Origin of the sequence: Aquitalea sp. ASV11, assembly GCF_016429185.1 — a bacterium.
Classification (GTDB): Bacteria; Pseudomonadota; Gammaproteobacteria; order Burkholderiales; family Chromobacteriaceae; genus Aquitalea; species Aquitalea pelogenes.
The window spans coordinates 1-57671 of the sequence record NZ_JAELUD010000019.1 but is presented as its reverse complement, the minus strand read 5'-3'; the positions used below and the strand labels follow the sequence as shown (position 1 = coordinate 57671).

Annotated in this window: 52 protein-coding genes and 3 tRNA genes (1 of these 55 running past the window's edge); 22 read left to right on the top strand and 33 right to left on the bottom strand. The window is 59.8% G+C overall.

The genetic code is table 11. The features are described from left to right. The 4 genes from JHD62_RS08705 to JHD62_RS08690 all read left to right on the top strand — a co-directional run. Positions 1–1209 carry the 3' portion of an aspartate kinase gene (locus JHD62_RS08705; RefSeq protein WP_045845515.1) on the top strand. The gene continues 18 nt to the left of window position 1, outside the view, so 1209 of the gene's 1227 nt are visible here — the last part of the coding sequence; its start codon lies beyond the left edge, outside the window; its stop codon occupies positions 1207–1209. A 59-nt stretch (positions 1210–1268) separates the two neighbouring features. Then, positions 1269–1362 (top strand) — tRNA-Ser (locus JHD62_RS08700). Between the two features lie 6 nt (positions 1363–1368). Further along, positions 1369–1445 (top strand) — tRNA-Arg (locus JHD62_RS08695). Between the two features lie 2 nt (positions 1446–1447). Next, positions 1448–1522 (top strand) — tRNA-Glu (locus tag JHD62_RS08690). Positions 1523–1667: 145 nt separating this feature from the next. Here JHD62_RS08690 and JHD62_RS08685 read toward each other — a convergent pair. After that, the gene (locus JHD62_RS08685; RefSeq protein ID WP_199102556.1) at positions 1668–2876 is read right to left on the bottom strand and encodes a DUF1615 domain-containing protein; all 1209 of its coding nucleotides are present in this window, start codon (positions 2874–2876) and stop codon (positions 1668–1670) included. A 154-nt stretch (positions 2877–3030) separates the two neighbouring features. On the opposite strand from JHD62_RS08685, the gene JHD62_RS08680 reads away from it, so the two are divergent. Then, on the top strand, positions 3031–3954 hold the full coding sequence (locus JHD62_RS08680; protein WP_199102555.1) for a glyoxylate/hydroxypyruvate reductase A: 924 nt from the start codon (positions 3031–3033) through the stop codon (positions 3952–3954). On the opposite strand, the gene JHD62_RS08675 is transcribed toward JHD62_RS08680, so the two are convergent. Further along, positions 3948–4616, bottom strand: a complete 669-nt coding sequence (locus JHD62_RS08675; RefSeq protein ID WP_199102554.1) for a peptidoglycan DD-metalloendopeptidase family protein — start codon at positions 4614–4616, stop codon at positions 3948–3950. The genes JHD62_RS08680 and JHD62_RS08675 overlap by 7 nt on opposite strands. Positions 4617–4723: 107 nt before the next feature. Between JHD62_RS08675 and JHD62_RS08670 the strand changes: the two genes are divergently transcribed. Then, a complete protein-coding gene (locus JHD62_RS08670; RefSeq protein ID WP_045845519.1) occupies positions 4724–4969 on the top strand; it encodes a CDGSH iron-sulfur domain-containing protein in 246 nt (81 codons plus the stop codon). A 58-nt stretch (positions 4970–5027) separates the two neighbouring features. Here the strand turns inward: JHD62_RS08670 and ettA are convergent, their stop codons facing one another. From ettA to gpmI, 8 genes are all read right to left on the bottom strand, one after another. Then, positions 5028–6695, bottom strand: a complete 1668-nt coding sequence (gene ettA, locus JHD62_RS08665) for an energy-dependent translational throttle protein EttA (RefSeq protein ID WP_199102553.1) — start codon at positions 6693–6695, stop codon at positions 5028–5030. Positions 6696–6777: 82 nt separating this feature from the next. Next, complete coding sequence (locus tag JHD62_RS08660; protein WP_370541045.1) at positions 6778–7257, bottom strand: DUF456 domain-containing protein; 480 nt, start codon at positions 7255–7257, stop codon at positions 6778–6780. 93 nt (positions 7258–7350) lie between these two features. Beyond that, positions 7351–9408, bottom strand: a complete 2058-nt coding sequence (gene ppk1 / locus JHD62_RS08655; RefSeq protein WP_131355606.1) for a polyphosphate kinase 1 — start codon at positions 9406–9408, stop codon at positions 7351–7353. Positions 9409–9476: 68 nt separating this feature from the next. Beyond that, complete coding sequence (locus JHD62_RS08650) at positions 9477–9749, bottom strand: oxidative damage protection protein (RefSeq protein WP_045845523.1); 273 nt, start codon at positions 9747–9749, stop codon at positions 9477–9479. A gap of 96 nt (positions 9750–9845) precedes the next feature. After that, positions 9846–11153: an amino-acid N-acetyltransferase gene (gene argA / locus JHD62_RS08645; RefSeq protein ID WP_199102551.1), complete on the bottom strand. Its 1308-nt coding sequence runs from the start codon at positions 11151–11153 to the stop codon at positions 9846–9848. 154 nt (positions 11154–11307) lie between these two features. Next, positions 11308–12720, bottom strand: coding sequence for a S41 family peptidase (locus JHD62_RS08640; protein ID WP_131355603.1), 1413 nt, complete (start codon positions 12718–12720; stop codon positions 11308–11310). Between the two features lie 45 nt (positions 12721–12765). Beyond that, positions 12766–14094 carry a murein hydrolase activator EnvC gene (locus JHD62_RS08635; protein WP_199102550.1) on the bottom strand — a complete coding sequence of 443 codons (1329 nt, stop codon included), beginning with the start codon at positions 14092–14094 and terminating at the stop codon, positions 12766–12768. Positions 14095–14195: 101 nt separating this feature from the next. After that, positions 14196–15716 (bottom strand): 2,3-bisphosphoglycerate-independent phosphoglycerate mutase, encoded by a 1521-nt coding sequence (gene gpmI, locus JHD62_RS08630; protein WP_199102549.1) that lies wholly within the window; start codon positions 15714–15716, stop codon positions 14196–14198. Positions 15717–15829: 113 nt separating this feature from the next. On the opposite strand from gpmI, the gene JHD62_RS08625 reads away from it, so the two are divergent. Continuing rightward, on the top strand, positions 15830–16126 hold the full coding sequence (locus JHD62_RS08625) for a helix-turn-helix transcriptional regulator (RefSeq protein WP_045845528.1): 297 nt from the start codon (positions 15830–15832) through the stop codon (positions 16124–16126). Positions 16127–16162: 36 nt separating this feature from the next. Here the strand turns inward: JHD62_RS08625 and JHD62_RS08620 are convergent, their stop codons facing one another. Continuing rightward, entirely contained in the window at positions 16163–16618 is a 456-nt protein-coding gene (locus JHD62_RS08620) for a DUF4442 domain-containing protein (protein WP_045845529.1), read from the bottom strand. Between the two features lie 72 nt (positions 16619–16690). Next, positions 16691–18046: an exodeoxyribonuclease VII large subunit gene (gene xseA / locus JHD62_RS08615; protein ID WP_199102548.1), complete on the bottom strand. Its 1356-nt coding sequence runs from the start codon at positions 18044–18046 to the stop codon at positions 16691–16693. A gap of 381 nt (positions 18047–18427) precedes the next feature. Here xseA and JHD62_RS08610 point away from each other — a divergent pair, with 381 nt between their 5' ends. From JHD62_RS08610 to JHD62_RS08580, 7 genes are all read left to right on the top strand, one after another. Continuing rightward, positions 18428–19051, top strand: coding sequence for a MotA/TolQ/ExbB proton channel family protein (locus JHD62_RS08610; RefSeq protein WP_199102547.1), 624 nt, complete (start codon positions 18428–18430; stop codon positions 19049–19051). Further along, the gene (locus JHD62_RS08605) at positions 19048–19467 is read left to right on the top strand and encodes a biopolymer transporter ExbD (protein WP_199102546.1); all 420 of its coding nucleotides are present in this window, start codon (positions 19048–19050) and stop codon (positions 19465–19467) included. The genes JHD62_RS08610 and JHD62_RS08605 overlap by 4 nt, the downstream gene beginning before the upstream one ends. Beyond that, positions 19464–20495, top strand: coding sequence for a tetraacyldisaccharide 4'-kinase (gene lpxK / locus JHD62_RS08600; RefSeq protein ID WP_199102545.1), 1032 nt, complete (start codon positions 19464–19466; stop codon positions 20493–20495). Before JHD62_RS08605 ends, lpxK begins: the two co-directional genes overlap by 4 nt. After that, positions 20485–20667 (top strand): Trm112 family protein, encoded by a 183-nt coding sequence (locus tag JHD62_RS08595; RefSeq protein ID WP_045845534.1) that lies wholly within the window; start codon positions 20485–20487, stop codon positions 20665–20667. The genes lpxK and JHD62_RS08595 overlap by 11 nt, the downstream gene beginning before the upstream one ends. Continuing rightward, positions 20664–21425 (top strand): 3-deoxy-manno-octulosonate cytidylyltransferase, encoded by a 762-nt coding sequence (kdsB, locus tag JHD62_RS08590; RefSeq protein WP_199102544.1) that lies wholly within the window; start codon positions 20664–20666, stop codon positions 21423–21425. The genes JHD62_RS08595 and kdsB overlap by 4 nt, the downstream gene beginning before the upstream one ends. 79 nt (positions 21426–21504) lie before the next feature. Continuing rightward, a complete protein-coding gene (gene adk / locus JHD62_RS08585; RefSeq protein WP_199102543.1) occupies positions 21505–22161 on the top strand; it encodes an adenylate kinase in 657 nt (218 codons plus the stop codon). Between the two features lie 230 nt (positions 22162–22391). Further along, the gene (locus JHD62_RS08580) at positions 22392–23009 is read left to right on the top strand and encodes a hemolysin III family protein (protein ID WP_199102542.1); all 618 of its coding nucleotides are present in this window, start codon (positions 22392–22394) and stop codon (positions 23007–23009) included. Positions 23010–23075: 66 nt separating this feature from the next. On the opposite strand, the gene JHD62_RS08575 is transcribed toward JHD62_RS08580, so the two are convergent. From JHD62_RS08575 to JHD62_RS08505, 15 genes are all read right to left on the bottom strand, one after another. Continuing rightward, entirely contained in the window at positions 23076–24659 is a 1584-nt protein-coding gene (locus tag JHD62_RS08575) for a DUF3369 domain-containing protein (protein WP_199102541.1), read from the bottom strand. Next, positions 24656–26203 (bottom strand): HAMP domain-containing sensor histidine kinase, encoded by a 1548-nt coding sequence (locus JHD62_RS08570; protein WP_199102540.1) that lies wholly within the window; start codon positions 26201–26203, stop codon positions 24656–24658. Before JHD62_RS08570 ends, JHD62_RS08575 begins: the two co-directional genes overlap by 4 nt. Positions 26204–26428: 225 nt before the next feature. Continuing rightward, on the bottom strand, positions 26429–27334 hold the full coding sequence (locus JHD62_RS08565; protein WP_199102539.1) for a DMT family transporter: 906 nt from the start codon (positions 27332–27334) through the stop codon (positions 26429–26431). A 169-nt stretch (positions 27335–27503) separates the two neighbouring features. After that, positions 27504–28964 carry an NAD(P)H-hydrate dehydratase gene (locus JHD62_RS08560; protein ID WP_199102538.1) on the bottom strand — a complete coding sequence of 487 codons (1461 nt, stop codon included), beginning with the start codon at positions 28962–28964 and terminating at the stop codon, positions 27504–27506. A 2-nt stretch (positions 28965–28966) separates the two neighbouring features. Then, entirely contained in the window at positions 28967–29587 is a 621-nt protein-coding gene (locus JHD62_RS08555; protein WP_199102537.1) for a flavin prenyltransferase UbiX, read from the bottom strand. Positions 29588–29652: 65 nt separating this feature from the next. Next, on the bottom strand, positions 29653–30495 hold the full coding sequence (gene rapZ, locus JHD62_RS08550) for an RNase adapter RapZ (protein ID WP_199102536.1): 843 nt from the start codon (positions 30493–30495) through the stop codon (positions 29653–29655). Next, on the bottom strand, positions 30476–31432 hold the full coding sequence (gene hprK, locus JHD62_RS08545) for an HPr(Ser) kinase/phosphatase (RefSeq protein ID WP_045845544.1): 957 nt from the start codon (positions 31430–31432) through the stop codon (positions 30476–30478). The genes rapZ and hprK overlap by 20 nt, the downstream gene beginning before the upstream one ends. Further along, positions 31425–31889 (bottom strand): PTS IIA-like nitrogen regulatory protein PtsN, encoded by a 465-nt coding sequence (gene ptsN, locus JHD62_RS08540; RefSeq protein WP_045845545.1) that lies wholly within the window; start codon positions 31887–31889, stop codon positions 31425–31427. The genes hprK and ptsN overlap by 8 nt, the downstream gene beginning before the upstream one ends. Before the next feature lie 121 nt (positions 31890–32010). Then, a complete protein-coding gene (gene hpf, locus JHD62_RS08535; protein ID WP_199102535.1) occupies positions 32011–32337 on the bottom strand; it encodes a ribosome hibernation-promoting factor, HPF/YfiA family in 327 nt (108 codons plus the stop codon). 71 nt (positions 32338–32408) lie between these two features. Beyond that, entirely contained in the window at positions 32409–33833 is a 1425-nt protein-coding gene (locus tag JHD62_RS08530; protein WP_199102534.1) for an RNA polymerase factor sigma-54, read from the bottom strand. A 3-nt stretch (positions 33834–33836) separates the two neighbouring features. Next, a complete protein-coding gene (lptB, locus tag JHD62_RS08525; RefSeq protein ID WP_045845548.1) occupies positions 33837–34568 on the bottom strand; it encodes an LPS export ABC transporter ATP-binding protein in 732 nt (243 codons plus the stop codon). Further along, positions 34565–35119, bottom strand: coding sequence for a lipopolysaccharide transport periplasmic protein LptA (gene lptA / locus JHD62_RS08520; RefSeq protein WP_199102533.1), 555 nt, complete (start codon positions 35117–35119; stop codon positions 34565–34567). Before lptA ends, lptB begins: the two co-directional genes overlap by 4 nt. Continuing rightward, positions 35109–35669 (bottom strand): LPS export ABC transporter periplasmic protein LptC, encoded by a 561-nt coding sequence (gene lptC, locus JHD62_RS08515; RefSeq protein ID WP_199102532.1) that lies wholly within the window; start codon positions 35667–35669, stop codon positions 35109–35111. The genes lptA and lptC overlap by 11 nt, the downstream gene beginning before the upstream one ends. Then, a complete protein-coding gene (locus JHD62_RS08510; RefSeq protein ID WP_045845551.1) occupies positions 35666–36190 on the bottom strand; it encodes an HAD family hydrolase in 525 nt (174 codons plus the stop codon). The genes lptC and JHD62_RS08510 overlap by 4 nt, the downstream gene beginning before the upstream one ends. 18 nt (positions 36191–36208) lie before the next feature. Then, the gene (locus JHD62_RS08505) at positions 36209–37189 is read right to left on the bottom strand and encodes a KpsF/GutQ family sugar-phosphate isomerase (protein ID WP_199102531.1); all 981 of its coding nucleotides are present in this window, start codon (positions 37187–37189) and stop codon (positions 36209–36211) included. 216 nt (positions 37190–37405) lie between these two features. Between JHD62_RS08505 and JHD62_RS08500 the strand changes: the two genes are divergently transcribed. Next, positions 37406–39373, top strand: coding sequence for a cation:proton antiporter (locus JHD62_RS08500; RefSeq protein WP_370541044.1), 1968 nt, complete (start codon positions 37406–37408; stop codon positions 39371–39373). Between the two features lie 88 nt (positions 39374–39461). Here JHD62_RS08500 and JHD62_RS08495 read toward each other — a convergent pair whose 3' ends face one another. The 3 genes from JHD62_RS08495 to aguA all read right to left on the bottom strand — a co-directional run bounded on the left by JHD62_RS08495 (position 39462) and on the right by aguA (position 44997). Next, positions 39462–41612: an AsmA family protein gene (locus tag JHD62_RS08495; RefSeq protein ID WP_199102529.1), complete on the bottom strand. Its 2151-nt coding sequence runs from the start codon at positions 41610–41612 to the stop codon at positions 39462–39464. Between the two features lie 318 nt (positions 41613–41930). Continuing rightward, positions 41931–43598, bottom strand: coding sequence for a SulP family inorganic anion transporter (locus tag JHD62_RS08490; RefSeq protein WP_199102528.1), 1668 nt, complete (start codon positions 43596–43598; stop codon positions 41931–41933). Between the two features lie 292 nt (positions 43599–43890). Then, positions 43891–44997, bottom strand: coding sequence for an agmatine deiminase (aguA, locus tag JHD62_RS08485; protein WP_199102527.1), 1107 nt, complete (start codon positions 44995–44997; stop codon positions 43891–43893). Positions 44998–45193: 196 nt separating this feature from the next. Here aguA and JHD62_RS08480 point away from each other — a divergent pair, with 196 nt between their 5' ends. From JHD62_RS08480 to JHD62_RS08455, 6 genes are all read left to right on the top strand, one after another. After that, positions 45194–46108: a LysR family transcriptional regulator gene (locus JHD62_RS08480; protein WP_199102526.1), complete on the top strand. Its 915-nt coding sequence runs from the start codon at positions 45194–45196 to the stop codon at positions 46106–46108. Between the two features lie 184 nt (positions 46109–46292). Then, positions 46293–47999 (top strand): amidase, encoded by a 1707-nt coding sequence (locus JHD62_RS08475; protein WP_199102525.1) that lies wholly within the window; start codon positions 46293–46295, stop codon positions 47997–47999. Positions 48000–48197: 198 nt separating this feature from the next. Further along, positions 48198–49019, top strand: coding sequence for a LuxR C-terminal-related transcriptional regulator (locus tag JHD62_RS08470; RefSeq protein ID WP_199102524.1), 822 nt, complete (start codon positions 48198–48200; stop codon positions 49017–49019). 126 nt (positions 49020–49145) lie between these two features. Next, positions 49146–50765 (top strand): amidohydrolase, encoded by a 1620-nt coding sequence (locus JHD62_RS08465; RefSeq protein WP_199102523.1) that lies wholly within the window; start codon positions 49146–49148, stop codon positions 50763–50765. 76 nt (positions 50766–50841) lie between these two features. Continuing rightward, the gene (locus tag JHD62_RS08460; protein WP_199102522.1) at positions 50842–51936 is read left to right on the top strand and encodes a polyamine ABC transporter substrate-binding protein; all 1095 of its coding nucleotides are present in this window, start codon (positions 50842–50844) and stop codon (positions 51934–51936) included. A 32-nt stretch (positions 51937–51968) separates the two neighbouring features. Continuing rightward, positions 51969–53498, top strand: a complete 1530-nt coding sequence (locus tag JHD62_RS08455; RefSeq protein ID WP_199102521.1) for a DUF3138 family protein — start codon at positions 51969–51971, stop codon at positions 53496–53498. A gap of 43 nt (positions 53499–53541) precedes the next feature. Here the strand turns inward: JHD62_RS08455 and JHD62_RS08450 are convergent, their stop codons facing one another. Further along, entirely contained in the window at positions 53542–54021 is a 480-nt protein-coding gene (locus JHD62_RS08450) for a DUF3237 domain-containing protein (RefSeq protein WP_199102520.1), read from the bottom strand. 103 nt (positions 54022–54124) lie between these two features. Then, entirely contained in the window at positions 54125–55345 is a 1221-nt protein-coding gene (locus JHD62_RS08445) for an MFS transporter (RefSeq protein ID WP_199102519.1), read from the bottom strand. 169 nt (positions 55346–55514) lie between these two features. On the opposite strand from JHD62_RS08445, the gene JHD62_RS08440 reads away from it, so the two are divergent. Continuing rightward, positions 55515–56438: a LysR family transcriptional regulator gene (locus tag JHD62_RS08440; protein ID WP_199102518.1), complete on the top strand. Its 924-nt coding sequence runs from the start codon at positions 55515–55517 to the stop codon at positions 56436–56438. Positions 56439–56467: 29 nt separating this feature from the next. On the opposite strand, the gene JHD62_RS08435 is transcribed toward JHD62_RS08440, so the two are convergent. Beyond that, positions 56468–57671 (bottom strand): twin-arginine translocation pathway signal (locus JHD62_RS08435; protein ID WP_199102517.1); only part of this gene is annotated, 1204 nt, incomplete at its 5' end.

Sequence of the window (57671 nt, the reverse complement as noted above, 5' to 3'; positions counted from 1 at the left end):
AAGTACGGCGGTACCTCGATGGGCTCTCCGGAGCGCATCAAGAACGTGGCCCGCCGTGTCGCCAAATGGAAAGCGCAGGGACATGATGTCGTGGTGGTGGTATCTGCCATGAGTGGCGAAACCAACCGACTGATTGCCCTTGCCAAAGAGATCCAGGCTTATCCGGACCCGCGCGAGCTGGACGTGATCATTTCCACCGGCGAGCAAGTCACCATCGGCCTGTTGGCCATGGCGCTGAAGGAAATCGGCGTCGACGCCAAGAGCTACTGTGGCTGGCAGGTTCGTGTCACCACGGACGACTCCCACACCAAAGCCCGTATTCAATCCATCGACGAAGCCGCCATGCGGACAGACCTCTCTGCCGGTTCGGTAGTGGTGGTGGCCGGCTTCCAGGGTGTGGATGAAAACGGCAACATCACCACGCTGGGCCGTGGTGGTTCCGATACTTCCGCTGTGGCACTGGCTGCCGCACTCAATGCGGATGAATGTCAGATCTACACCGACGTGGATGGTGTCTACACCACCGATCCGCGCGTGGTGCCGGAAGCCCGCCGTCTGAAGACCATTACCTTCGAGGAAATGCTGGAAATGGCTTCCTTGGGTTCCAAGGTATTGCAGATCCGTTCGGTAGAGTTCGCAGGGAAATACAAGGTACGTCTGCGCGTCCTGTCCAGCTTCGAGGATGAAGGGGAAGGCACGCTGATTACGTTCGAGGAAGATGAAAACATGGAAAAGGCCGTCGTTGCAGGCATCGCATTTGACCGTAATGAAGCACGCATCAATGTAAAAGGCGTGCCGGACAAGCCGGGTATCGCTTACCAGATTCTCGGCCCCATCGCCGATGCCAACATCGAAGTCGACATGATCATCCAGAACGTGGGCGAGAACGGTACCACCGACTTCTCCTTCACCGTACCGCGTGGCGAGTTCCACCGCGCCATGGATATCCTGCGCGAAGTGCAAACCCACATTGGCGCTGCCAAGATTGATGCGGACGAGAAGGTTGCCAAGATCTCCATCGTCGGCGTGGGCATGCGTTCGCACTGTGGTGTGGCTTCCACCATGTTCCGCACCCTGGCAGAAGAGGGCATCAACATCCAGATGATCTCCACTTCCGAAATCAAGGTGTCTGTACTGGTGGATGAGAAATACCTGGAGCTGGGCGTGCGCGTGTTGCACAAGGTATTCGGGCTGGATCAGCCGGCGTAATTTTTTACGCAAATGCTTGACAGGGGGCGCCACCTTGCTTAATATGGCGCTCTCTGAACGGAGAAATGGCCGAGTGGTCGAAGGCACTTCCCTGCTAAGGAAGCATACGGGCTTAAACCTGTATCGAGGGTTCGAATCCCTCTTTCTCCGCCAGAATCTGCACCCGTAGCTCAGTTGGATAGAGTATTTGGCTACGAACCAAAGGGTCGGGCGTTCGAATCGCTCCGGGTGCACCAAAGTCCCTATAGTTTAGCGGTTAGAACACCGCCCTTTCACGGCGGTAGCCGGGGTTCGATTCCCCGTGGGGACGCCAGGATTCAAGATAAAGCCCAGTCGCAAGACTGGGCTTTTTCGTTTTTATCCGGTTTCCTCTTGCAATGCACATCATCCATGATGAGCCCGGCATCGCCACAAGCAGGCCGTCCCCAGCCTGCTTGCCCTATCGTTTTACGGTCTGTCTATTGCCTTGCCATGCAGGCCTGATAGCGCCCATTCACCTTGTCGGCAAACCATTGTGTGGTCAGCTTGCGGCTGATCTTCGGGCTGTGCAGGTCGATCTGCGGCATGCGTTCGCGTGCCAGCGGCTTTCCCGCTTTGCTGTCTGCCAGCGCAAAAACCTTGCGATACAGCTCGGTTTGCGCCAGGGCGCTGTTTTTCTCCTGCTGCAAATCCCTTTCAATGGCGCTCTGGCTCATGTCCAGGCGGCTGCGCAGGCTGAGCAAGGCCTGGTATGTGCTGCCAGTGGCCTGCTTGCCGGTATAACTGAGCAAATCACCATCCAGCGCCAGCTTGCGTCCGGTCAATTGGCTGACCGCTGCCTGCAGCGCCGCATTGCGGCTGCTGTAGCGCCCGGCATTGAAGTCGGCAAAACGGTAGATCATGTCCTGATAAGGTGCCGGGTATTGCAGCAGGATGGCGCTGCCGAAATAAATACCGCCACGGCGGGTGAACACATCATTGCGGATGCTGTTGCCGCTTTGGTAAGGGTAGGGCCAGATTTTGACGTGCGCCTCGGCAAACTCCACGCTCACCTGCATTGGCCCACCGGTGCGAATGGGGTTTTTCATATTCATTGGCAAGCCCAGCTTGCTGGCTTCGGCGGACATGTCCTCGAACAGCAGGTTCATTTCCCGTTCGGTACGCAAATTGTCGATGCGTGCCTTGTAGCTTTTGCCATTGGGCGATGTCTTGAGCAGCGCTGCCTTTACCACCGGCAATGGCACCAGGTATTTGTTGGCGCGTTCGCCAATCTTTTCCCAGACAATGGCTGGCAGATTGGGGACTGTCGGGTCCGCCTGCCAGCTGGATTCTTGCTCGATAACGGCGGCCACCGCACAGAAGTTATCGGCACGATACGGTATTTTCAACGCAGTAAAGGCAGTAACGATATCGTTGTTCCAGCCTTGGCGATCGCTGATGCGTGGTGGCAGCAGGCGGTCCAGCAAGGCCCGGCCTTGCGCTTCATTCAGCACCGGTTGTTTGCTGGTGCTGACCGGTGGCTGAGGAACCGGTACGACCGGAGGCGGTGCAATTGGCGTAGCAGTAGTGGAGTTGCTGGCTGCCGGGGTGTTTGCCGGGGCTGGTGTGGTGCTGATCTGTGGCGGTGCGACGGTAGTACATGCACTCAGGCTGCCCAGCAACAGGTAGAGGGGAAGATGACGGCTCATGCGCTTTGTTGTTCCAGAATCCCAAGCCGTGATCTTGGCGCATTGTGCGGTTTGGGGCAATCCGGGATAAAACGCGCTGGGGCTGCCCATGTGCAGCAGCATTATCTACAATGCATGACTCACGCCAGCGAGCTGGTCAAATCCGGAGATGCCAATGTTATACCTCTATACCCCGCAGGACATGGCGCGTTATCAGCATGCCTTGCAACAGGCCCTGCCACAGCAGGAGGTGAGGTGTTGGCCGGAAGAGGTGGCTGCCGGGCTGGTGAAATATGCGGTGGTGTGGAACCCGCCAGCCGGTTTTTTCAAGGACATGGTAAATCTGCAGGCCGTGTTTGTGCTGGGAGCAGGGGTAGACCGCATCCTGAAGCGTGATGATCTGGACCGGACAGTGCCGATTGTGCGGCTGACCGATGCCGGTATGGCGCAGCAAATGCTGGAGTACGTGTTGTACGGTGTGCTGCATGTACAGCGGCAGATGGGGCAATACCGCCGCCAGCAGGCGCTGCGACAGTGGCAAGCGCTTACTGCGCCATCGGCGGGGCAAACCCGCATCGGTGTGCTTGGCCTGGGCGAGATTGGTGGCTGGGTGGCACAGTCGCTGGCCGCCATGGGCTATGCGGTGGCTGGCTGGAGCCGTGCTGGCCGGCAATTGCCAGGCGTGCAGGACTACATCGGCCAAGCTGCACTACCGGATTTGCTGGCGCGCAGCGATATCCTGGTGAATCTGCTGCCTGCCACACCACAGACTCGTGGCCTGCTCAATGGACGCTTGTTGTCGCACTTGCCGTCCGGTGCGGCAATCATCAATGCCGGTCGGGGCGAGCAGGTGGATGAAGCGGCCTTGCTGGGCCTGCTCGATAGCGGGCATCTGCGCTTTGCCATGCTGGATGTGTTCGAGGTGGAGCCACTGGAAAGCGTGCATCCCTTGTGGAGTCACCCCTCGGTGCTGTTGACCCCGCACATTGCTGCCATGACCCTGGTGGAGCCTGCGGTGGAGCAGATTGCCGCCAATGTGCAGGCCATCAGTCAGGGGCTGTTGCCGCAAGGCCTGGTGGAGCGCGAGCGGGGCTATTGAGCGGGGAGCGCGCTCAGCGGGTCGATGGCCTGCCCCTGACGGCGCAACTCGAAATGCAGCATGTCGCGATTGCTGCCGGTATGGCCCACGGTGGCAATCTGCTGGCCAGCCTGTACGGTTTGGCCTTCCTTCACCAGCAAGGTCTGGTTGTGGGCATAGGCGGTCAGGTAGTCATTGCCGTGCTTGATGATGAGCAGATTACCGTAAGCACGGATGCCCTTGCCGGCATAGGCCACCGTACCGCTGGCTGCCGCCCGTACCGGGTCGCCCGCCTTGCCGGCAATATCGATACCCTTGTTGCTGTTGCCGTTGAACTTGCCAAGCAAGGCACCACGAATGGGCCATTGCAGGCTGATGCCAGGTGCAGCCGGGCGAGTGGCAGGGGGTGGTGTGGTTTTGACCGTGGCAGCAGGAGTAGTCGTCTTGGCCGGAGCGGTGCTTGCCGGGCTGACGCGCAACAACTGTCCGGCCGTGATGCTGGACGGGTCTGCCAGTTTGTTCCACGCCACCAGTGCGTTCACGCTTTGATGATGATTGAGCGCAATGCGGTACAAGGTATCCCCGGGGCGTACCCGGTAATACCCTGCCGGGGCGGGCGAGGTGTCGGGCAGGGTGCTGCAGGCTGCCAGCAGCAGGAAGGACAGGCAAACGAGGTAGCGCATGCCTGGCATTTTAACATTTCCCTGACTGCCTGCATGAGGCAGGCTGGCGCAGCGGGCAGTGGTCTTCTAAGCTGAAAGCCCGGGTGTGGTTCTGCAAGGAGTGTCGCATGGCTGATCAACCGTTTTCACCGCAGAGTTTTCCCTATGCAGTTGAAGTGGAGGCCGGCAAGCATTATTGGTGGTGCGCTTGCGGGCAGAGTGAAAAGCAGCCGTTTTGTGATGGCAGTCATGCCGGCTCCTGTTTCAGTCCGGTCGAGTATGTGGCGGACAAGAGCGGCCTGGTGTACTTCTGTGGCTGCAAGCTGAGCGAAGGTCAGCCCTTGTGCGATGGTTCGCACAGCCAGTTGTCCTGAAGCGTTGATGCCGTAAAGAAAAACCCCGCCAAGGCGGGGTTTTTTTGTGACGGACCGATCAGCGGGTGATCGGCTTGTAGCGGATACGCTTGGGCTTGGCACCTTCTTCGCCCAGACGTTTTTTCTTGTCGGCTTCGTATTCCTGATAGTTGCCGTCGAAGAAGGTCCACTGCGATTCGCCTTCCGCCGCCAGGATGTGGGTGGCGATACGGTCGAGGAACCAGCGGTCGTGGGAGATCACGAACACGGTGCCGGCGAATTCCAGCAGTGCATCTTCCAGCGCACGCAGGGTTTCCACGTCAAGGTCGTTGGACGGTTCGTCCAGCAGCAATACGTTGCCGCCCTTGAGCAGGGTCTTGGCAAGATGCAGACGGCCACGCTCACCACCGGACAGCATGCCTACCTTCTTCTGCTGGTCGGCACCCTTGAAGTTGAAGCGACCCAGATAGGCGCGGCTGGACATTTCAAAGCGGCCCACGGTCAGCAGATCGGCACCGCCGGATACGTCGTCAAATACGGTCTTGTCGTCTTCCAGGCCTTCGCGGCTCTGTTCGACAAAGGCCATTTGCACGGTCTGGCCGATTTTCACCGTACCGCTGTCCGGCTGTTCCTTGCCGGCAATCATCTTGAACAGGGTGGATTTACCGGCACCGTTGGGGCCGATGATGCCGACGATGGCACCAGCCGGTGCCTTGAACGACAGGTTGTCGATCAGCAGGCGGTCGCCAAAGCCTTTGGACACCCCGTCGAATTCGATGACTTCATTCCCCAGACGCTCGGCCACCGGGATGAAGATTTCCTGGGTTTCGTTACGCTTCTGGGTTTCGTAGCTGGACAGTTCTTCAAAGCGGGCGATACGCGCCTTGGACTTGGCCTGACGACCCTTGGGGTTCTGGCGTACCCATTCCAGTTCCTGCTTCATCGCCTTCATGCGGGCGCCTTCGCTCTTGGCTTCTTTCTCCAGGCGTTCTTCCTTCTGCTCCAGCCAGCTGGAATAGTTGCCTTTCCACGGAATGCCTTCGCCACGGTCCAGTTCCAGAATCCATTCGGCGGCGTTGTCGAGGAAGTAGCGGTCGTGGGTAACGGCCACCACGGTGCCGGGGAAGCGCACCAGGAATTGTTCCAGCCACTCTACCGATTCGGCGTCCAGGTGGTTGGTGGGTTCGTCCAGCAACAGCATGTCCGGCTTGGACAGCAGCAGCTTGCACAAGGCGACGCGGCGTTTTTCACCACCGGACAGCGGGCCGATCTTGGCGTCCCACGGCGGCAGGCGCAGCGCGTCGGCAGCCAGTTCCAGTTGCAGTTGTACATTGTCGCCGGCACCGGCAGAGATGATGGCTTCCAGCTTGGCCTGTTCTTCGGCCAGGGCGTCGAAGTCGGCATCCGGGTCGGCATAGGCGGCATACACTTCTTCCAGTCGCTTTTGCGCACCCATCACGTCGCCCATGCCGCTTTCCACTTCTTCGCGCACGGTCTTCTCCGGGTCCAGCTGCGGCTCCTGCGGCAGATAGCCGATTTTCACGCCAGGCAGATGCTGTACTTCGCCGTCGTATTCCTTGTCCACATTGGCCATGACGCGCAGCACGGTGGATTTGCCGGAACCGTTCAGGCCCAGCAGGCCGATCTTGGCACCGGGGAAGAAGGACAGGGAGATGTCCTTGATGATCTGGCGCTTGGGCGGCACCACTTTGCTCACGCGGAGCATGGACATTACGTATTGAGCCATGAGGGACCCTGCTGAAGATAATCGTTAAGCGGTAGATTCTACCAAAAGCGGGCCGGCTGCGCTGTGCTGCCAGTGACTGCCCTTACCAGAACCAGGCGAACAGGGCAGTGGCCAGCATGGCAAAGGCGCAGCCAATCTTGGCTACCGTGCCGATCAGGAAACCGGCCAGTGTGCCCAGGCCCACACGCCCGGCCTGCCAGGCATCACGCCGGGCCACTAACTCGCCAATGGCGGCGCCCAGCAGTGGCCCCAGAATGACACCGAGCAGTCCCAGCGGCAGGCCGACAATGCTGCCGATAAAAGCTCCCCACAATGCCTGCTTGCTGGCACCAGTCAGTTTGGCCCCGAGCAAGCCGGCGACAAAGTCGATCAGCAAGCCCAATACAGTCAGCAGTGCCATGATGAGCAGGGCGCTGCTGCCCAGATGGGCGAAATGATCGGCCCAGGCCAGCAGCAGAAAGCCACCCAGCATCAGCGGCAGGCCGGGCAGGGCGGGAAACAGGGTGCCGGCCATGCCCAGTACGATTAGCAGGACAGCAAGCAGGGTAAACAGGATTTCCACAGACATTCCTTGATAAGGTGGCTGCCATAAGAAAACGGCCAGTGGGTGGAAGTTCCACCGACCGGCCGCGGGCATGCAGACAAGAAACACCTGTCAGCGCGCGTATTCTTCCAGCAGCAGGTTCTGGGCGCAGCGTTCCTTGCCGCGGCTTGGGCGACGTTTGTAGCTGCCGTCTGCCTGCATGTCCCAGGCGTTGACGTTGTCTTCCAGATACAGGCGCAGTGCTTCCTTGATCACCCGGCGTTTGACCTTGGGGTCCAGAATCGGCACGCAGGTTTCTATGCGGCGGAACAGGTTGCGACCCATCCAGTCGGCACTGGCGATGTACAGGTTTTCCTGCTTGTCGTTGTAGAAGTAGTAGACACGCGGATGTTCCAGGAAGCGGCCTACCACCGAACGCACGGTGATGTTGTCCGACAGCCCCGGTACACCGGGGCGCAGCGCGCAGACGCCACGCACGATCAGCTGGATCTTCACCCCGGCCTGGCTGGCGCGGTACAGGGCATGAATCACCTGTGGTTCCAGCAGCGCGTTCATCTTGGCGATGATCTGTGCCGGACGGCCTTGCTGCGCGTGCTCGATTTCACGTTCGATCGAGTCGATCAGCAGGCTGTGCAGGGTGAACGGACTCTGGTGCAGCTGCTTGAGCTGGCTGGCGCGGCCCAGACCGGTGAGCTGCACGAAGATGTCATTCACATCGCTGGCGATTTCTTCGTTGCAGGTGAGCAGGCCAAGGTCGGTATAGAAACGGGCGGTGCGCGGGTGATAGTTGCCGGTGCCCAGATGCACGTAGCGGCGCAGGCGCTTGTCCTCGCGACGGATCACCATCAGCATCTTGGCGTGCACCTTGTAGCCGAACACGCCATACACCACGTGCGCACCAGCATCTTCCAGATGGCTGGCCCAGCTGATGTTGGCTTCTTCGTCAAAGCGCGCCATCAGTTCCAGCACCACTGTCACCTGCTTGCCGGCGCGGGCGGCAGCAATCAGCGATTCCATCAGCACCGAGTCGGTACCGGTGCGGTATACCGTCATCTTGATGGCGACCACCTGCGGGTCGGTCGCGGCCAGGTTCAGCATGTCAATCACAGGCTGGAAGCTCTGGAAGGGGTGGTGCAGCAGGATGTCACCCTTGCGGATGGCGTCGAACAGCGGCACTTTCTTGCTCAGCTGGTCTGGCAGCGAGGGCACGAAGGGCGGGAATTTCAGGTCCGGCCGGTCAACCAGGTCCGGCACCTGCATCAGGCGTACCAGGTTCACCGGGCCGTTGACGCGGTATACGTCCGGCTTCTTCAGATTGAACTGGGTCAGCAGGAATTCTTCCATGTGCGGTGGGCAGGTGTCGGCAATTTCCAGCCGCACCGCATCACCAAACTGGCGCTGACTCAATTCACCCTGCAAGGCCGTACGCAGGTTTTTCAGGTCTTCGTCTTCCACCGTCAGTTCGCTGTCGCGGGTGACGCGGAACTGGTAACAGCCCTTGACCGTCATGCCCAGGAACAGCTCGTGCACATGCGAGTGCAGGATGGAGGACAGGAAAACAAAGGTATGCGGGTGGCCGCTGCACACTTCCGGCGGCACCTTGATCACGCGTGGCAGAATGCGTGGGGCCTGCACGATGGCGATGTCCGACTGACGGCCAAAGGCATCGCGACCTTCCAGTTCCACGGCAAAGTTGAGCGACTTGTTCAGCACCTTGGGGAAGGGGTGGGACGGGTCCAGCCCGATCGGGGTGAGGATGGGCATCAGCTCGTTGCTGAAGAAGTCGTGCACCCATTCTTGTTGCTGTTCGGTCCATTCGTTACGGCGCAGGAAGATGATGTCTTCTTCACGCAGCGCCGGGAACAGTACATCACTCATCACCGCATATTGCTGGCGTACCAGTTCGTGTGAGGCGGACGAAATCCGCGCCATGATCTGCGCCGGTGTCGACCCATCTGCCAGAATACGCCCCGGGGTGAGCTGGGCGGTATCTTTCAGCCAGGCCATGCGCACTTCGAAGAATTCGTCCAGATTGGAGGAGACGATGCACAGGTATTTCAGGCGTTCGAGCAGCGGCAGGCTTGGGTCTTCTGCTTGGGCCAGTACCCTGCGGTTGAATTCGATCAGGCCCAGTTCACGGTTAAGCAGCAACTCGTGGCTTTGTGACATACGGTTTCGCGCCAATGGTGATGAGGTGTGGAGACAAAAAAGCCCTCGCGCAGGAGGGCTTGAAACAATTACTGCTGCGGTGGCGTGTAGCCAGCCGGTGCATCGGCACCCTGACCGAAGAAGTAGGCATCCAGCTGTGCAGCCAGATACTGGCGCGCACGGGCATCCGCCAGGCTCAGACGGTTTTCGTTGATCAGCATGGTCTGATAACGCAGCCAGCCTTGCCAGGCTTCCTTGGAGACATTTTCATACACACGCTTGCCAAGCTCGCCCGGCAGGGGCGGAAAGTCCAGACCTTCAGCCTCGCGGCCCAGCTTGATGCAATTGACGTTTCTGGCCATTGCTAATCCTTGCAAAATTGAACTGAATATACTGCATTATTGTGTCACAACCATGACACCCTTCCAACCATGCCGCCGCCGGGGTGGTATGCCGGCTTACAATTCCTTGACGAAGATCTTGGAACGGCGCTGGTTGTTGTAAAAGGCCTGACGCGCCAGTGGCAGCTGGCCACGGCCTGCTTCGGCAAAACCGCGTTCAACAAACCAGTGGGCTGTCTGGGTGGTCAGTACGAACAGGGCTTTCAGGCCGCGGGTACGTGCCTGGTATTCCACGTGTTTGAGCAGGGTTTCGCCAAAGCGGCCTTCCCTGCGTTCTGGTGCCACAGCCAGGCAGGCCAGTTCGGCCATGCCGGCTTCGGGAAACACATGCATGGCCACGCAGCCGTAGATTTTGCCGTCATGTTCCAGCACCGAGTATTGGGAAATTTCCATTTCCAGATGCTCGCGGCTGCGCTTGACCAGGATGCCCTGCTCTTCCAGCGGGCGGATCAGGTTCAGGATGGGGCCGATGTCGTCCACACTGGCATTGCGCACCTTCACCAGACTGTCGCGGGCAATCATGGTGCCGGTGCCACCATTGGTGAACAGTTCGGCCAGTAGCGAACCATCTTCGTGATGGCTGACCAGATGGGCACGCGGGATGCCATCGCGGGTGGCCTTGATGGCATAGGGCAGGTAGGCGGTGACGTCGCGTTGCAGATGGCCTGCCTGCAACAGGTCTTCCGCCTGCTGCGCGGTGAGCGAGCTGACATGCTGGCCCAGCTCATTGGTGACACCACGTCCTTCAATCACGAAGATCAGCTTTTCGGCTTTGAGGGCCGATGCCAGCTGGGCGGCCATTTCTTCCATGGTGAGGTTGAAGGCTTCGCCGGTCACCGAGTAGCCTACCGGCGAGAGTAACACCAATTCACCAGCAGCCAGCCGGGTATTGATGGCTTCCACGTCGATGCGTCTTACCTGGCCTGTGTATTGCATGTCCACGCCGTCCAGCACGCCTAGCGGCTGGGCAGTGATGAAATTGCCGCCGGCCACGCGCAGGTGGGCACCGAACATGGGCGAATTGGGCATGCCCATCGACAGCTGAGCCTCAATGCCGTAGCGGGTTGCCCCGCTGGCTTGCTTGACGATTTCCATGGTGCTGGCATCGGTCACTCGTCGGTCGCGGTGAAACAGCCGGTTCAGGCCGAAGCGCTTGAGCAAGGCTTCGATCTGGGGTCGGATGCCATGTACCAGCACCACGCGCACGCCCAGGCTCACCAACAGGTTGATATCCTGCGACAGATTGTGAAAACCGCCTTCCATCACGGCTTCGCCACTGACTGCCAGCACGAAGGTTTTCCCGCGGAAGGTGTTGATGTAGGGGGCGGCTTCACGGAAGGAGAGGACAAATTCCCGGTTCAGCATTGTTGGATTGGCTCCCGCCAGATAAATTACGTCAGAAACGACAAGCCTAGCAGGAATAGAAAGGGATGGGCAGCGCTTTCGCCGCTTGTTGCGGGGTGGCCGGAAATGAAAACAGCCACCCCATCAACTGACAGGGTGGCTGCAAGAACAAGGATCAATTACCTTGTTTGATCAGGATTTGCTGTACTTTCAGGATGTTCAGGCCCTGGGACAGCTGGTAGTCCTTTTGTGGGTTTGGCTCACGCGGATTATCCGGGCTGGCGTTTTTGTCATCCTGCGGCTTGGGCGCTTCCTGTTTGATCACAGGAGGCGTCGCCGGCTTGGCTGGCTTGGCCGATTTGGACGGGGTTTCTTCGCCATTCGGATTGGCCAGATGGTTTTCCAGATCGGCCTCGCGTACGCGTAGCGCCTGGTCTGCCGCGGTGACGGTAGCGTCTTCCACCACCACATCCGGCACGATGCCCTTGGCCTGGATGGAGCGGCCGCTAGGGGTGAAGTAGCGGGCGGTGGTCAGCTTGATGCCACCGGCGCTGCCCAGCGGCAGGATGGATTGCACCGAGCCCTTGCCAAAGGTCTGGGTACCCACCAGTACCGCACGCTTGTGGTCTTGCAGGGCACCGGCAACAATCTCGGATGCCGAGGCCGAGCCACCATTCACCAATACCACCAGTGGCACCTTGTGGGTTTCCTGCGGCAGTACCGACAGCGGGTCCGGCATGCCGGGGCGGCCATAGTTCTGTGCGGAAGCCGTCAGTTTCATCTTGGCGTCAGCAGTACGGCCTTCGGTATACACCACCAGCGCATCCTTGGGCAGGAAGGCGGCGGATACGCCGACGGCGCTGGTCAGCAAGCCACCCGGGTCGTCACGCAGGTCCAGCACCAGGCCCTTGAGCGGCTGCTTGTTCTGCTTGGTCATGCTGGCAATGGCTTCGGCCAGGTTTTCCGTGGTGTGCTCCTGGAACTGGGTGATGCGCACATAGCCATAACCCGGTTCCAGCAATTTGGATTTCACGCTCTTGGTCTTGATGATGGCGCGGGTGATGGCAAATACCAGCGGTTTGGTTTCGTTCTTGCGGGCAATGGTGAGCGTGACCTTGCTGCCCGGCTTGCCGCGCATGCGCTTGACCGCGTCATTCAACGACAGGCCACGTACCGGCGTGTCGTCAATCTTGATGATGAGGTCACCGCTCTTGATGCCGGCCTTCTGTGCCGGGGTATCTTCAATTGGCGACACCACCTTCACCAGGCCGTCTTCGGCGCCGATCTCGATGCCCAGGCCGCCAAATTCACCCTGGGTACCTTCGCGCAGTTCCTTGAAGGCTTCCGCATCCATGTAGTCGGAGTGGGGGTCCAGTCCGCTGAGCATGCCCTTGATGGCTTCGGTAATCAGCTTCTTGTCATCGACCGGGTCGACATAATCCTGCTTGATACGGCCAAACACTTCGGCAAAGGTACGCAATTCATTCAGTGGGAGCGTGGTGGGCTCCTTGCCGGCAAAAGCCTGCACGCTGAGGGTGAGGGCGCCGCCTGCCAGTGCGCCGGCAGCAAGCCAGGCAATTTTTTTCATGCGATGACTAGTCATATTGTGTGTTGGTCTCCGATACCGCGGGGCTTAACGTACCCAGGTTTGCGGGTTGAGAGGTTGTCCCATATGCCGGATTTCAAAGTACAGGCCGGATTCGCCGCTGTCCAGTGCGCCAGTGTTGCCGAGTGTTTCGCCGGCCTTGACCGTGCTGCCCACACTCTTGCCGATGGCAGAGAGGCCGGTGTACACCGTCAGGTAATTGCCACCGTGATCCACAATCACGGCGTTACCGAATCCGCGTAGCGCATCAGCATACACTACGTTGCCATCGGCGACTGCATGAACCGGCTGGCCCGGTGCCGTCTTGATGAATACACCTTTCCACGATGTACCTTCACTGCGCGCGCTGCCAAAGCGGCCTGCAAGCTGGCCGGACACCGGCATCTTCATGCGGCCTTGCAGGCTGGCAAAGGCTTTGCCGGATGCACTGCCGTCGGCCACTTCCGCCACCGGTTTTTCAACCGGCACCGGCACCGATTTTTTGGCCACTTCCGGTACCGGCTTGCCTTGTTTGCGGGCGTTTTCGGCCAGTTTGCGGCGACGCTCGTTTTCCTTTTTCGCTGCCAGCGCAGCAGCCTGACGGGCCTTGCGTTCTTCTGCCGCCTTGCGAATGGCTTCCTGGCGGCGGCGTTCGATTTCCTGATTGATCTGGGCAATCAGGTTGGTCAGCCGTTTTTCGTCTTCCTGCAGCTTGCCCAGTCGGCTTTGTCCGGCCTGGATTTCGCCGGATATCTTGTTCAATTGGGCAAGCTTGTTGGTCTTGCTGTTGAGCAGGGCGTTCTTTTCCCGGCTTTTGTGGTTGGACAGCGCATCCAGCCGCGCCAATTCCTGTTCCAGCTGATAGGTCAGCGCTTCCAGCTCATGCTGATGGCTGATCAGCTGCGTCACCATTTGCTGCTGCGCCTTGGCGATGTGCTGGTAATACACCATGTCGCGCGAGGTCTGATTCGGGTCGTCGGCATTGAGCATCAGTTTCATCGCGTCGTGATCGCCGCTCTTGTACTGTCTTGCCAGCATTTGCGCCACGCGCTGGCGTGTTTCTGCCAGTTTGTGGGCGGTGGTTTGGACTTGCTGACGCAAGTCGGCCAGTTGCTGTGCCGAGTTGTTCTGCTTGTTTTCCAGCTTGGCAATCACCTGGTTGGTTTGGGCGATGGCCTGTTCCGACTCCTGAATGGCGGACTTGGCTTCCTGCTGCACAGCCTGCTTCTGCGCCAGGTCTTTTTTCAGGTTATCGATTTCCTTGCGGACCGATTGCAGGTTCTGTTGTTGTGGCGCAGTGGATAGGGGGAGAGAGGCAGAGGAGGGGGCGGCCTGGGCCGCGCCAGCCAGCAGGGCTAGCAGCAATATCGGTTTCATTCCATTTTCGCTTCGGATTACACCTGTTGCCAGCATGATAACAGGGCGGCGCAGACAAGGCAGCCGCATTGCCGGCCTGCATGGCAGGCCGGCCTGTGGTCTTACTCGAAGTCGATCAGCGAGCGGCCAGTCATTTCTGCAGGCTGCGGCAAGCCCATCATGGCCAGCAGCGACGGTGCGATGTCGCGCAGCGCGCCGCCTTCCTTGATGTGTGCCTTGCGACCGACATACAGGAAGGGCACCTTGTCGAGTGTGTGCTGGGTATGCGGCTGATGGTGTGCGGCATCGTACATCTGCTCGCAATTACCGTGATCCGCCGTGATCAATACTTCGCCACCAGCGGCCTGCATGGCTTCCACGCAACGCTTGACGCAAGCGTCCAGCGTTTCCACTGCCTTGACCGCAGCATCAAACTTGCCGGTATGGCCCACCATGTCGCCATTTGCATAGTTGCAAATGATGGCCTGGTACTTGCCGGAGGCAATGGCTTCGACGATATGGTCGGTAACTTGCGGGGCATTCATTTCCGGCTGCAAGTCGTAGGTGGCCACCTTGGGGGAGGGCACCAGGATGCGGTCTTCGCCGGGGTAAACCTGCTCTTCGCCGCCATTGAAGAAGTAGGTGACGTGCGGATACTTTTCGGTTTCTGCAATGCGCAGCTGCTTCAGGCCCAGGCTGGCGAGGTATTCGCCAAAACCATTGCTGATTTTCTGCGGGGCATAGGCCACCGGGTTGCTGTAGGCCTCGCCATACGACGTGAGCGTGACGAACTGCCCCAGTTTAGGCTGACGCGCACTGAAGCCACTGAAGGCAGGGTCGGTGAGGGCTGTGGTGAGCTGGCGCGCACGGTCGGCGCGGAAGTTCATGAAGATGGCAACATCACCATCCTGCATCTTGACCGGGGCGCCAATACTGGTTGCCGCAACGAATTCGTCGTTTTCATCACGGGTATAGGCCGCAGCCAGCGCTTGCAGGCCGCTGTCCGCATGGTGGAGGCCTTCGCCTTCCACCAGCAGGCGGTAAGCCGGCTCCACGCGTTCCCAGCGCTTGTCGCGGTCCATGGCCCAGTAGCGGCCGGTGACGGAAACCAGACGGGCTGCAGGGCAGCCGGCCAGCACTTCATCCAGACGCTTGAGATAGGTTTCGGCACTGCGCGGTGGGGTGTCACGGCCATCCAGGAAAGCATGCACGTAAATATGCGGCACGCCGGCAGCCTGGGCGGCACGGATCAGCGCGAAAATGTGATTTTCATGGCTATGGACGCCGCCATCGGACAACAGCCCCATGACATGCAGTGCCGAGTCTTTGGCTTGCTGGATGGCCTGCTGCAATACCGGGTTCTGGTCGAAGCGGTTTTCTTCGATATCGCAGTCGATGCGGCTGATGTCCTGTTGGACAATCCGACCTGCGCCGATATTCAGGTGCCCCACTTCAGAGTTGCCGAACTGCCCATTGGGCAGGCCGACGAAGCCTTCGGAGGCATCAATCACGCCGTAGGGATACTGCTGTTTCAGGGCGTCCCAGGTGGGGGTGTTTGCATGCAGGATGGCATTGTCGTCACCTTCCAGCCGGTGTCCGAAGCCGTCGAGAATAAGGAGTAAAACGGGTGTGATAGCTGTCATGATGTCCACAATCAGAATATTAGAAATTCTTGATGGTATTGATTTTTTTAGTTAGTATTGTACCGTAGTCAAACCAATATAAATACGCATTGCAAACTACTTAGGAGCAGAGCTTGCTGTTCAACGATGACCAGATCGAACAGTCCTCGCGGGCGATGAAGGCAATGTCTCATCCCTTGCGGTTGAAGATCATTTCGGTACTGGGCGACCAGGAAGTCAGCGTGCAGGATATTGTGGAGCAGGTGGGAACCTCGCAGAGCAACATTTCCCAGCATCTGGCCATCATGCGCGACAAGGGGGTTCTCCGGACACGAAAAGATGCCAATCGGGTTTATTACCGGGTTGGAGATATCCGGACGCTGGAAGTACTGAAAATGATGCGAGAAGTATTTTGTGGCTTTGTCGACTGATCTTTCAGCCTGGCATCGTCAATGCAAAAAGGCCGCTCAGCGGCCTTTTTTGCGTCTGACGTACAGGGTTTTGTGCACCGTCGCCACCACGTCGCCAGCACTGTCCCGGATATCGACTTTCAGTTGCGGCAGGTGTTTTTCCCCAGTCGCTGTATGGCGTCGGATATCTGCGATCTGCTGATGGTCCAGATTGAAACGGGCGTGCACCACCCCTTTGCCCGGTTTGTGATATTCGATGCTGCCCGCCTTGTCCCACACCACGTAGTCCGGCCCCAGCGACTGCATCAGCATCAGCATGAAAAACGGGTCGGTCATGGCATACAGGCTGCCACCGAAATGAACGCCAACGTAATTGCGGTTGGTCAGTCCGAGTCGCAGGCGTACATCCACCTGCTGCCAGTCTGGCGCAATATGCCCCACCTTGATGCCGGCACCCAGAAAAGGTGGCCACAGGTTGATCAGTGTCTTGAGCAGGCGTGGTGAAAGTTTCATGACTTAAATTCAAACGGTTGTTTGATATTCATCCTCAATACATTTCACCCCGCTGTCAAGCGCCCTTGCTTTTCAGAAGGGCAACTCCGGTTGCGCGCCAGTGGGGTGATCGACCAGCGCTTCGGTGACGCCATCGGCCAGGCGCAACAACACGCGCTCGCGGTTCAGCAATTCTTGTGGTGACTTCACGGCATGACCATCCTGCTTTTGCACGATGGCATAACCACGGTTGAGTACTGCCTGCGGATTCATGGCTTCCAGCGTGGCTGCCTGCTGTTGCAGCATCTGTTTGCGGCGGCTGATGAGCAGTTGCATGCCGCGTTGCAAGCTTCCCTGCAACTGGTTCAGCTGATGTTGCTGGCGTAGTAGTTGGGGCTGATGCCGCTGCAGGCGGCTGTTTGCCAGTTGCAAGCCAAAGCGTCGACGGTCAAATACGCCATCCAGGCTACGACGTAAACGCGCGGATGCCTGCTGCAGGCTTTGCACTTGCCGTCGCAGTATTTCTCCTGGGTGACTCAGCCGGCGGGACAGGTAATCCAGTTGCTGTGATTTATCCACCAGCAGCCTTCCCAGAGCCCGCTCCAGCCCGCGTTTGGCTTGCTCCAGTTGCAGGCGCAGTTGCTCCTGGCTGGGGGAAACCAGTTCTGCTGCCGCAGTCGGCGTAGGGGCGCGGCGGTCAGCAACAAAATCGCAGATGGTGAAGTCGGTTTCGTGGCCGACACCGCTGACCACCGGAATCCGGCAGGCGGCGATGGCGCGCGCAACAATCTCTTCGTTGAACGACCACAAGTCTTCAATGCTGCCGCCGCCGCGACAGACAATCAGCACTTCAACTTCCTGCCGGGCAGAGGCTTGCTCGATAGCGGCTGCTATCTGGCGTGCAGCGCTTTCCCCTTGCACCTGAGCGGGGTAAAGAATGACCGGGATGTCTGGCATGCGCCGGGCCAGGGTGGTGACCACGTCGCGCAGGGCTGCTGCTGCGGGTGAGGTGACAATGCCGATGGCGGCCGGGTGTGCTGGCAGCGGACGTTTGCGTGCAGCATCAAACAAACCTTCAGCACTCAAGCGGCTTTTCAGTTTTTCGAAAGCCTCGTACAGGCGGCCAAGACCCGCAGAGCGCATGGTGTCGACATTGATCTGGTAGTCACCGCGGGCCTCGTACAGGGTGACCAGCCCCTTGAGCTCTACTTGCATGCCTTCTGCCAGACGAAACGGCAGCAAGGACAGTTTGTGGCGGAACATCACGCAGCGTATTTGTGCGCCGCCATCCTTGAGGGAGAAATAGGCATGACCAGACGCAGCCAGGGTCAGGTTGGAAATTTCTCCGCCAATCCACAACGGTGGCAGGCCGGATTCCAGCAAGTCACGCACCATGCGATTAAGGGAAGAGACGCTGATGACGTCATTGGCCGTGCTATTGAAATTCATGGTTGTCAAGTCATCCACAACAAAAATACCGGTTTTTGTCGTCTGTAAATTGTCGGACAAAGAAGGATGTGGTGTTAAGTGATTGAAAATAAATCACTGCAAAATCAATATGTTATATTGTTTGTGCAAATTGCGGTCAGTTGCCGGAAATGGGCCTGCCGTGCGGTTTTGCCCTATCTGTTCACATGCTTATCAACAAAGTTATCCACAGGATCTGTGGATGCAGGCAAATTTCCCTTACAAAATCAAAGCTTAGGGAATTTTCTTGTATTTGTTTCGTAATTTCCTGTTTTTCTGCGCTGCATGACAGCCGCCATGGTTGCCGAGAACTGGCGCAACCGCTAAAGTTTAGCGTTTAGCTAAAGCTTTGGAGAGTGTTTCGTGTGGTCAATTGTTGAAGCGGCCGGCTGGCCGATCTGGACCATCATTCTGGCCTCGGTCATTTCGCTGGCCATCATCTTCGAGCGTCTGTTCAGTTTGCGTGCCTCGTTGATCGTTCCTGATGGTCTGTTGGCACAAACCGTGGCCGAATACCGCCGCGCCGGGGCCTCTGCCGAATTGTTGCAGTTGCTCCAGACCCATTCCCCGCTGGGCAAGCTGTTTGCCGCGGGCCTGCGCAATGTCGGTGTCAGTCGTGAAGTGATGAAAGATGCCATCGAAGACGAAGGCCGTGTGGTAGCGCACCAACTGGAACGTTTTCTCAATACCCTGGGTACCATTGCCGCCATGGCACCGCTGCTGGGCTTGCTGGGTACGGTAATCGGGATGATTGAAATCTTTGGTTCCCAGGCGCCGGGTGGTTCCAGCAATCCGCAACAGCTGGCCCATGGTATTTCCATTGCCCTGTACAACACCGCTTTCGGCCTGATCGTGGCCATTCCCAGCATGATGTTCTACCGCCATTTCCGTGCCCGTGTGGATGGCTTGCTGGTGGAAATGGAAGCGCAGGCGGTGAAGCTGGTTGAAGTGGTGCATGGCGAGCGTCAGAACGGTAATCAGTCATGAATTTCCGTCGCGGACGGCACCGTGAGGAGCCGGAAATCAACTTCATCCCGATGATTGACCTGTTGCTGGTGATCCTGATTTTCCTGATGGTCACCACGACCTATTCCAAATTTGCCGAGATGAAGATCAACCTGCCCACAGCGCAGGCGGATACCAGCCAGCAGCAAGCTACGCCCATCACCGTGGCGGTGGCTGCATCCGGTGAAATGGATGTGGCGGGCCATAAACTGTTGCCGGGCGACAAGGCAGGCTTGCAAGCCCAGCTGCGCGATGCTGCTGCCGGCAAGAAAGACCCGGTGGTGGTGGTGAATGCCGATGCCAAGGCGACGCATCAATCGGTGATCAGCGTAATGGAGGCTGCCAGGGCAGCCGGTTTGTTGCAGCTGACATTTGCGACGCAGAACACCACGCCGTGAGTCGCCTCAGTCAATTGATCGAACGCCACTGGTATCAACCGATAGGGTGGCTGACAGCCCTTCTGGCTCCGCTGGAAGGGCTGTTTGCTCTGTTGGCCGGCTTGCGCAGGGCAGGATACCGGCTTGGTGTGTTGCGCAGTCAGCGCCTGCGCGTGCCGGTGGTGGTGATTGGCAACATAAATGTCGGTGGCGTGGGCAAGACGCCGCTCACTCTGGGTTTGCTGGCGAGCTTGCGACAGCAAGGCGTCCGGGTGGGGGTGATCAGCCGTGGTTACGGCGGTTCGCATGCTGAGCCAACCCTGGTCTTGCCGGAGAGTACGCCTGACAAAGTAGGGGATGAGCCGCTGCTGCTGGCGGCCAGTGGCGCGCCGGTGGTGGTAGGGCGGGACCGGGTGGCCGCGGGTGAGCACCTGTTACGCCTGTACCCCGAAACACAGCTGATCCTGACCGATGACGGCCTGCAGCATTATCGTTTGGCTCGCACGCTGGAAGTGGTGGTGCTGGACGGAGCCCGCGGGCTGGGTAACGGACATTTGTTGCCCGGTGGCCCCTTGCGCGAGCCTGCCAGCCGGCTGGCCAGTGTTGATGCCGTGGTGGTGAATGGTCACGGTGCGAACCTGGCCTTGCCCGCCGACCTGCCGCGGTTTGACATGCAATTGCAGTGCGGGATGCTGCAATCACTGGCCCAGCCGGACCGTTATCGCCCGGCAGGAGATTTTGCCGGACAGCCGGTGATTGCGCTGGCTGGCATCGGCCACCCGGAGCGTTTTTTCCAAACCTTGCAACAGCAAGGCTTTACTTTGCAGCTGTGCCTGCATTTTCCCGATCATCATGTTTTCAGTGCTGCCGATTTGCCTGGCGGCGACAGTCCGGTCATCGTCACCAGCAAAGATGCGGTGAAATTGCGGGGAGTGATTCATGATGCGGCGCAGCGTGCTAGACTATGGATCTTGCCGGTGACGGCCCAGCTGACGCCGGATCTTGCCGGCTGGCTACTTTCCCGATTGAAGATAAGACATGGACGCTAAATTTCTGGACATCCTGGTGTGCCCGCTGTGCAAAGGCCCGCTGGTACTCGACAAGACCCGGCAGGAGCTGATCTGCAAGGGCGACCGTCTGGCATTCCCGATCAAGGACGGCATCCCGATGATGCTGGAAACCGAGGCGCGCGAACTGGCGCCGGAAGAAGAAGTAAAATGAGCGGTTTTGCCATCGTCATTCCGGCGCGCATGGCGTCCAGCCGTCTGCCAGGCAAGCCGCTTGCCGACCTGGGTGGCAAACCCATGGTGGTGCGCGTGGCCGAGCAGGCAGCAAAAAGCCGCGCCAGCCAGGTGGTGGTGGCAACCGATCATCCCGACATTCTCGCAGCCTGTGCCGCACATGGCATCGCAGCGGTGATGACGCGCGAAGATCACGCCAGCGGTACTGATCGTCTGGCTGAAGTCGCGCAGCGCATGCAATGGCCTGCCGAGCAGGTGGTGGTGAACGTACAGGGCGACGAGCCCTTGATCGACCCGGCCCTGATCGACAAGCTGGCAGCACTGATGGCAGAAACCGGAGTGCCGATGGCAACGGTGGCGCACCCGTTTCATGCCGCGCAGGACATGTTCAATCCCAATGTGGTCAAGGTGGTACTGGATCACGCTGGGCGGGCCCTGTATTTCAGCCGGGCGCCCATCCCCTATGCCCGTGACGCGTTTGCACACGATACAAGCGTGTTGCCTGCCGACCTACCGGTCCTGCGGCACATTGGCATGTATGCCTACCAGGCAGGTTTTTTGCAAACCTACAGCTCATTGAGCCCGGCACCGCTGGAACAGTTTGAAGCACTGGAACAACTGCGCGTGTTGTGGCATGGCTACCCCATCATGGTGGCCACGGTGAGCGAGGCACCCGCAGCCGGCGTGGATACGCCGGAGGATCTGAAACGGGTGCGTGCCGTACTGGCCGGGCGCTGAGCGCCAGGCAAGGCCGCAATAGAAGACGGCCGAAGAACACCAATCACAATAAACGACATACAAACTGACGGGAGTAATTATGCGATTGATTCTGTTGGGCGCTCCGGGCGCTGGCAAGGGTACCCAGGCAAACTATATCCGCGAGCAATTCGGCATTCCGCAGATTTCCACCGGCGACATGCTGCGTGCTGCCGTGAAGGCCGGAACGCCGCTGGGTCTGGAAGCCAAGGCCATCATGGATGCCGGTGGCCTGGTGCGCGACGACATCATCATTGGTCTGGTCAAGGAGCGTATTGCACAGGACGACTGTGCCAAGGGCTTCCTGTTCGATGGTTTCCCGCGCACCATTCCGCAGGCTGAAGCCATGATTGCGGCCGGTGTGGATATCGATTACGTGGTGGAAATTGACGTACCGGATGCCGCCATTGTGGAACGCATGGCTGGTCGTCGTGTACACGTGGCTTCCGGTCGCACTTACCACGTTACCTTCAACCCGCCGAAAGTGGCAGGCAAGGATGACGAAACCGGTGAAGACCTGATCCAGCGTGATGACGACCACGAAGAAACCGTGAAAAAGCGTCTGGCGGTGTATCACGAGCAAACCGAGGTCCTGGTCGGTTTCTACGGCCAGCGTGCTGCCAGCGGCGATGCCAAGGCTCCGAAGTATGTGAAGATTGATGGCACACAACCGGTTGAAGTGGTTCGTGGCAACGTGCTGAAGGCATTGGGCGCCTGAGCGACGTTTTTTACTGCCAATGTGACAAAGCGGGCTGCGGCCCGCTTTGTTTTTGTATACTGTTTCATATTGAGAATAAATGGCGGCTGGAACTTGTAATGTCCGTTTCTGCCGCCAACTGATTGGTATCCCCCGCAGGAACCGCTTGTCACCGGGCCGGTCAACCCTCAGTCTGACCCGCAGTGATGACGCTGACCATGTATATGGTTGCAGCATGAAGAGAGAATGACATGTATTACGGAGAGCGCTTTAACGGCATTTCCCACCTGATTGGTACCGTACTTGCGGTGACCGGGCTGATCAGCCTGGTGTATGTGGCTGCCGAGCAGGGAGACCCCTGGAAGATCGTCAGCTTCAGCTTGTACGGCACTACCCTGGTATTGCTGTATCTGATTTCCACCCTGTATCACAGCGCCAAAGGCCGTGCCAAGGCGATTTTGCAAAAGTGCGATCACTCGGCCATCTATTTGCTGATTGCCGGGAGCTACACGCCGTACTGTCTGGTGACCTTGCGTGGCGCATGGGGATGGACCTTGTTCGGTTTGAGCTGGGGCCTTGCTATCTTCGGCATCATTCAGGAACTCACGCTGGGCCGGCGCACCCGCCTGCTGTCGATGATTCTCTATGTGGTGATGGGCTGGCTGGTGGTGATTGCCATGCAGCCGCTGATTGCAGCCATGTCCTGGGGTGGTCTGTTCTGGCTGGCGCTGGGCGGGGTGATCTATAGCGTGGGCATTTACTGGTTCATCAATGACGAGAAGATCCGTCACGGGCACGGCATCTGGCATTTGTTCGTGATGGGTGGCAGCATCTGCCAGTTTGTCAGCGTGATGTTCTATGTTGCCTGAGCCTTGCCCCAGTATTGAAAAAGCCGCCCTGATGAATCAGCGCGGCTTTTTTCGTTGCAGCAGATGCTACAGCTCGAAAGGCAAACGTTTTTCCTCGACCAGCGTGCACAGCGCGGTGACCACCACCGGGTCGAACTGGCTGCCGGCACGGCTGCGGATATAGTCCAGGGTTTCGGACAACTCCCATGGCTCTTTATAGGGACGCTTGTTGAGCAGGGCGTCAAACACATCCACCACGGCGACAATGCGCGCCGACAACGGGATGGCCTGGCCACTCAGCTTTTGCGGGTAGCCATTGCCATCGAAGTGTTCGTGATGCCCGCCGGCAATTTCCGAGCCGAGTGACAAATAGCTCTGTCCTTCCACCATCTGGGCCGACTTGGCCAGAATGCTGGCGCCAATGCTGGCGTGTTGTTCCATGATGCGGCGTTCGTCCGGGTCCAGCTTGCCGGGCTTGAACAGGATATGGTCCGGTGTTCCGACCTTGCCTACATCGTGCAGGATGCTGGCCATGCCCACCATGTCCATGAAGTCCGGGCTGAGCTGTTCCAGATAATGTCCGCCCAGGCGGATTTCACTGGCAATGGCATGGGTCAGTTTCTGTACCCGCTGCACGTGTGCCCCGGTGTCGGTGTCGCGGTATTCGGCCAGGGCCGCCAGTGCCACCACGGTGGCCTCTTGCGAATGGCGCAGCTGGTTGTACAGGTAGAGGTTGTCATAGGCCGAGGAAATGCGTTGGCAGAAGACTTCCAGCAGATTGCGCTCGACATCATCCAGCGGCCAGGGCGGTGTGAAGTGTATGGCAAATTCGCGGCCATTCTGGGCCGTGATGCACAGCACATCGTAGGGGTGCTGATAGATATTACGCTTTTCCAGCAAGGCCTGACGGATGGCCTGGGCCAATTCGGGATAATCGTCCAGGCTGCCGCTTACGAGCAGGGTTTCATAGGCACCCGCGGCGGCCAGGATTTCCAGCTGCGGCCGACCGGTCAGGTCCGGCGTGCTTTCCACACACAGAATGCCATCGGTCCCCACATCCAGAATGGCACTGATCTGCTTGAGCACCCCGGAGGCAAATTCCTTGAGCGAGAACATCTGGTACAAGTCAGCCGCACCTTCCAGAATCTTGGCCAGTCCCTGACGGTTCTTTTCGATGGTAATCAGGTTTTCATAGGCCCGCAGGGAAGCAATCACGGTAGTGAACAGCTTTTGTACCGTCAGCTCGGTCTTGGTCTTGTAGTCGTTGATATCGTAATTGAGGATCACTTCCTGCTCTGGTGCCTGGCCGGGCTGGCCGGTGCGCAGCACGATGCGGGTGGTGTTGTTCTGCATGATTTCGCGGATGCGCTGTACCAGCTGCAATCCGGCATCATCGGTTTCCATTACCACATCAAGCAGGATCAGGGCGATATGATCGTGCAGCTGCAGCATTTGCTCGGCTTGCGCTGCGGAATAGGCGCTGATCAGTTCCAGCCCGCGATCCTTGTAACGGATATTGCGTATTGCCAGCGATGTCGCACTGTGAACATCCGGTTCGTCATCAACAATCAGGATTTTCCATGGCCGTTTGTACGACTGCAGCGCATTGCCGGCATCTGCCGGGTCGTCCTCCAGCAGCCAGTTGTCATCGTTATTTTCTAGCTGGCTCATTGTTTACCCTCCTTGTGGGAAACCTCGGGAGCGGTGCAGGGCATGGTAATGATGAATACGCTGCCTTTGCCCACTTCGCTGTGCACTTCGATCGTGCCACCGAGACGTTGCCGGATGATGTTATAGACGATGTGCAAGCCTAGGCCGCTGCCGCCATTGCCACGTCGTGTGGTGAAAAAAGGATCGAACACCCGGTTGATGTTTTCTGCCGGTATGCCTTTGCCATCATCCTGGATGCTCAGGCGCACTTCGGCCGCCTGGTAGCGCTCGGCGCGGATATGGATATTGCCACCGGGTTTTTCTTCAAACCCATGCACCAGGGCATTGACCAGCAGATTGGTCACCACCTGGGAGATGGCTCCGGGGTAGCTGTCCAGTAGCAAGTCATCTTCGCAGTCGATGGTGATATTGGTTTGGGAGCGCTTGAAACGCGGCTTGAGGCTGGTGACGATTTCGCTCAGGTAATCGTTTAGCTGGAAATCCCGCCGTTGTTCACTGGTCTGGTCGACGGCAACCTGTTTGAAGCTGTGGATCAGGCTGGCTGCGCGTTCGGAATTGGACAGGATGAGATCGCAGCATTCACGGGCCGAATCCAGATAGGCCTGGAAGTCGCTTTTCTTGATGCCGCCGTTGTCCAGTTTCTCGGTGATGTGCAGTGTGCTGGTGGCCAGGTGGGAAGCGGTAGTCAGCGTGATGCCGACAGGAGTGTTGATTTCATGGGCCACACCGGCCACCAGGCTACCCAGTGAGGCCAGTTTTTCGCTTTCCACCAGCGTTTGCTGGGTTTGCACCAGTTGTTGCAGGGCTTGTTCTGCATTGTCGCGCTCCTGGCGCGCCTGCGCTTCGGCTGCCGTCCGCATGGCCAGATCAGCCGAGATGCGATCCACAATACGGTTGAAGCTGCGTCTGACCGCGCCGAACTCATCCTGCGTGGCTTCGGTCAGGCGTAGTGACCTGGCATCGTTGCTGCTGGCTGCCTGGTCCAGCGCGCGTTGCAGTTCCTTGAGCGGGTCGAACACAAAGCGGTTCAGGTTATATGTCATCACAATGAAAATCAGGCCATCCAGCACCAGGATTTCCAGCAGGATTTCCAGCAAGTGCATGGTCTGGCGATGGGCCAGTTGGCTACGTGACAGATAGATGGTCGCCACACCCAGCTTTTCACGGTTCTGATAGATGATGGGAATGGTCAGTGTGTCATCGCCAACCGGTTTTTCTGCAGGTGCCATATCCCGCAGCGAGGCCGTGTCATTATTGCGGATCCGGCCGATATTCAGCCCGGCATCACCCGTGATGCGGATGGCCAGTACGGAGCTCCAGCCAAGTTCGGCATCCAGCGTCAGCCTGGTGTAGGCATCATCCATCTGCCACACCCCATGCGGTAGTGCCAGTGCCAGCCGTGCCTGCAGTGAGGCGCGCTGTGCCTGATAGTCTTCTTCGTCCTGACCACGGTTCTGCTGATACGTCATCAAGCCGGTAATGGCCACCACTACCGTCACCCCTATCATTAGCCAGAGCCTGAGCTTGGATTTGATACTGTTCATTACTTTTATTATCCCTTTAGGCCTGCTTAATCCTAGGAAGTCTTGAACTGAAATGCCACTTTTGCCTGTCATGCATGGTGTCACTGCTTGCATGAGGATGTCACTTCAATCTGTCAGGGAAACGTCAATTCCATGGATTCCGGTGGTAAATGGCACCACTTTTGTGCAGAAGAAAGTGTGTAATCCGCGGTGTTGACCAGCAACATCCAGCCTGTGCCTGATGGTCTACTGTGCCTGTACCGCACAACTGGCTTGGCTGCGTTGCAGCTTTTGCAGCAGCAGACCACCGAGAATCAGCGCCAGACCAAGCAGTGTGGATGGCAGGATGGCTTCTCCGATGACAAAGTGGATCAGCACCAGCGATAACAGTGGTGACAGGAAAATCAGGTTGGCGATCTTGGCCGTACTTTGGGTCAGTTTCATCGCACTGAGCCACAAGACAAAGGTAAAGCCCATTTCCAGCGCACCGACATAGGCAGCCCCGGCCAGTCCCTGCCAGGCAACGGGAGTCAGCTGGCCGGTGAGTGCGCAATACAGCAAGGCCAAGGGGAGCGACATCATGAAATTGAGCGTCAGTCCCAGCACCGGTTCGCGCTTGTCACGGGCATTGAAGATCCAGTAGGCCGCCCACAGCAAGGTGGAAGCCAGGGCGAAGCCCACGCCGCGCAAGCTGGAAAAATGCAGGCTCAGCAACTGACCGTGGGTGCCAATCACCAGCACGCCCAGATAACAAATGATGGCAGCGAGGGCGTCGTGCAGGCTGAGTTTGTGCTTGAGCAAGGGGACTGAGAGCAGCGTCATGGTGAGCGCCCAGGTGTAATTGATGGCCTGGGCCTCTTGTGCCGGCAGCAGCGCATAGGCCTGAAACAGGATCAGATAGTAAATCAGCGGGTTTACCGCACCCAGTACTAAAGAATGGCGCCAGTGCTGTCGTAATGCAGGCCACAGGCTGCCAAGCCTGCCCTGGGCCAGCAAAATGCCGAGCAGACAGAGGGTGGAGGCAATGCTGGCATACAAAACCAGTTGTGCCGGGGACAGGTGAGCCAGGCTGATCTTGAAGGCGGTTGCCACGGTAGACCATGCCAATACGGCGCTCAGCCCGAACAAATATGCTTTCTTCTGTTGCTGCAAGGAAAATCTCCCATCACGGAATGGCTCCATTCTACCTAGCCGTGTACAGCACAGAGAACGGTACTTTTCTATAAAAAAAGAATAATTTTTGAATTTTGCAATGACTATGTCATTAATTGTTTTTGCGTGTGGAGGATAACGCTCGCGAATCGCGATCGTGGACCGTGCTTTAACTGCTTAATCGATTAAGGATGGCGCTGCAGCGCAAGGCAGTAGCCGATGCGGTAAGGCCAATGGGGCCGCCAGCTTCCTGCTGATACTGGTCCCCGGCCAGGCCATGAACCCGGACAGCAAGGCAGCTGGCGTCCAGCGCTGGCATACCCTGCGCCAATAAGGCAGCAATCAGGCCGGTCAGTACATCACCTTGTCCGGCGACTGCCAGTGCCGGGCCGCCGCTGGTATTCAGGTAATAGGGCTGTCTGGGTGCGCATATCAGGCTGCCTGCCCCCTTGAGCACCACAACTGCATTGAGTGTAGCGGCCAGCTGTTGTGCGGCTTCCAGCCGGTTAGCCTGAATATCCGCTGTGGTACAGGCCAGCAGACGGGCAGCCTCCGCCGGATGCGGCGTGATGATGGTGGCGGCCTTGCGCTGGCGCAGATGCTTTTGCAAACTGGTATCGGCTGCCAGCAGATTGAGGGCATCCGCATCCAGCACCAGCGGCAGCGGGCTGCCCAGCGATTGTTGCAGCCACTGCACAGCTTGCACGCTTTGGCCGAGGCCGGGGCCCACTGCCAGGACATCACAAGCGGGCTGGTTGGCAGGTTGGGCGTCGCCATGCAGCATCAATTCGGCAAAAGCAGTATCGACGACCAGTCGCGGATCCAGGCTCAGCACATGGACCTTGCCCGCACCTCCGGCCAGTGCGGCACGTCCGGCCAGCAACACGGCACCGCTCATGCCGGGGCAGCCTCCCACAATGCTGACCGTACCGTGGCTGCCTTTATGGCTATCCGGTTTTCGCCGCAGCATGCGGGCATCCTGCCGGTTCAAATAACCGGCAGCCACGGGTTGTAGTTCTGCGGGATAGTCCAGTGGAGCACATTCCACCTGTCCTGCATGGTTGGCACCGGCTGCATAAAACAAACCCGGTTTGTGGCACAGAAAGGTCAGCGTGTGGCTGGCCTTGATGCAGGCTGAAGGAGCCTGGCCGGTATAGGCATTCAGGCCACTGGGGCAATCCAGTGCCAGTGTGGGGCAGGAAAGCTGGTTCAGCTGGTTGATGAGCTGGCACCAGAAGTCATCCAGCGGCCGGTTCAGACCAATGCCAAACAGACCATCAATCAGCAAGGCAGGCGAAGAGTAATCCACACTCAATTGCTGTAGCGGCAGGCCGCCAGCCTGGCGCAGGGTCTGGAGCGCCTCACAGGCTTCTGTACTGAGTGGTGGTTGTGGCAGCAGCACATCCACCTGATAACCTTGCTGCATCAGCAGCACTGCTGCCACCAAGGCATCGCCGCCGTTATTGCCCGGACCGGCAGCTACCAGAATGCGCGCACCTTGCGCGACATGCTGCTCCACCCAATCTACCGTGGCTTGCGCGGCTTGCTGCATCAGATGGATGCCACGCTGTGCGGCGACTACTTCCAGCTGACGCAAGTCCGCCAGGCTCCACAGGGCTGCATTGTGCATGCTTACTCCTTGCCGGGTTCTCCCCAGCGGGGCATCAGGCTATTGGGAACGCGTAGCTGGTCCAGTATGCGGGCGACCACGAAGTCCACCATGTCTTCGATGGTGGACGGGTGCGTATAAAAGCCCGGTGATGGTGGCAGGATCACCACCCCAAGCCTCGCCAGCTTGAGCATGTTTTCCAGATGAATGACGGAGAAAGGTGTTTCCCGTGGTACCAGAATCAGCTTGCGCCCTTCCTTGATGCTGACATCGGCAGCCCGTTCAATCAGGTTGTCGCTCATGCCTTGTGCAATGGCGGCCAGGGTGCCCATGGAGCAGGGACAGACCACCATGGCGTCGGCCGGGTTGGAGCCGGAGGCGACCGGAGCAAACCATTCTTCACGGCCAAATACCGCCAGCTGTCCTTCTGTGGCAGCTGTGCGTTGTTGCAACCATTGGGCAAATTCGGCAGGGCGGGAGGGAAGTTGCAGGTCCATCTCCTGCTTGGCCACGATTTGTGCAGCCTGGGAATAAAGTACCCACACGCGGACGCCTGCACCAATCAGGGTGTCGATCAGCCGCAGGCCATAGGGCAGGCCGGAGGCTCCGGTAAGGGCAACGGTAACGGTTTGGGGTGTTTGCATCTTGTTTCCAGTGGCGGTCCTGCCTGCCGGCGCAGCGGGATGCTGCGAGCCAGGCAGGTGACCGGTCAGGATTCGCGAAACAACTGGCGATGTCGTAACAGGACCTGTTCGGCCGGAAAGGCCTTGGCCAGTTGTTCGGCAATAAAGACAGAGCGATGCTGACCACCGGTACAGCCGATGGCCACAGTGAGATAGCTGCGGTTTTCGCGGCTGAATTCGGGCAACCATTTGAGAATCATGCAGCGGATATCTTCCGCCATTTGAGCGACCAGCGGTTGCCCCGCAAAAAAGTCGACGATGGGTTGGTCGCGGCCGGTAAACGGACGCAAGGCCAGGTCGTAATAGGGATTGGGCAGGCAGCGGACGTCAAACACGAAGTCGGCGTTCAGCGGAACGCCATGCTTGAAGCCGAAGGATTCGAAAATGATGGTGAGCCGACTGCTGTCTGCTTCCACCAACTGCTTGATGGCCGTTTTCAATGCATTGGCTGATAATTCGCTGGTGTCGATGCGAATACCCATTTCCTGCACGCTGGCCAGTAGTTCCTGCTCCAGCTGGATGCATTCCTCCACCGTGGAGCCGCTACCCGACAGTGGATGCCGGCGGCGGGTTTCGGAAAAACGCTTGACCAGGGTTTCCGGCTTGGCCTCGAGAAACAGCAAGCGTACATCCACGGCTTGCTGACGCAGTTTGTCCACCTCGGCAGGCAGTGCGCCCAGCGAAGGGCTGGAGCGGGTGTCCACGCTGATGGCAATCTGCTGGTAGCCATAATCGGCATAAAGCGACATGGCTTCGTGCAGCATGGTGGCTGGCAGGTTGTCCACACAGTAAAAGCCAGAGTCCTCCAGTGCGCGCAGGGCGATGGATTTACCGGAACCGGACAGGCCGCTAATCAATATCAGGCGCATTTTCCTGATCTCTGAGGAAGTTGGTATGGCGTTCGATGAACTCACGGGTACTGTCGATACCACGCAGTTGCAGGATGTAGTTGCGCACAGCCGCTTCAACCAGCACCGCAAGGTTGCGACCTGCCGCAACCGGCAGCACCACCTTGCGCACCGTCACGCCAATGATGTCCTGGGTTTCCGACTGGATGTTCAACCGGTCCAGGGCCTGCATCGCCTGGTCGTTGGCCTTGACCAGGTGAATAATCAGTTTTAGCACCTTTTTCGGACGCACAGCGGTTTCGCCAAAAATGGTACGGATATTCAGGATGCCCAGGCCGCGCACTTCCAGAAAGTCGCGCAGCAGCGGCGGGCAACGGCCTTCCAGGGTTTCCGGGCCGATGCGGTACAGTTCCACCGCATCATCGGCCACCATGCCGTGACCACGGGAAATCAGTTCCAGTGCCAGTTCGCTCTTGCCCATGGCCGAATCGCCCATGATCAGCACGCCGATTTCCAGCACATCCAGAAACACGCCATGCAACACGGTGGAAACTGCCAGTGCGCGCGCCAGATAGATGCGCAGCACATCCATCAGGTAGGGGCTTTCCAGCGGTGTGCTCATCAGCGGCACATTGTGGGTGTGGCAGTAGTCGCGCAGCAGTTTGGGCACTGGCTGGCCATTGGCCACCATCACCACAGACATGGTTTTGTGGAACAGTTGGTCCAGCGCGGTCTTGGCGGCGGATTGTTCCAGCCGGTTGAGGTAGTCCACCTCGGCCAGACCCAGCACTTGCACCCGGTTGGGGTGAATGAAATTCAGGTGGCCGACCAGGGCCAGGGTAGGGCGTTGTTCGTCATTGCCGATGGGGCTGTCCGCGCCGCCGGTGCCTGCTACCCAGGTCAGGTTGAGCTTTTGCTGGTTGTCCTGATACAACCGGCGCACGGTAATGCTAGGCATGGTTGGTATTCCATCCGGTGAGCAGCTGGTACAGATCGGCACGCGAGCTTGCGCTGAGCAGTTGTTCACGCAGCTGTTTGCTGGAGAACAGCTGTGCCAGCTCCGAGAGCACCTGCAAGTGCAGGTCGGTTGCCTGTTCCGGCACCAGCAGGACAAACAGGCTTTGCACCGGCTTGCCATCCGGCGCATCGAAAGGAATCGGGTTCTTCAGGCGAATGAACACGCCTGCCGCTTCCTTGAGCCCTCTGGCACGGCCATGCGGAATGGCCACCCCTTGGCCAAGGCCGGTGGAGCCCAGTTTTTCCCGGGCAAACAAGCAGTCGAAAATTTCACTGCGGGCGATGCCGTGGGTGTTTTCGATAAGGAGGCCCACCTGCTCGAAGACGCGCTTCTTGCTGGCGACATCCAGGTCCGGGAGGATGTGATCCTGTGTCAGGATTTTGCCAATCAGGCTCATAGGAATGGTTGCACGCGGCTACAGAAACTGGCCAATTCTACGTTGCCTTCATCAAAATGAAAAAGGCTCCGAGCAAATAAAAACGGGAACCCGCCGGGTTCCCGCATCGAATACATAATGCTTACAAGCTGGCTTCCGGTTGAACCTGCGGGCTTGCTGCACGGTGTTCGCTTTGTTTTTCCTTGTGCTTGAGTACCTGGCGATCGAGCTTGTCCATCAGCGCGTCGATGGCAGCGTACATGTCGGAGTCGGTGGCCTCTACGTGGATATCCTTGCCGGAAAGGTGAACATTCACTTCCGCCTTCTGTACCAGCTTGTCTACCGACAGGGTGACAGCAACGTCAATCACGTGATCGACATGGCGGGTGATGCGTTCCAGCTTGGTTTCCACGTATTCGCGGATGGCCGGGGTTACTTCGAGGTGGAGACCGGTTACTTTGAGGTTCATACCCTAACTCCTTCTTGTGTTGACTACCCGGTCGGGTCGGCCGGGCGGGCGGATATTCTTCAAGGCGTGAATCACAATGCCTTGCGCAGATTGACCGGCGGTATCTGCATAGCTTCACGATACTTCGCAACGGTGCGTCTTGCAACCTGAATCCCTTGCTTGCCCAGTTCGTCGGCAATGGCGCTGTCCGAAAGTGGCTTGGCCGGGTTTTCACCGTCTATCATGCGGCGGATATGCGCCTTGATGGCCGTTGCCGAGCATTCGCCGCCGCTGTCGGTTTCCAGTGCACTGCCAAAGAAATACTTCAGCTCGAACAGACCACGAGGGCAAAGCAGGTATTTCTGCGTAGTGACGCGTGAGACGGTCGATTCATGCAGGCCTAGTTCGTCTGCGATGTCCCGCAGGATAAGCGGCCGCATGGCGACTTCACCGTGTTCAAAGAACGCTTGCTGTCTTTCGACTATAGCTTCTGACACTTTCAGAATGGTGTCAAATCGTTGCTGGATGTTCTTGACCAGCCATTTGGCTTCTTGCAGCCGGCCAGTCAGTTCGCCTGCGCCTGCCCGGTTTTCCGACAGCATCTGGGCGTATAGCTGGTTGACACGCAAGCGCGGTACCGCGCCGTTATTGAGTTCGGCCACCCAGTGACCACGCCGTTTGCGCACGGTGACATCCGGAATGACATAGTGCACGTCTTCACCGCCAAAGCTGGATGCAGGGTGGGGTGTCAGCCGGGCGATCAGCTGCTGTGCCTGGCGGATGGCTTCGTCATCCACGCCCAGAATGCGCTTCAGGCGGGTGTAATCGCGATTGCCCAGCAGCGTCAGGTGCTCGGCCACAATCTGGCGGGCCAGTGCATGGCCGGGCTCATTGGCGGGCAAACGGGCCAATTGCAGGCCAAGCGACTCTGCCAGGTTGCGCGCGGCAATGCCGGGGGGGTCGAATTGCTGTAACAGGCGCAATCCGACCATCAGTTCATCGGTTTCCAGTTCCAGTTCCAGCGGCAGGTTGCTGGCCAGTTCTTCCAGATCGGTAGTCAGGAAACCGTTGTCGTCCAGTTCTTCAATCAGCAGCTGGACGATGGCCTGGTCGCGGGTGGGCAGGGTCAGTTCACCCAGCTGCGCCAACAGGTGTTCGCGCAGGCTGACCGGGCAGGGGACGTTGAGCATGGGGTCGAATTCATCGTCCCCGTCGTTGCGTCGGCTGCCACTGCCCCAGTCGGTGAGTTCGCCATTGCTGGCGTCCTGGCTGTTGTCACCATCGCTGCTGTCCGACGCCGTGCTGGTGGATTCTTCCTGGGCAGCCGGCGTTTCTGCCTGGCTGCTGTCATGCGAGGGCGGCTCATCGCCGCGTTCCAGCATGGGGTTGTCCAGCAAGAAGCGTTCGACTTCTGCCTGCAGGTCAAGCGTGGACAGCTGCAACAGCTTGATGGACTGTTGCAGTTGCGGCGTGAGGGTGAGTTGCTGGGAGACCCGTAGCTGTAGTGACTGTTTCATGGCTTACAGGTGGAAGTGCTCGCCCAGGTAGACCTGGCGCACTTTCTCGTTGTTGACCAGTTCTTCCGGCTCGCCGGAAGCCAGTACCGAACCATCACTGATGATGTAGGCGCGATCGCAGATGCGCAGGGTTTCACGCACATTGTGGTCGGTAATCAATACGCCAATGCCACGCTGTTGCAGGAAGGTGATGATTTTCTGGATGTCGATGACGGCAATCGGGTCTACCCCGGCAAACGGTTCGTCCAGCAGGATGAAGCGTGGGCGGGTGGCCAGCACGCGGGCAATTTCCACTCGGCGGCGCTCGCCACCGGACAGTGCCAGCGCATTGCTTTCGCGCAGGTGGGCGATATTGAGGTCGTCAAGCAACAGGCTGAGTTCCTGCTCCAGCTTGTCGCCCTTGTAACCGGCAATTTCCAGCACCGCCGTGATGTTTTCTTCCACCGTCATCTTGCGGAAAATGGAAGCTTCCTGCGGCAAATAGCCCAGTCCAAGGCGGGCGCGCTGATGAATGGGCAGGTGGGTGATACTGTTGCCATCCAGCGTGATTTCGCCTTCATCGGCACCGATCAGCCCGACAATCATGTAAAAGCTGGTGGTCTTGCCGGCACCGTTGGGGCCAAGCAGGCCGACCACTTCCCCGCTCTGGATCTGCAGGGCGACGTCCTTCACCACCGTACGTTTTTTGAAGCGTTTTTTCAGGCGCTCCACTTTCAGGATGCTGGGGCCGCTCATTGGGTGTTTCCGTCTGTTTTCTTGCCAGCTGGGCTGTTGTCCCTGGGCTTGGGCTGAATGATGGCTGTCACGCGGCCGCCATTGCTACTGGCACCACTGCTGACTTCATACATTTCGGTTTCGGTGTTGTAGGTAATGACATTGCCGATGACCAGATCACTGCCACGCTTGACGCGGGCATTGCCGGTGAGCACGGCAACGTGGGTGACGGTGTTGTAGTCCAGCTGGTTGGCCTGGCCTTCGATCCATTCGTTCTTGCCGTCCATTTTCTGGCGGAAGTTGACCTGGCGTCCGGTGGCCTGCATGGTCTGGTTACCCTGTTTGTCCTGGGTGACCGTGGCGCGGTCGGCATTGAGCTTGAGTGTGCCCTGGATGATGACGACATTGCCTTGCCATACCGTGACGCCCTTGAGCTGGTCGAGGTTGCCCCGGTCGGCACTGATTTCGATGGGCTTGTCCCGGTCGGCCTTTTCGGCATGGGCGGTCTGGATGGCGCACAGGCCGAGGGCCAGCCAGGCCAGCCGGATGAAGCGGCGGCAGTTATTTTTCATAAGTGGCCTTTGCGTTGGACAGCAGCTGTAATTGTCCAGCCTGCTGTTCGTAAATGAAGCCCACGGCGCTGCCGCTGGACTTGCCATAGTAGAAGTGCGTGAGGGTATCTGCGCGGGCAATGTGCTTGACGGTGTCAATGCGCATATTGCTGCTGACTACGCGGGTTTCCAGTTGCGTGGCGGTGGCCGGCTGGATCAGCGTGACTTTCTTGTCGAACAGTACCTGTTTGGTCTTGCTGTTGTAACGGCCGCTTTCACCAATGGCATGGTAGGCCAGTACGCCATTCTTGTAGCTTTGCAGGTCCGGCGATTCGAAATACGACTCGGTGCGGTCCGGGTATTGCCACATGCGGCTGGCAATCATCTTGTCCTGCAGCATGCCCTTGGGGTCGAAGCGGGTGGCCATCACGCCCTGCGCCACGACTTCAGGCTTGTTCGGGTCCAGCTCGTGCTTGCTGGGCTGCCAGCGTGACACGGCATCCAGCCAGACGGTCAGCAAGCCGGTGATCAGCACCAGCAGGATGGGAAACAGGCGGTGCGAACGGATCATGCTAGATACCGTGCCACGATGGCGTCAAAATTGCCTTGCGCCTGCATGATCAGCTCGGCCAGTTCACGCACTGCGCCCTGACCGCCGGGGAAGCCGGTGACATAGTGCGCATGCTGGCGTACCAGGGTGGGGGCAGCCGGCACGGCCACCGCCAGGCCGACGCGGCGCAGAACCGGCAGGTCGATCAGGTCGTCGCCGATGAAGGCGCATTGTTCCAGCGTGACATCCGCCTGTTGCAGCAACTGATTCAGGGCTTCCTGCTTGTTGTGGATGCCGCCGAAGTAAAAGTCGATGCCCAGCGCCTGTGCGCGGTGTTCCACGCAGCGGTCGGCCCGCCCGGAGATGATGGCCAGCCGTACGCCAGTGGATTGCAACAGCTTGAGGCCCAGGCCGTCCTGCACATAGAAGGACTTGCTCTCTTCTCCCTGGGCATTGTAGTAAATGCGGCCATCGGTCATGACGCCGTCAACGTCCATGATCAGGAGCTTGATCTTGCGGGCTTGTTCGGTAATGGCTTGCATGGGCTTCCTTGTTGCCGGCTAGACGACGCCGGCCTTGAGCAGGTCGTGCATGTGGATGGCGCCGGCCAGCTTGCCGTCGGCATTCACCACCAAGAGGCTGGTGATGCGGCGCTGTTCCATCAGGTGGACGGCCTCGGTGGCCAGCTTGCTGTGCAAGATGGTTTGCGGGGCGGGGCTCATCACCTGGTCGATCAGCAGGTCGTAGATATTGCCGGAGCGTTCCAGCGTGCGGCGCAGGTCCCCATCGGTATAGATACCCTTGATGTCATTGTCCGCCGTGGCAATGGCCACCATGCCCAGGCGCTGGTGCGACATTTCCAGCAAGGCATCTTTCAGCGGCGTGCCGGGCAATACGCGCGGCAGTTCGTCGCCACTGTGCATCAGGTCCTTGACATGGACCAGCAGACGCCTGCCCAGGCTGCCGCCGGGGTGTGACAGGGCAAAGTCTTCCGGGCCGAACTGGCGGGCATCCAGCAGGGTGACTGCCAGGGCATCGCCCAGCGCAATCTGCACCGTAGTGCTGGTGGTGGGGGCCAGGCCCAGCGGGCAGGCTTCTTTTTCCACCTGGGTGTCCAGGAGGATGTCGGCTTCGCGGCCCAGCGAGGATGAGGGGTTGCCGGTCATGCCGATCAGCACCAGCCCCTTGCGCTTGAGCGCGGGCAGCAAGGCAACCACTTCACCGGATTCGCCGGAGTTGGACAGGGCGATGACCACATCCTGTGAGGTAATCATGCCCAGGTCGCCGTGGGCGGCTTCGGCCGGGTGAACAAAAAAGGCCGGGCTGCCGGTGCTGGCCAGCGTGGCGGCGATCTTGCGTCCGACATGGCCGGACTTGCCCATGCCTGTTACCACAATGCGGCCACGGCAGGCCAGAATGGCATCCACGGCACGCAGAAAATCGCCGTTCAGGCGGCCTGACAGGGCCAGAATTGCATCCGCCTCGGTCTGCAGCACTTCACGTGCCAGATCGAGCCGGGAGCTTGTTTGCGCTTTTTCCATAGGGGAAAGTATATCAAAGGTTATAATCGTCGGAGGCAGAAGCTGGTGCATCTTTTGCTTGGCGTGTGATTTTGCCCTGTCATGGCGTCATGCACCTGCCTGCCTTTTTGTTCCTGACCATGCGCTTGCCGGATGGTCGGGGCGCTTGATCATTGCCTTGTGCCGTGCTGCTTGTCATGGCTTTTTCCCGCTTTTTCACAGGAGATGGTTGCGTTCATGCATTCGCTCGCCCCGATTGTGCTGGTTTTGCTGGCTGCCGTGTTGTCCGTTACCTTGTGTCGCAGCTTGCGCGTACCGCCTATGCTGGGCTACCTGGTGGTGGGTTTCCTGGCAGGACCCGGTGTGGCCAGCGTGATTCCCGAGGGCGAGGAAACGCAGTTCCTGGGTGAAATCGGCATCGTGTTCATGATGTTCTCCATCGGGCTGGAGTTCTCGCTGCCCAAGCTGCGGGCCATGCGCCATCTGGTATTCGGCCTTGGCCTGGCACAGGTGGTGGTGACCTTGCTGCTGATTGCCGTGGTGATGGGCTGGCTGACCGGCTCTGCACTGTCCGGCTTTGCCGTGGGTGGCGCGCTGGCCATGTCATCCACCGCCATTGTCAGCAAATTGCTGACCGAGCGGCTGGAGCTGAACCTGCAGCACGGACAACTGGCCATCGGCGTGCTGCTGTTTCAGGACATTGCCGTGGTGCCGCTGCTGATTCTGCTGCCTGCCTTTGCCGGTGGCAGTGAAACCCTGTGGATGGACCTGGGCCTGGCTGCGGTGAAAGTGGTGGCGGTGATGGCCTTGCTGCTGTTTTTCGGCCAGCGCCTGATGCGACCCTGGTTTCATCTGGTGGCCAGACAGCGCTCGGGCGAGCTGTTCATGATCAACGTCTTGCTGATCACCCTTGGGGTGGCCTGGCTGACCGAGCTGTCCGGCCTGTCGCTGGCACTGGGTGCCTTTGTGGCCGGCATGCTGATTTCAGAAACCGAATACCGCTATCAGGTGGAAGAGGACATCAAGCCTTTCCGCGATATCCTGCTGGGCTTTTTCTTTGTCACCGTCGGCATGCGCCTGCAATTGCCCATCCTGTACCAGCGCTTTGGCGAAGTGGCGCTGATGCTGGGCTTGCTGCTGCTGGCCAAGCTGGGCATCGTGTTTGTACTGGGGCGGCTGCTGCGTCACCAGCCCAATCATTCCATGCGTGCTGGCCTCGCCCTGGCGCAGGGCGGTGAGTTCGGCTTTGTGCTGCTGGCCTTGTCCGGTAACCTGGGCCTGATTGCCGAAAGCACCGAGCAGGCCGCCATTGCCGCCATCCTGCTGTCCATGCTGGTGGCACCCTTCATGATCATGCACGGCGAAGCCATCACCCGTCGTCTGGTGAAGCAGGACTGGATGATGCAGGCCTTGAGCCTGCACCACTTGCTGGTGGAAAGCATGGGCAAGTCCGACCATGTGCTGATTTGCGGTTATGGCCGTAGCGGTCAGGCGCTGGCCCGTTTGCTTGAGACGGAAGACATTCCCTTCTTTGCGCTGGACATGGACCCGGAGCGGGTGCGCGAGGCTGGCGAGGCTGGCGACCCGGTGGTGTTTGGCGATGCCGGGAAGAAAGAAGTGCTGGTAGCCGGTGGCCTGATGCGCGCCAAGGTAGTGGTGGTGACCTTTGCCGATACCCATGCGGCGCTGCGCATTTTGCATACCGTGCAGTCTGCGCGGCCTGATCTGCCGGTGATCGTGCGCACGGTGGACGACAGCGATATCGACCAGCTGCGCCGTGCCGGGGCGGACGAAGTGGTGGCCGAGGTGATGGAGGGCAGCCTGATGCTGGCCTCGCAAGCGCTGATGGTGCTGGGGGTGCCGCTGAACCGGGTATTGCGCCGTATCCGTTCGGTACGTGAAGAACGCTACAACCTGTTCCGTGGCTTCTTTCGCGGTACCAGTGATGATGGCGAGGGGCTGGACGAGGCCCTGGTGCCGCGCTTGCTGAGCATTCAGGCCTGCCCTGGCGCGCATGCCATCGGCCATCCGCTGGGTGCTTTGCAGCTGCAGGCGCTGGGGGTGGAGGTCAAGGCCATCCGCCGCAACAGCATTCGCCGGCTGGATTTTGACGACAGCTTTGAGATCGCCGCCAATGATGTACTGGTGGTGCTGGGGACGCCGGAACAACTGGCCCTGGCTGAAAGCCGTATCCTGCAGGGGTGATCTTGCAGAGCTGATGCAAGCTCCGGCATGACAAAGGCCGTGTCACTGACACGGCCTTTTGCTTTGGCTGACGGAAGTAAGACCCGGTTCAGGGCAGAATGGTGGTGATCTGCTTTTTCAGTTCCTGCTTCAGCGCCTGCTGCTTTTCACCTTCGGTCTTCTTGCCCTTCACCATGGCGTTGAAGTCCAGCGCGTAAACCGGAGCATTGAGCGGGCCGGTAATCTTGAGCGGTACGTTGACGCCCTTCAGACGGCTGAATTCTTGCGGATTGGCCTGCACATCCATGGTGTAGTCCACAATATTCTGCGTCAGGTCCACCTTGCCAGCGCCTTTCACATTCACCAGCTGTGACGCCAGCTGCATGTTCTGACTGCGCGCCACGCCCTTGTCCAGCCGGAAGGCGGCGGACAGGGTGGAGAAGGTGGTTTTCTGGTCGGCCTGCGCCGGTGAATTCCATTCCTTCAGTTCTGCCGGCAGGTTCTTCAGTGCGGCTACCAGGTCGATACCGGTCAGCGCGCCCTTGTTCAGGCTGGTTTCCACATTGCCGGTCAGGGTGTTGCGCAGTTCGAGGAAGGACTTGCCATCCGCGGTCACGTCAATCTTGCCATTGCCCTTGCCATCCAGCCGGTTGAAGTTGAGCAGGTCCACCAGCAGCGGGCGGATGTTCATGTCCTTCAGTGTCTGCTTGACTTCCAGATGCGGTGTATCGCGGCGCGCCAGCAGCATGTCGCCTTGCAAGCGGCCTTGGTAGATGTCGGCGGACATCTGGTCCAGCTCCAGTTCGCGCGGGTTGATGCGCACGCTGGCATTGAGGTTGTTCATGCGGAAGCGGCCCATGGCCAGTTCGCCAACGGCCACTTTGCCGGTCAGGTCGAAGTAGTCCAGCCAGTCCAGCGGAATCGGCTTGCCGTCCTGGAAAATGGCCACCGGATCGCCCTTGCTTTCGGGCAGATAGCGGTTCAGGTCCAGCTTGCCCACCGACAGCGTGACTTCATGCCGTGGCTTCATCAGGCCAAACTGGCTGACGGTGACCGACAGGTCCGAGCCGTCCAGCTTGCCTGCCACGCGCAGGTTGAGGCGGGGCTCGTCCAGATCACCATCCAGCGCACCTTGCATGCTGGACACCAGCTTGCCGCGCGGCAGCAGCGGGGTGGTGACGGTGGCGGTCATGTTCAGGGGCTGCATGCGCAGCTGCTTCATGCCCATCAGCGCCAGCGGTGCATCCAGCTTGAAGTTGAGGCGGGTGTCACCGGCTTGCCAGTTGAAATTGCCATTCACCTTGTCGGCAGCCATGCCACCTTCGGTCAGTTTCAGGTTGTCCAGGCCCGCGTCCAGCTGGTACTGGCTGTGGGCATAGCTCAGCTTGCCACTCAGACGGCCGGTGGGAATGCTGACTTCATTGAAGCTGGCATTGAGCTCGGGCACCTTGAGTTCCAGCTGGCTGCTGGGCCGCTCGCTGCTGAAGCGGAAGCTGAGGTCCTTGCCGGAAGTCTGCAAGGTGGCAAAGTTGAGTTTGTACTGGCCGGTGGCGGCAAACTTGCTTTCGCCAAGGCCGGGTACTTCGGAAATGGCCACGGCGTCCAGCTTTTCCAGGCTGACCTGATCATCCTGAATGGTGAGCGGGGTGCTGACCGCCAGGCGGATGGGGCGCTTGCCATTGCTGAGAATGGCAGCGGCAGTCAGGCTGGCGCCACTGCGCAGGTCGTCGGCGTCCAGGCTGACGGTATCCAGCTTCTGTTCGGTCCCGCTGCTGTGATCGCTATACAGCACGGTACCTTCACGGACTAGCAGGCGGTCCAGCTTCATGCTGACGGTACCGGGGGAGCGATGCAGCAGCAGGTCCATGATGGACAGCCGGCCATCGGTACCACGGGCAATGCTGGCGGTGACGCCATGCATTTCCAGCGCCTTGATTTCGCGGTTGCCGGTTAGTAGCGGAATCCATGACAGATAGACATCCAGCTGTTCCACCCGGGCAAAGCTTTGCTTGCTGCCAGGTTCGCTGATGTTCAACTGGTGAATGCTAAGGCCCGGGGACGGGAATAACAGCGGCGTGATCTTGCCTTCCACCGCGACCTGTCGTCCGGTGTCATTCAGTGCGCTACTGAGGGTCTTGCGCACGGCGGCTTCATCAAACTGCCAGAAAATGAGGGCCTGTATCAGTACGAACAGCGCAATCACTGTGCCGCTGCCGTAGACGGCAATGCGTAGCCATAGCCGGCCGGAGTTCCATTTCATGAGTGCATCTTCGGGGGGCTAAGCGGAGTGTTTCATATGCAAGCATGCGGTGGCTGACAGGGATAAGGCAGCCGCTTGCCCGAGTTTGGCGAAGCCAAAATATTACCGGGCAGCCCGCATTTGTAAAGCGCGAATTTTAGCATGAAATGCTGCCAGCGGCCCGGGATGGCTGGAAAGGCCCGTCACTCGGGCGGCCCAGCCGCGGGATGGCTGGCGGGGCCGGGACTGGTTTACCGTTTTTAACCGGTTGGCAGCCAGATGGTGCTGATGCTGGCGTAGTACGGGGGGAGGGGGGATGTAGAAGAAATTGCTAACGGTTTACTCGCGCCCGGTTTGCATGAAGTGGATGAAGCGCGGCTGTGCCGGGCGGACAGTTCCGACATGACCGGCCCGGCGTTGTCGTGCCGCCACCGGTCGGGGCGAAGGTGCTGCGGGATGGGCGCAGCTGGCCGACATGCCCCATTGTTGTAACTGGCTGGCAGTCGCTCCGTCCTGGCACAGCAATTGCAAACGGTAGCCATGTTCATCGCACCACAGGTGCAGGCGGTGCAGGGTTTGCATGGCCGAACTGTCCAGGCTGGCCTGGCGCAGGCACAGCTGCACCAGATCGCCACGGGACAACTGTGCCGCGATGGCAGCTTGCAACTGGTCGTGCAGGCGGCTGGCCGAACCGAAGTACAAGGGGCCGCACAGCTCGGCCGTCAATACCGCGGGCTGCTGGCTGCCGGTATCGGCAGGCTGCAGGCGGATGTCTTGCAAGGGGTTTTGCTGACTGGCGCGATAGCAGAACTGCCAGGCAGACAGCACCAGACCCACCACGATGCCGGCAAGCACATTCATGGCCAGAAAGGTGAGCATGGTGCTCAGTAAAATACCGCGCTCTGCCTGTGCCAGCGCCGGCCAGCGTTGCAGCCAGTGGCTCAGCAGTTCCACCCCGAAATATATTAATACCCCGCCCAGCACATAAGGCTGGATCAGGCCCAGCATCCATTGTTGCTGCCAGATGGCCAGCAGGCAGCAAGTGACAAAGCAGATGGCCAGCGGCCAGCGCCGGGCACCCATGCGGCCGGCCAGCAGGCTGTCGGACAGCATGATGCTGACCGGGGGGGTGGCGCACAATGCAGAGACCAGACAGGCCAGACCGTTGACCCGCATTTCCTGGTTCAGATCAGCCCGTGCCTGCTGCGCCTGATCCAGCGCCATGATGTTGCTGGTGCTACCCAGCATGGCCATTAACGCGGCGGCCAGGGCCGTAGGCAGTGCTGACAGCACTTCCTGCCATAGCGGAAGTTCCAGGCCGGGCCACAGGGGGGCGGATGACTGCTGCAGCGCTGTGGCTGGTGAAGGCCCGAACAGGCAAGCCAGGAGCAACAGTGCAGTCAGGGTGGCGGGGTGATCCATCTTGCGCATGCACAGCAACAGCAAAATGCCAAAGCCCACTCCCCAGCCCAGCTGCATTGCCTGGCCGCCGTCCAGCTGCCAACTGGCAGGCTGGGTCAGCGACAGGCTGTGCCCGGCGGCAATGCTCAGGCCGAACACAATCAGCAGCAGGCCGCTGCTGGCCATGAAGGCAGCCAGTACCGGATAGGGCAGGCAGCGCGCCAGTTGTCCTGCGCGCAAACGGGCGGCCAGCAAGAAGGCGGCGCCGGTCAGCAGGGCGGTCAGGGCGTTGATGCACAGCAAGGTGGACAGCACCTGCCCGGTCGACCATGGCTGGCCCAGCAGATGCAGGCTGCTGGCGGTAACCATGGCGGAAAGGATGACCATGGCCGGTTCATCCAGCCCGGGAATGGCCAGTTTAAGCCGGCTGTTGCCGGCAAGCAGCAGCATGGCCAGGCAGCAGGATGCCATCATCAGGGTGAACAGCAGTGGCCGTAGCGTAGCGGCATGCAGGGCGTTGCCCAGCAGGTCGGAAAAGGCTGCGTTGACGGAAATGGCAATGCTGGCGGTGATCAGCCCGGCGCTGATGCTGTGAAAGCTTTTCATCTGTCGTGTCCCATGCCTGGAGTGAAACCGTCATGCCTTTGGCCGGTCTGTGCCGTATTGCCCGCTGTCCAGTACGGTGCAGGTGACGGAGCTGATGGCAAGGCGGCTGTGGCGAACAGGCATTGGCCATCGATCAGGTATGGTTTGATGTTAAGAGGATTGTGCGGCGACACACAATAATGCAAACAGACTATGCTTTTGTGCTGGATCGTTCACGGGCAAGGCCTGGCAAATGAAAAAGCCAGGCGTAAGGCCTGGCTTTTGTGGTGCCGGATTCAGTGGAGAGAAGTGCTTAGCTCGCCTTGCCTGCCGGAATCTGCTGGGTGATGCAGTGGATGTTGCCACCGCCCAGCAGCACTTCACGCGCCGGTACGCCGACAATGCGGTATTCCGGGAAGATTTCCTGCAGGCGGCTGGCTGCTGCCTCATCAGTACGTGCATCCAGCAGCGGGTAGATGATCTGGCCGTTGCTGATCAGGAAATTCACATAGGACGCCGCCATGCGCTCGCCCACTTCACGCGGGACGGCCTGACCGCTGGCTACCACGCCGGCGGTTTCTTCCGCGGTGTAGTACAAGGGGCCCGGCGACAGCATCTTGTGGATCTTCAACTGGCGGCCCTTGGCATCGCGCGCTTGCGACAGCACTTCATAGGCGGCCTGCGAACGCGGGTATTGCGGGTCGTTTTCATCGTCCACCCAGTGCAGGATCACCTCACCCGGACGGGCAAAACAGCACATATTGTCGATGTGGCCGTCGGTTTCATCCATGAACACGCCTTCCGGCAACCAGATGAAGTGGCTGACGTTCAGGTATTCGGACAGCAAGGCTTCAATCTGCTGTTTGGACAAATGCGGATTGCGGTTGGGGTTGAGCAGGCACTCGGCGGTGGTCATCAGCGTGCCTTCACCGTCGACATGAATCGAGCCGCCTTCCAGCACCAGCGGCGCGGCGTAGCGGTCAAAGCCATGGTGGGCCAATACCTGGCTGGCCACGGCGCTGTCCTGGTCCCACGGGTGGTACAGGCCACCGTTGAAGCCGCCCCAGGCATTGAACTGCCAGTCCACGCCGCGCACCTTGCCTGCCTGGTCGATCACCACGGTGGGGCCGCTGTCGCGCATCCAGCAGTCATCGCTGTTCATTTCCACCAGCGTCACTTCGGCTGGCATCACGGCACGGGCTGCGGTCATGCATTCTTGCGGCACGGCCATGAACACCGGGGTGGCTGCGGCAATGGCCTTGGCGATGGCAGCAAACGTCTGCTGGGCCTCACGTCCGGCATGGCGCCAGTTGTCCGGGCGCTGCGGCCAGATCATCCATACCGCCTGTTGCGGGGCCCATTCGGCCGGCATGTGAAAGCCGTCGGCGGCAGGCAGGCTAGTGTGCGTTGTGCTGTTCATTGAGATCACCATGCATTGATTGATGCCATCGGAAGTATTCAGGACATCGTGCAGCTGCAGTGCAGTCCGGTGGTGCGACACGTCAGCCGGTTTTGTCTGCCATGCACGAGGAAATGATTGACAGACGCAGTCTAGGGAGAGGCAAACTATTCAGCAAATGAACAATACGAATACTTTCATAAATACGGTGAATGATGTGAAATTGCACCAGCTGGACCTGAACCTGCTGCTGGCGCTGGATGCCCTGGTCAGCCTGCGCAGCGTCACGCGGGCGGCAGAGAAACTGTTTGTCAGCCAGCCTGCCATGAGCCACTCGCTCAACCGCTTGCGGACATTTTTCAACGACCCGCTGCTGGTGCGCTCGCCACACGGCATGCAGCCCACGCAAAAGGCGCTCTACCTGCAACAGGGTGTGCATCAGGCGCTCAGCCTGTTGCAAAGCCACTTCAGCCAGCCAGAAGCGTTTGACCCGGCTACTTCGACGCGCCGCTTCACCCTGTGCACCACGGATTACGTGGAGTGCGTGCTGATTCCGCCGCTGGTGAAAATGCTGGCGGTGGAAGCGCCCAATGTCCATATCGACATCACCATCCTGCGGGAAGAGATTCCGGAACTGGCGCTGGCCGACGGGGAAATCGACTTTCTGCTGGGTTTTGACGAATACATGAAGATTCCCGGCTATCTGTGCCGGGAAACCTGGCTGAACGAGCCCTTGACCGGCATCTTGCGTGCCGGCCACCCTTTTTGCAGCGACCGGCTGACCCTGGCCGACCTGATTGCCTTGCCGCATGTCTTCCATGCGCCGCTGGGCAATCTGGGCTCGCCGATGGATGACTTTTTGGCCGCGCGCGGCTTGCAGCGCAAGATTTCGGTACACAGCCAGAGCTATATGGCGGCGGCGGCCATCGTCAGCCATACCGACCACCTGTTCATCCTGCCCAAGAAGGTGGCGGCGATGATGGCGGGTTACTGGCCGCTGAAGATGGTGGCGCTGCCGGAGGAGTTACCCGGCTATCACCTCAACTGCATCTGGCATCCGGTGCAGGACAGCAATCCGGCGCTGCTGTGGCTGCGCGGCTTGATGCGCGGTCTGATTGAAACGACCGACTAGCTGAGGCGGCAGGGATGGACCGGTATTCATCGCATGAATGGGTATATCAAAATGAATCATTTTCCCGCATGAGCCAGTCTCTTGTAGATTAGCCGCCATATTGCGTCATCGCCCATGCCTGCGTTTGTTGCAAGGCTGTCAGCGTGACGGGAATGAAATCCGTGTTCTTAGTGGAGGGTGTAGCATGATCGAGGTTACCGAGCTATCCATTGCCGAGCTGCGTGCCGCGCTCGAATCCGGGCGTACCACGGCGGTAGAGCTGGTCAAGGCTTATCTGGCACGGATAGCGGCCTACGATGGCCCCGCCACGGCAACCCGGCTGAATGCGGTGGTGGTGCCCAACCCGGAAGCCATGCGCGAGGCCGAAGCCTCCGATGCGCGCCGTGCCCGTGGCGAAACACTGGGCCCGCTGGATGGCATTCCCTACACCGCCAAGGACAGCTATCTGGTGAAGGGGCTGACTGCTGCTTCGGGCAGCCCGGCCTTCAAAGAGCTGGTGTCCCAGCACGATGCCTTCACTATTTCCCGCCTGCGCGCCGCCGGTGCCATCTGCCTGGGCAAGACCAATATGCCGCCGATGGCCAATGGCGGCATGCAGCGTGGCTGTTATGGCCGCGCCGAAAGCCCTTATAACGCCAACTACCTGACCGCGCCGTTTGCCTCTGGCTCGTCCAACGGGGCCGGTACTGCCACTGCCGCCAGCTTCGCCGCCTTCGGCATGGCGGAAGAAACCTGGTCTAGCGGCCGTGGCCCCGCCTCCAACAACGGCCTGTGTGCCTATACCCCGTCGCGCGGGGTGATTTCGGTACGTGGCAACTGGCCGCTGACCCCCACCATGGACGTGGTGGTGCCCTATGCCCGCACCATGGCCGACCTGCTGGAAGTGCTGGATATCATCGTGGCCGACGACCCGGTCACCCGTGGTGATTTGTGGCGTCTGCAACCCTGGGTGGAGATTCCCAAGGCATCTACCGTGCGCCCGGACGCCTATCCGGCCCTGCTGTCCCGGCCCGAAACGCTCAAAGGCAAACGCTTTGGCGTGCCGCGCATGTATATCAACAAGGACGAACTGGCCGGCACCAGCGCTGCGCCCGGCATCGGCGGCCCCACCGGCCAGCGCATCCATACCCGTGCCTCGGTAATCGACTTGTGGGAAGCCGCGCGGCAGGCGCTGGAAGCCGCCGGTGCAGAAGTGATTGAGGTGGATTTCCCGCTGGTGTCCAACTGTGAAGGCGACCGGCCCGGCGCACCCACCGTGGCCAATCGCGGCATCTTGCCGCCGGACTTCCTGCACGATGAATTATGGGAATTGTCCGGCTGGGCTTTCGATGAATTCCTGCGTGCCAACGGCGACCCCAAGCTCAACAAGCTGGCGGACGTGGATGGCCCGCAAATCTTCCCGCACGACCCCGGCACCCTGCCCAACCGCGAGGGCGATCTGGCAGCCGGCATGGAAGAGTATGTCAACATGGCCAAGCGCGGACTGAAGTCCTTTGACCAGATTGCCAGCGTGCCGGACGGGCTGCGCGGTCTGGAGAAAATCCGCAAGCTGGACCTGGAAGACTGGATGGACGAACTCAGGCTGGACGCGGTGCTGTTTCCCACCGTAGCCGACGTTGGCCCGGCTGATGCCGACGTCAACCCGGCTTCCGCCGACATCGCCTGGAGCAACGGGGTATGGGTGGCCAATGGCAACCTCGCCATCCGCCACCTGGGCGTACCCACGGTGACCGTGCCGATGGGCGTGATGGCCGATATCGGCATGCCGGTGGGCCTGACCTTTGCCGGACGCGCTTACGACGACAACGCACTGCTGCGTTTTGCCAGCGCCTTCGAGGCCACCGGCAGCAGACGGATGATTCCGCCGCGCACCCCGGCACTCGGCCAGTAAGCCACGACCGCCGTACAAAGCAGAAAAAGCCAACCCTTGCCGGTTGGCTTTTTGTTTTGCAGCCGGGCAGGGTTGTACGGCAGGAGTGTGCAGGGGCCTGCTGCATGGCGCGATTTGTGCTTTCGATCTGGCTATCCGTCACATCAATATATAGTGTGGCTGAAACGGATACCCGATCAGCCGGCATGAGGAGGCAGGATGCAACAGACCATTGCACTGGAAACGGCAGGTGGCTTGCTACAGAGCCTGGGGACTGCACAGTTCACCACGCGCCTGTGGAGCTGGCTGCACGGGGTGGTCGACCCGTGTTCCTATCACATGACGGCGCTGCGTTTTCGCCGTGGCAGTCAGCAGCAAGCGGTGGAACAGCTGGATGTGCTGTTTTTTGCCGGTAATGCCGACCCGGAAGAAACCCGGCTTGCATTGTCGCTCTACCAGCAGGACATGGAGTGGAAGCAGGATCGCCAGTTATTGCAGTTCATCGAACAAGTGCAGGACCCGCAGCTGGTGTTGTCGCGCAACGAGGTTTACCCGCCTACCGCCTATGGCCGCATGATTGCCCAGAGCCCGCTGGGCGAAGAGTGCAGCTTGCTGGGCTGTGAAACCGACTATGTGTATTTGCTGTCGATCTTTCGCAACCGCCACACGCCTTCCTTTACCCTTGGCGAACTCAGCCGCCTGCGCCAGACCTGTCATTTCCTCATTCCCTTGCTGGCCCGGCATGCCCAGCTGAGTACGCCCTGCATCACCCCGTCGCAAGACACCCTGTTGCAGTATTTCGATCGCTGCCTGCAGTTGGCAGGCAAGCAGCTGTCCGGGCGCGAGCGGCTGATTTGTCACGCCATGTTGCAAGGCTGGTCGGTGCCGCAAATTGCCGAGCATGTTTCCATCAGCCAGTGCAGCGTGCGCACCTATATGGAGCGGGCGCTGGCCAAAATCGGTGTCACCAGCAAGTCCGAACTGTTTGCCTGGTGCGTGACGGTGGAGCAGCGTCACCGCCAGCTTGCGGCCGTGTCCTGAAATCCGAGGACAGACAGTCAGCCCCCCCTCCCGCCATGATCAGGACTGGTTGCACACGGTTCTGCCAAGGGGCGCAACAGCCTCCTGACGCATGACCCTGTGCCGGTCATGAATCAGGAGGCAGGCATGCAGTATCCCGAAAAAATCTATTACAACGGCAGCATCCATACCGGTAACGATTTCAGCGCCATGCACACCGCGCTGGCCATTGGCGGCGGCAAGGTCATTGCCAGCGGCGATGACCAGACCATGCTTGCCATGGCCGGCAGCCAGACCGAGCGGATAGACCTTGGTGGCAAGCAGATCATCCCGGCCTTTGTCGATGGCCATGCCCACCCGCTGGAAGGGCAGCAAATGGTGGGTGATACCGACCTCGACCGGGCCGACAGCGCCGCAGGAGTGCTGCAACTGATCCGCGAGGCGGCCATCGCCCAGGCAGAGGAGCCCTGGGTGTTTCTCGGCGGCATTGATTTGAACGTATTCGGCAGCTACCCCACCCGCCAGCAACTGGATGTCGCCTTGTCAGACCGCCCCTTGCTGCTGCTGGGGCATGACGTGCACAGCGGCTGCCTGAATACCGTAGGGCTGGCGGCGGCCGGCATCGGCCCCGACACCCAGGACCCCAAGGGTGGCATTCATGAGCGCGAGCCAGGCAGCCGGCAGCCCAGCGGCGTGGTGCACGAAGCCGCCCTGTACCGCTTGTTCGGGCTGATTCCGCAACTGGGCCCCGCCCGTTATCCGCAGTCCTTGGCCAAGGCCATTGCCATGGCGCACCGTCTGGGCATTACCGGCTGGTTCGACGCCCGGGTGGATGAAGGCCTGCTGCAAGCCTATGCCGCCGCGCGGGATGCCGGCACGCTCAAGCTGCATGTCAGTGCCGGGCTGCTGGCCACGCCCCGGCATGATCCCGCTGCGCAGATTGCCCGCTTTCAGGACTGGAAACGCCGTTACGCAGGCGACACCCTGCACGTGCATACGGTGAAGATCTTCATTGACGGGGTGACCGAATCCCAAACCGCGGCCTTGCTGGAACCGTACCCGGGAACGCAGGATTGTGGCCTGGCGTTGTGGGAGCAGGGCGCGCTGAATGAAATCGTTGCCATGGCCGATGCTGCCGGTTTCGACCTGCATTTTCACACCCTGGCCGACCGCGCCGTGCGCATGGCGCTGGACGCGCTGGAATGGGCGGCCAAGTGCAATGGCCCGCGTGAGCGCCGGGCACAGCTGGCCCATTTGCAGCTGGTGCATCCGGACGACATGCCCCGCTTCAGCCCGCTTGGTGCCATTGCCAGTGTGCAGGCGCTGTGGACCGCTGCTGCCCCGCAGTTGCAGGCCCTTTACCAGGAAATCCTGGGCCGCGAACGGTCAGCACAAAGTTATCCGTTACGCAGCCTGCGCAACGCAGGCGTCATGCTGGCCGGTGGTTCGGACTGGCCGGTTTCCACCATGGACCCGCTGGCCATCATGCAGACCGGTGTCACCCACCAGCCCACGGATGACCCGGCGGCAGAAGCCTGGAACCCGGACGAGCGCCTGGACCTGCAAGTGATGTTGCAGGCACACACCGTGAACGCCAGCCATGCGCTGCGCTTTGATGATTGCCGCGGCCTGTTGCCGGGCCATGAGGCCAATTTCCTGATTCTGGAGCGCAGCCTGTTTGCGCAACCGATACAGCAGCTGCACCAGACCCGGGTGCTATGCACGGTGTTCCGTGGTGAACCCGTGTATGGCGCGGATACGGATTGAAACCCAGTCGCTGCCTGATTCCCGTTTGTTCACACCATGCCGCCAGCAGAGCGGCCATCACTACAAAGGCTGAGAAATGAAGAAACTGATCCATACCTGTTGTGCGCTCGCCCTGCTGGGCGGCGTGTCCGGCCATGCGGCAGCCGATGCCGCTCAGGTCAATGTCTACAACTGGGGCAATAGCCTGGCCAAGGAAACCAATGCCAACTTCCTCAAGCAGAGCGGCATCAAGGTGCGCTATCAGGAGTTCGACAGCAATGACACCCTGATGAGCAAGCTGCTGGTGGGTAATTCCGGTTACGACGTTGTCGTCCCTTCCGATGCCTACTTTGGCCGTCAGTTGCAGGCCGGCATGTTCCGCAAACTGGACAAGAGCAAGATTCCCAATCTGGCCAAGCTGGACCCGGCATTGATGAAGATTCTGGAAGGCAGCGACCCCGGCAATCAATACGGCGTACCGCTGAACTGGGGTACGGACGGCATCGGTATCAATCTGCAAAAAGTGGAGTCGGTACTGGGCAAGGGCGTGCCGCTCAATACCTGGGACATGCTGTTCGACCCCAAATACATGGCCAAACTGTCCAAGTGTGGCGTGTCGGTGCTGGATTCGCCGGTGGACATGTTCGGCATGGGCTTGCACTACCTGAAAAAGAATCCGCTGAGTACCAATCCGGCCGATTACCAGGAAGTGTTCAAGCTGCTGAAAACCATCCGGCCCTATATCGGACAGTTCAATTCCAGCAGCTATGGCACAGACCTGGCCAGTGGCGATATCTGCATGGCCTTCGGTTACTCCGGTGATATCAACACCGCCCGCATTGCCACCCTGGCCGCGCACAAGCCATACACCGTGCAGTATGTCCTGCCCAAAGAGGGCAGCGTGATCTGGTTTGACGTGATGGCCGTGCCCAAAACCGCGCCCAATGCCGACGCCGCGATGAAATGGATCAACCATGTCATTTCGCCCAACGAGGCCGCGGCGCTGAGCAACGAAACCTTCTACCCCAGCGCAGTACCGGCGGCCAAGCCGCTGATCCGGCCGGAAGTGCTGTCCGACCCGACGGTTTACCCCAGCGCCGCCGAAATGAAAAAGCTGTTCACCGTACGCGCCCTGCCTACCGAAATCATGCGGCTGGAAACCCGCTTGTGGCAGGAACTGAAAACCCACTGAACGTCATCGCTTAGCCATTCGGGGTAAACATCATGCAAAGAAAACTGATCGCCATGGCCGTCATGGCCCTGCCGGTGATGGCGCACGCCGGTAGCGACAGCAGCACCGCCCTGCTGCAAAAACTGGAGGCACTGGAGCAGCAGGTAAAGGCCCTGCAGCAAAGCAATGCCCAGATTCCGCTGCTGCAGCAGCAGGTGCAAAGCCTGCAACAGCAACTGGGCAGCAACAACACGGCAGCAAGTACTGGCAATGCGGCAACAGCAAGCGAAAGCGAGGAGCCGGAAACCCTGCAGCAAACCGTTAACAGCCTCAAGATCAAGGTAGACACGCTGAGCGAAGCGGCACAAACCGGGCCGATTGCCGGCCTGAGCGTCACCGGTTTTGTTGACCCCATGTTCCTGTACAACCGCAACAGCAACTCTGCCGGGTTCCGCTTTCTCAACAAGAACAGCGCTTACAACTATTACGACAGCAATCTGGGCGATGTGTATCTGGACATCAAGAAAACCTTTGGCGTGGGGCCGGAGGCACCCAGCGTGGAGCTGGTGATCCAGCCGGACCGCGGTAGCGGTGCCAGCTTCAGCAGTGAAGGCGGCGGCCTGACCAACAGTATTTTCAACCAGGCCAATGTCAACTTGCCGCTCAGTTCCACCGGCACCCTGCAACTGGGCCTGCTACCCAGCCTGGCCGGCTATGAGCCCAATCCGTCCAACCTGACCCAGACGCTCACCCACAATCTGCTGTTCGACTTCAGTGAACCGGCATCCTATCTGGGCATGAACTACAAGCTGTTTACCAACAACTACCAGACGCTGTGGCAATTCATGCTGGCCAACGAGCAGCTCAAGTCGGCTGGTGCCATCGTCAGCCAGAACGGGCGCAGCAACAGCAACAGCACGCCAACACTGGCAGCGCGGCTGGACTACCAGTACACCAGCTCGCTGGACCTGGGCTTTTCCGCCAATATCGGCCGCCAGACCATTCTGACGCCATCCAGCTGTACCAGCGGTTATGGCTACCAGTGCAATCTGGCATCCCCCTTTGGCCGCTACTTGTATGCCGAAGCTGACCTGACCTATACCTGGTCGGACATCCAGTACAACGCCCAGCTGGATTACGGTCAGCAAGCACACAGCGCCTGGAATGGCGGCATGGCGCAATGGTATGGCTTCTCCTTGCTGGCGGCCAAAAAGTGGAATACCGACTGGCTGGGCAAGGTGGGCACGGTGGTGCGGGTGGACTACCTGAACAACAGCCGCAACGGCGGTGGTGGCAGCGGCATCCTGTATGGCCTGAGCGGCAACACGGCCAGCATCAATCCCACCAGCGGCTGGGGCGTGGACCAGCAATGTCTGAATGCCTCCAGCAACAACGGTATGGATTGCAAGGGGACCAACCGCAGTGACATCGCGCTGGATTTGCTGTTCTACCCTGCAGACAAAATGACGGTGAAGCTGGAATACCGTCATGACTTTGCCAGCAATGCGGTGTTCCAGCGCAGCGATGGCAGTCTGTCACGCAATAACGACATTCTGGCCACCCAGTTCATCTATGCATTCTGAACCTGATACAACAGCCGCCCCGCCCGCGCGAGGCGGCTGTTTTTCAAGCCAGCCGGTAGATGGCAATCTCCACCTGCTCGGCCTGCGGATAATGCACTGTCCCGACAAAAACCTGATGGTTGACCCAGTAATAAGGGCCCGCGCCAGTGCTGATTTCTGGCTGGCAGCGACAGTGGTACAGCTCAGCCGGAACCGGCCATACCCCGTCGCGTTCCAGCGCTGCGCCTGCGGGTGACAGATGCAGGAAACCCCGGTTATGCACCAGCAGCACCGTGCCATCGTCCAGCTGCACCGCATAGCGGGCATCCATGATGCCCACCCCGTCCGCGCGTTGCAGGTAATTGTCGAATCCACCCGGCAATACCCGGCCCGAAAGGCCATCCGGCCCGTGCACCACGCCACCGGTGATCGGGTACAGGCAGCGGTAACCATCCACCGTGTCACCCACGGCCATTTCGGGGCCGATATTGACCGAGAGGTTTAACCACAGTTGCAAAGGCGGGGGGACATGTACAGCTTGCATCGGCGCGCTCCAGTCTCAAAAGGTGGGGAAACGCCAGAGGCTACCCCCACTGTCCTGCACTGGCTGTCATCGGATTTGCCGACAACACGCTGTGGCCAGATGCTTACCTCCAGCAGCGCACCAGCAAGGCCAGCAAGGACGCCAGCGCAGCAAACGCGGTGACCGCACTCCAGCCATACCCGGCCAGCAACAAGCTGGCCAATATCGAACCCAGCGACATGCCGATGAACATGCAGACAAACAGTACAGCATTCAGTCGGCTGCGCGCCGCCGGGTCAATCCGGTAGATGACAGCCTGATGGGCGATCAGGCTGGCTTGCACGCCAAGGTCGAACAGCACCGCGCCAGCCGCCAGCAGGCCAAGCTGCGTGTTCAGCGACAGCATGGGTGCCAGACTCAGCATGACAAAGGCCAAGGCAGCCAGCGCGGCACCGGCACGGGTGACCAGCTCCGGCCCCTTGCGATCCGCCAGATGACCGGCCAGCGGTGCAGCCAGCGCACCAGCGGCACCGGCCAGGCCAAACGCGCCAGCAGCGGCACTCCCCATATGGAAGGGGCTTGCGTGCAGCATGATGGCCAGCGTGGACCAGAATGCGCTGAAGCCAACCGACAGCAGTCCTTGCGCAATGGCCGCACGGCGCAGGGCACGATGCTGGCGCCACAGGCCAAGCAGCGAGCCGAGCAAGGCGTGATAGGGCAGAGTCGTGCTGGGCTGAAAGCGCGGCAGATAACGACGGATGGCCAGACCGATGCACAGGATGCTGGCAGCGGCAAGGAAGAACATGGCCCGCCAGCCGTATTGCTCGGCCACCACTCCGCTGATGACCCGTGACAGCAGAATGCCGGTCAGCAAGCCGGTCATCACGGTTCCCACCACCTTGCCACGCTCTGACTCGGCGGCCAGCGTGGCGGCAGCCGGTACGATGTCCTGGGCCAGTGTTGCGCTCAGGCCAATCAGCAATGACGCCGGCAGCAATACCGCCAGCGAGGGCGACAGCCCGGCCAGCAGCAAGGCCAGCATCAGCACGGCAGCCTTGATCAGCATGATGTTGCGCCGGTCATGGCGATCCCCCAGCGGGGCCAGCAGCAAGATACCCAGCGCGTAACCCAGCTGCGTCAGGGTGGGCACCAGGCCGGTGGCCTGAGCGGGCGCACCGATATCGCCAGCCAGTACGCCCAGCATGGGCTGGCTGTAGTAAAGGGAAGCAACCGACAGCCCGGCACCGGTGGCCATCAGCCCGATCAGCGAGCGGGGCAGGGCGTGAGATTGGGCCGGTGTGACCGATGGAGCCACCGGATGTGGCAGGACTTTGGTGGAAGACATGTGCAGCCTCATGGATCAAGTGATGACCGTGACATCATGGCTGTGTGTGCAGTGCATGGGTAGGCGCGTGGATTGAAGATCTGTTATACGTATTGTGTATGACAGTACAAGGCTGACCATGATGGATGACATACAAGAACCGGGCAGTCCGCTGCGGACGAGCGTGCCCTTGCAAGCAGGAACCGGTGAGCGCATCGAGCTGATGCTGACCTTTCTGAAAATTGTCGAGGCGGGCAGCCTGTCCGCAGCAGCGCTGCAACTGGGCACGACCCAACCCACCATCAGCCGTCGGCTGCAAATGCTGGAGCGTTCGCTGGGTTTGCGCCTGCTGCAACGTACCACCCACACCATGCGGCTGACCCAGGATGGCGAGCGCTGTTATGAGCGCGCCAAGGAGCTGCTGGCCGGCTGGGCACGTTTTGAATCCGAACTCAAAGGGGCCAGGGAAGAGCCAGAGGGCGTGCTGCGTGTGATTGTGCCGCACGCCTTTGGCCAGGAACGCTTGATCGGCCCGCTGGCCAGCTATCTGCAGCAGCATGCCGGCATGTCGGTGGAATGGCTGCTGCATGATGACCGGGCCATTCAGGACTACATTGCCGCCGGTATCGACTGTGCGATACAGGTGGGTGAAGTGACCGACCCAGGGCTGGTTGCCCTGCCACTGGCCCAGGTGCCACGCATCGTGGTGGCAGCGCCTTCCTTGCTTGATGGCCAGCCGATACCGCAAGACGTGGCCGAGCTGGCGGCGCTGCCCTGGCTCGCCCTGCGCACCTTTTACCGCAACGAGGTGCAGTTGACCCACTCGGAGACGGGCAGGCACAAGCGCATCCAGATTCGCCCGCGTTTCAGCACCGATAGCCTCTATGCCTTGCGCAGTGCGGCCTTGCAGGGTGTCGGGGTAGGAATAGGCTCGCGCTGGGTGATGACCGAATACCTGGAGCAAGGGCAGTTGATCCAGCTGGCACCCAAATGGCAGGCCGCACCGCTACCGGTCAGCCTGGTGTATCCCTATGCCCGTTTCTATCCGGCCCGCTTGCGTCGTTTTATCGACCTGGTGCGTGCCGAAGCGCCTGCCATTTTTGGCGAGCAGTGAGGACGTATTGAGGAAATGAACGGGCCGCATCAGCCCAGTATTTTCTGCGCCGCCACGCAGCCCCACCATGAGGCCTCCTCAAACAGCGACAAACCGGACAGGTCGGAGTGGGCAAACAGGATGGGTCCGTCCACGGCGCGTAGTGCAGCCAGACCGGGGTTGGCAAGAAAACCCGGCTGCGGACTGGCCATGGCATGGGCGCGTACCGTCAGGCGGGCAGCCAGCATGTGACGGCGCAAGCGTGCACCGTACACGGTGTAAAGGTCTGTCATGGCCTGTTCGAACAAGCTATCCGTACTGGCCGCTGCCAGGTGTTGCCGGACTGCCACCGGGTCGTCATCGGCAAAGGCATGATAGGTGGTGAATACCGTGCGTTCAGGCAGTGCGGTGCGGATCAACTGATGGGTGGCCACCACATAGCCCAGGCTGCGGCTACCATACACCACATTGTCCCAGGCCAGCGGCTGGTGCGGCGGCTCGGCCGGAAAGCGTTCCAGCAGTACATTGCCCACCAGCCAGGGGGCACGGGGTGGTAGATGTTGATGTTCGAAACCCAGGCTGGCCATGTGCGGCAACAGATGCCAGGCCACGTGCAAGGGGATGGCCATGATGACGCGCCGTGCCAGCAGGCGTTGTGCACCATGCGCATCCACATAATCCACCTGTACCTGCAGGCCTTGCTGTTGCACGCGCCAGGCTGCGCCGTCCAGCTGGCGCTCCGGCCCGATGCGCTTGCGCAGGTGGCGTAGCACCGGGTTCAGCCCGTCCGGCCAGGTCAGCACCGCGCCGTCTTCGGCATTGGCCGCATGGCCGCCACGGGCGGCAAAGTAGTGCAGACCGGCCCAGGCCGAGGTGTGGACCAGTGTGCTGCCGTAGTCGTCACGGCAGCAATAATCGAGGTACCACATCAGACCGGGCGCAGTGTAGCCCTGTGCGGCCAGCCAGCTGGCAAAGCTTTGCCTGTCCAGCGCGCGCCAGGCCGGGTCTTCCGAGGCGAGCGCAGCGGGGATGGTAAACACGCGGCGGCCATCAATGCCACGCTGTTGCTGCAATTGTCGGACATGCCAGAAAAAGCGCTGCTGCTGTGCATTGTCGTCGGGGCCAAGGCCACGCGGCAGCAGCCCGTCCTGCCATTGGCCGTCGCGCCATAGTCGCTCGTCCGGAGCATGCACCAGCACCCGTTCGTCAAAGCGGGGGCGCAGGCTGTCGCCACCAGACTCGATGACTCCCATC

Bases quoted from the DNA above. Each gene is read 5' to 3' on its own strand.
- JHD62_RS08685 (WP_199102556.1), bottom strand. From the start codon at position 2,876: ATGAGCCGTCATCTTCCCCTCTACCTGTTGCTGGGCAGCCTGAGTGCA.
- JHD62_RS08680 (WP_199102555.1), top strand. From the start codon at position 3,031: ATGTTATACCTCTATACCCCGCAGGACATGGCGCGTTATCAGCATGCC.
- JHD62_RS08675 (WP_199102554.1), bottom strand. From the start codon at position 4,616: ATGCGCTACCTCGTTTGCCTGTCCTTCCTGCTGCTGGCAGCCTGCAGC.
- JHD62_RS08670 (WP_045845519.1), top strand. From the start codon at position 4,724: ATGGCTGATCAACCGTTTTCACCGCAGAGTTTTCCCTATGCAGTTGAA.
- ettA (WP_199102553.1), bottom strand. From the start codon at position 6,695: ATGGCTCAATACGTAATGTCCATGCTCCGCGTGAGCAAAGTGGTGCCG.
- ppk1 (WP_131355606.1), bottom strand. From the start codon at position 9,408: ATGTCACAAAGCCACGAGTTGCTGCTTAACCGTGAACTGGGCCTGATC.
- JHD62_RS08650 (WP_045845523.1), bottom strand. From the start codon at position 9,749: ATGGCCAGAAACGTCAATTGCATCAAGCTGGGCCGCGAGGCTGAAGGT.
- argA (WP_199102551.1), bottom strand. From the start codon at position 11,153: ATGCTGAACCGGGAATTTGTCCTCTCCTTCCGTGAAGCCGCCCCCTAC.
- JHD62_RS08640 (WP_131355603.1), bottom strand. From the start codon at position 12,720: ATGAAAAAAATTGCCTGGCTTGCTGCCGGCGCACTGGCAGGCGGCGCC.
- JHD62_RS08635 (WP_199102550.1), bottom strand. From the start codon at position 14,094: ATGAAACCGATATTGCTGCTAGCCCTGCTGGCTGGCGCGGCCCAGGCC.
- gpmI (WP_199102549.1), bottom strand. From the start codon at position 15,716: ATGACAGCTATCACACCCGTTTTACTCCTTATTCTCGACGGCTTCGGA.
- JHD62_RS08620 (WP_045845529.1), bottom strand. From the start codon at position 16,618: ATGAAACTTTCACCACGCCTGCTCAAGACACTGATCAACCTGTGGCCA.
- xseA (WP_199102548.1), bottom strand. From the start codon at position 18,046: ATGAATTTCAATAGCACGGCCAATGACGTCATCAGCGTCTCTTCCCTT.
- JHD62_RS08605 (WP_199102546.1), top strand. From the start codon at position 19,048: ATGAATTTCCGTCGCGGACGGCACCGTGAGGAGCCGGAAATCAACTTC.
- JHD62_RS08595 (WP_045845534.1), top strand. From the start codon at position 20,485: ATGGACGCTAAATTTCTGGACATCCTGGTGTGCCCGCTGTGCAAAGGC.
- kdsB (WP_199102544.1), top strand. From the start codon at position 20,664: ATGAGCGGTTTTGCCATCGTCATTCCGGCGCGCATGGCGTCCAGCCGT.
- adk (WP_199102543.1), top strand. From the start codon at position 21,505: ATGCGATTGATTCTGTTGGGCGCTCCGGGCGCTGGCAAGGGTACCCAG.
- JHD62_RS08580 (WP_199102542.1), top strand. From the start codon at position 22,392: ATGTATTACGGAGAGCGCTTTAACGGCATTTCCCACCTGATTGGTACC.
- JHD62_RS08575 (WP_199102541.1), bottom strand. From the start codon at position 24,659: ATGAGCCAGCTAGAAAATAACGATGACAACTGGCTGCTGGAGGACGAC.
- JHD62_RS08570 (WP_199102540.1), bottom strand. From the start codon at position 26,203: ATGAACAGTATCAAATCCAAGCTCAGGCTCTGGCTAATGATAGGGGTG.
- JHD62_RS08560 (WP_199102538.1), bottom strand. From the start codon at position 28,964: ATGCACAATGCAGCCCTGTGGAGCCTGGCGGACTTGCGTCAGCTGGAA.
- JHD62_RS08555 (WP_199102537.1), bottom strand. From the start codon at position 29,587: ATGCAAACACCCCAAACCGTTACCGTTGCCCTTACCGGAGCCTCCGGC.
- rapZ (WP_199102536.1), bottom strand. From the start codon at position 30,495: ATGCGCCTGATATTGATTAGCGGCCTGTCCGGTTCCGGTAAATCCATC.
- hprK (WP_045845544.1), bottom strand. From the start codon at position 31,432: ATGCCTAGCATTACCGTGCGCCGGTTGTATCAGGACAACCAGCAAAAG.
- ptsN (WP_045845545.1), bottom strand. From the start codon at position 31,889: ATGAGCCTGATTGGCAAAATCCTGACACAGGATCACATCCTCCCGGAC.
- hpf (WP_199102535.1), bottom strand. From the start codon at position 32,337: ATGAACCTCAAAGTAACCGGTCTCCACCTCGAAGTAACCCCGGCCATC.
- JHD62_RS08530 (WP_199102534.1), bottom strand. From the start codon at position 33,833: ATGAAACAGTCACTACAGCTACGGGTCTCCCAGCAACTCACCCTCACG.
- lptB (WP_045845548.1), bottom strand. From the start codon at position 34,568: ATGAGCGGCCCCAGCATCCTGAAAGTGGAGCGCCTGAAAAAACGCTTC.
- lptA (WP_199102533.1), bottom strand. From the start codon at position 35,119: ATGAAAAATAACTGCCGCCGCTTCATCCGGCTGGCCTGGCTGGCCCTC.
- lptC (WP_199102532.1), bottom strand. From the start codon at position 35,669: ATGATCCGTTCGCACCGCCTGTTTCCCATCCTGCTGGTGCTGATCACC.
- JHD62_RS08510 (WP_045845551.1), bottom strand. From the start codon at position 36,190: ATGCAAGCCATTACCGAACAAGCCCGCAAGATCAAGCTCCTGATCATG.
- JHD62_RS08505 (WP_199102531.1), bottom strand. From the start codon at position 37,189: ATGGAAAAAGCGCAAACAAGCTCCCGGCTCGATCTGGCACGTGAAGTG.
- JHD62_RS08500 (WP_370541044.1), top strand. From the start codon at position 37,406: ATGCATTCGCTCGCCCCGATTGTGCTGGTTTTGCTGGCTGCCGTGTTG.
- JHD62_RS08495 (WP_199102529.1), bottom strand. From the start codon at position 41,612: ATGAAATGGAACTCCGGCCGGCTATGGCTACGCATTGCCGTCTACGGC.
- JHD62_RS08490 (WP_199102528.1), bottom strand. From the start codon at position 43,598: ATGAAAAGCTTTCACAGCATCAGCGCCGGGCTGATCACCGCCAGCATT.
- aguA (WP_199102527.1), bottom strand. From the start codon at position 44,997: ATGAACAGCACAACGCACACTAGCCTGCCTGCCGCCGACGGCTTTCAC.
- JHD62_RS08475 (WP_199102525.1), top strand. From the start codon at position 46,293: ATGATCGAGGTTACCGAGCTATCCATTGCCGAGCTGCGTGCCGCGCTC.
- JHD62_RS08470 (WP_199102524.1), top strand. From the start codon at position 48,198: ATGCAACAGACCATTGCACTGGAAACGGCAGGTGGCTTGCTACAGAGC.
- JHD62_RS08465 (WP_199102523.1), top strand. From the start codon at position 49,146: ATGCAGTATCCCGAAAAAATCTATTACAACGGCAGCATCCATACCGGT.
- JHD62_RS08460 (WP_199102522.1), top strand. From the start codon at position 50,842: ATGAAGAAACTGATCCATACCTGTTGTGCGCTCGCCCTGCTGGGCGGC.
- JHD62_RS08455 (WP_199102521.1), top strand. From the start codon at position 51,969: ATGCAAAGAAAACTGATCGCCATGGCCGTCATGGCCCTGCCGGTGATG.
- JHD62_RS08450 (WP_199102520.1), bottom strand. From the start codon at position 54,021: ATGCAAGCTGTACATGTCCCCCCGCCTTTGCAACTGTGGTTAAACCTC.
- JHD62_RS08445 (WP_199102519.1), bottom strand. From the start codon at position 55,345: ATGTCTTCCACCAAAGTCCTGCCACATCCGGTGGCTCCATCGGTCACA.